We start from the raw sequence: 51967 nt of genomic DNA, 5'->3' as shown, positions 1-51967 counted from the left end.
TAGCATCGCGAAAAACTACCTTGCCAGATTGGGGAGACGCGGCGCTACTGGCGAGAGAAACTTTGTTGGCCTCTCTAGTAGTTTTGGGGCTGTTAATTAATATCGCTCGCACCCAGAGTTTAGCTCGTCAGCAGGGTTTTGACATCACTGTTAGTGGTTGGCAGTATGGCTAATTGAGAATGGTGCAAGATCTCAGTTAAAACCGACTGAAAGACTCATAAAATAAAAGTTTTAGAGAAATATTTCAGTCCTCTTCAGAGGACTTTAGCTATGAGACAGGGGTTTTAACCCCTGTCGGTCTGGCGGGCTGGCAGACAAAACGAAAAGCGCGAAAATTACCCAAAATATGAAATGTAAAAACTCTATTAAATCTCCACTTAACAGAGCTATGAAATTCAACCGATTTACAAAGTATTTAATTGTATTCGCTCTAATATTACTATCTACAACCACCCTGAATTATACAACATCTATTAGCGCCCAGGAGCCGCCACAAGTGCAAAATACCCAACCAGAAGCAAACCCAGTAGTACCTGAAAGTATTTTCATGAGTCAACTTCCTCGTTCGGCGCGACTGGTGGACATCCGCACCGTAAATCCCAACATTCGCCTCGACATCCGATACGCCACTACTAACAATTTCTTGAAACGAAAACTTTACCCTATATCGAAATGCGCTTTGAGAAGTTCTGTTGCTCAACAGTTAGGGCTAGTTCAAACAGATTTGGAAAAAATCGGATTGGGTTTGAAAGTTTACGATTGCTACAGGCCTTTCTCTGTGACTAAGCAAATGTGGCAAGCTTGGCCAGATCCGCGCTATGTTGCTAATCCTGCTAGGGGTTCGCGACACAATCGCGGTGCTGCTATTGATTTGACTTTAGTCGATCGCACTGGCAAAGAATTAGAAATGCCTACACCTTACGATGATTTTACCGAAAAAGCTCATGGAGATTATCAAGGCGGCAGCGCAGAATCTCGGAAAAATCGTCAAGTGCTTAAGGATGCAATGAAAAAACAGGGATTTATCGGTATAACAACTGAATGGTGGCACTTTGATTCGGAAGATTGGCAGAAGTTTGCGATTCTGGATATATCGCTTTCGGAGATTCCTTAATTATAGTAGCCGCTTTTGCCGTAAGGGTATAGACTAGAAGCAGTTTCTTTTCCTTGACAGCTATCGGAAGGAAAGCAATCGCTGGCAGTTATGATAGCTTTACATTCTGTGACGAGCATGTAAAGTTTATTTACCCCTACCTACTTATCTAAAAACCTACTGAAAAAATTTATGTTTAGTTATTGGTTTGTGAATCAAAATTTACTGGCTTTGCCCGTTAATAATGCAGTAGACAATAGGAGTATATTAACTACATTTACTATTTTGTCTATATTAATTTTAATTAGCTTCAAAAAGAGTGTAAAAGAGCAACCTTTATCAATTTTACAGACTAATCAAATGAAAGGAATTGCCATCCTGATCATCATTGTTCATCATGTAGCTCTTGCTCTGGGCAATCCTGGTTATTTATCTCTTCTTCATCACCTAGGTTTTCCCAGTGTAGCTATTTTTTTGGTACTTTCGGGATATGGAATTTTTTTATCTATACAAAAAAAGGGATTAAATAACTTTTTTTCCAAAAGAGTAATGAGAGTTTACATACCATTTATCTTAGCCATGACTTGTAAAATTTTAATATTTGATTATTTTATATTAAATAAAAGAAGTAGTGTGGGAAATTCTTTACTCAATATATTTTTGGCTCCCTCAACTTTGGATATGAATATGTGGTTTATAGTATATATTCTTTTTTGGTATTGCATTACTTATGTAATTTTTAGTTTGAATAAATTGACTAACTCTAAAATATTTTATTTATTTTTAACCGCAATAATTGTCTGTATTTCACCAGCACCCGAACCCTGGCTTAATAATCCTTTTAGTTTTCCGTTTGGTTGTTGGATGGCGGCCAACTCCAAAATAATTATTGAAAAGTTGGAAAATTTACTTGCAGGGGAAAAGCCAAAATTATCTAGTATTTTTGCTCACGTAAAAAAACACCTCAATCATTATATTGAAACTTTTACTTTATATCTATCCTTTGGTATTGTATGTTTACATTTATGGGGATGGATGAAATCCCCCAGTGCTAATGCAAACCTTTATTTTCCTATAATTGATGTTATTGCTCACGCTATTATAGGTATTTCCTTCGCTACTTTGATAATTGGGTTAATAATCTTATTAGGGAAATTCCAAATTCGCTCTCCCTTTCTAAACTTTTTAGGCGAAAACTCTTTTGAACTATATCTAGTTCATGGTACATTGCTGAGTTTATTCACGCTCATGTCAGGAGTAAATTTTGGGGTTACTTTCTTGGTTTATTTCATCATTGTCTGTATCAGCAGCATAGCTTTGAAAAAGCTTAGCTCCTTCGTCTCTGACTTATTATTAAAAATTTTTAATAATAGTTAATGTTAAGAATCACGACTAAACTCCTTACTACGAACGTACACATTTATCGCACTTGTACTAAAAATTCGTATTCGTATCCCCGGAAATTTGAGTCTAATTGTAATGTGTAATTGCCAGTAATGGGCACTTTTCCAGTCCACTCTGTTTCATTGCCTTGATAAGGATCTCCGGCTAAAAGTTTGCCACGAGGAGTTATAATTTGGGGGAAAACATCTTTCCGATTCCTAACAGTCATTGTTTGACCTTTTCGGGCGCGAATCCGGTAAGAGTGGCTGCCGCCGCCGATAATTCTACCTTTGACGATCGCCTCATCTCCTCCCGGCAGAAAATTAATCTGCTGGTTGACGTTAGAACAACTGCTTTCGGTGCGTTTTTTCGCAACCCAACCGGGAACAGGATCGGTAATTCGCAGCCAACCGTTTTGTTCTTCGGCGACCGAAACAAAGGTATTATTTTTAAGTTTTCCTACTATTTGGCTGCCGCTTACTAGCGGGATCGATCGCACATTTAGTGGTGGATTCGGATCGCTGACTACAGCTTGGCTGATTTTGCAACCCGAATTTGGCGGTGTGACAACTACTGGCTCAACTTTTTGCGGAGATACTCTTGCAACTAGCGAGGATTGAACTGCCGGGGTTTTTGCAGGTTGGGGTTCGGATTTCGGAGATTCTGCGACTTGGGTTTGTACTTGCAGAGGTTTTGGTGGCCGAGATTCAGGGTTGTTCCTCGGCACCGGTGCAATCTGGTTTCTGGTGGATACCGGCGATTCTGCAAGGGGAAGATGGGATTGTTTCATCACACCCGACTGTATAGTTGCAATAGCCACTCCCACCGCTGTTGCCAGTCCTGCTAAGCTTACTGTGATGATTTGACCCTTGGTAAATGGCATAAAAAACCCTCTCTGTATCTATACTAATAATTTTTGTTTGGGAGTTGGGGCGATCGCCAGTTAATTTATAGTCGAAATACCTAGTGCGGGCCACAGGGTCAGGATTTTTAGATAAAATTTCAGATCCATAGTTGTCGCAATAATTTGAGTCAATATATACTGGACGCCTATACTGATGGTAATCTTGCTCTGGGTTATTTGCGCGCAAATTTGCGAAAGTAAGCGTTCAGCGCGAGGTACATAAAATGTCAAAATTGATTCCTCTAAGATTACAACCGCCTCGCGATCAATTGTTGGAGGAGGTGAAGCAGGAAGTCCAAGCCGGGCGATCGCAGTCTTTGCACGCTGCTGTGCTGGCTAACCTCACCCAAGACTCGTCTCCTGTTGGGGTTAACCGCTGTTGGGATGTGGAAGTGAAAGCCGGCAACCGTCCGAGTTTTCGGCTTCCTCCCAAAGCAAGCATTGCTAAAGTGTTCGATCGCAGCGGTGGCAAATTGGTAATTTTGGGAGCGACGGGTGCAGGCAAAACTACGACGCTGCTAGAATTAGCTCGGGTGTTAGTTTCCCGCGCCCAAAAAGATGCTAGTTTGCCAGTACCAGTGCTGTTTGAACTCGGATCGTGGAAAGCAGAATCCGGGGCGATCGCAGATTGGTTAATTGCTCAACTTCAGTTCAAATACGGCATCTCTCCTGCTGTCGGCAAAAAATGGCTCGCCGAACAACAATTGCTGCCTCTCCTCGACGGCTTGGACGAAGTAGAAACCCACCGCCAAAATATCTGCATTCAAGCAATTAATCAGTTTGTTGAAAGCGAATTTAAACCAAAACATTTAGTAGCTTGCAGCAGTTTTGAAGCTTACAAAAACTGCGATACTAGATTTCGCCTGCAAGCAGCGGTTTTATTGAAACCTTTAACAGAAACTCAAATTCAAAATTATTTGCTAGAAGCCAGAAGCCGCGAACTTTGGTACAGCATTGAGCGCGAGCCGGAGTTATTAAAATTGGCCAAAGTTCCCTTGCTTTTGAGCATGATGGCTCTGGCTTACGACGATATTTTAATTGAAGCTTGGAAGCGCATAAGTTCTGCAGAAGAACAGCGCAAATATCTGTTAACTGCCTATATTCGCCACCAAATGACCGGACAAGTCAAGCAGTATCCCAGAGGTAAAGAACTGCGGCCGGAACAAATTCGCCACTGGCTGGGATGGTTGGCGAGAAGGATGGAACAGCAAGGAATTCAAGAATTTTACCTCGATCGCATACCGTCTAGCTGGCTGCAAACAGCCGATGAACAGCGCAAGTATCAGTTTGGAGTTAAGCTGCTTGGCGGGCTGATTTGGGTGATTTTGGGATTAATTGCCACCCTAGTCTCCGGGTCAATTTTGGGATTAATTGCGGGTGCTGTTGCTGCGGTAATTAGTGCTTTGTTGCCGGGAATTCCGGGGATTGAAAGGTTTATATTGCACCTCGTGCTGTGGTCGAAGGGCTACATTCCTTGGGATTACAGGCGTTTTCTCGATGCTGCGACCGATAGCTTGTTGCTGCAAAAAACTGGCGATCGGCGCTACCGATTTATTCACGATTTGTTGCAAAAACATTTTTCAGAGATATAAATGGCTGGGCTTGACAAAATTAAATATTTATGATACACGTCTTGCCAATTATGCACGGTTCCATTGCCTAATTTGCGATCGACTCCTAGATCGACACCCCCAAAAGGTTAAGATTCTAATCTGACCCTCCTGCAATCATTGCTTAACCTCCTATGGCAGAAACCTTATTGTTCAACGCCCTCCGCGAGGCGTTAGACGAAGAAATGGCCCGCGACTCCGCCGTATTCGTACTCGGCGAAGACGTAGGTCAATACGGCGGTTCCTATAAAGTCACCAAAGACCTCTACAACAAATACGGCGAACTTAGAGTGCTCGACACCCCGATCGCCGAAAATAGCTTTACAGGCATGGCAGTAGGCGCAGCAATGACGGGATTGCGGCCGGTGATCGAAGGCATGAACATGGGCTTTTTGCTGCTGGCCTTCAACCAAATTTCCAACAACGCCGGAATGCTGCGCTACACATCCGGTGGCAACTTCAAAATGCCAATGGTAATTCGTGGGCCAGGGGGCGTGGGCCGACAACTCGGCGCCGAACACTCCCAGCGGTTAGAAGCATATTTCCAAGCAGTACCGGGTTTGAAAATAGTCGCTTGTTCGACTCCCTACAACGCCAAAGGACTCTTAAAATCAGCCATCCGCGACGATAACCCCGTTCTGTTTTTCGAGCACGTCCTTCTTTACAACCTCAAAGAAAATTTGCCAGAAACAGAATATTTAGTGCCGCTGGACAAAGCAGAAATTGTGCGATCGGGCAAAGATGTCACTATCCTGACTTATTCCAGGATGCGACACCACGTCATGCAAGCCGTGCCCGCCCTGCTAAAAGAAGGTTACGATCCAGAAGTAATCGACCTAATTTCTCTCAAACCCCTGGACATGGAGACCATCGGCGCATCCATTCGCAAAACTCACAAAGTAATTATTGTAGAGGAGTGCATGAAAACAGGAGGCATTGGTGCCGAACTAATTGCTTCGATTAGCGATCGATTTTTTGACGAACTCGACGCACCAGTTTTACGCCTGTCTTCACAAGATATTCCCACACCTTACAACGGTAATTTGGAAAGACTGACAATTGTGCAGCCCACGCAAATTGTCGAGGCAGTCCAAAAAATGGTAGCTTTGCGAGTATAAATAGTGATTAGTCAGTAGTCATTGGTGGACTGTTGACTGTTGACTGATGACTGTTGACTGATGACCGATGACTGATGACTGTTGACTAAAATCAGCCAACTGCCAACTGACAACTGACCAATGACTAATAATTAAATATGCAAAAACAACGTTCAATATTAGCCCTAATTTTTGTTTTAATCATCGCCGCCATTACTGTAACAGTAACAATTCCGACGCGGCTGGGATTAGACTTGCAAGGAGGGTCGCAACTCACAATTCAGGTAAAAACTACCCCCACAATTCCCAAAATAGACCAGGGAATGTTAGAAGCAGTGCGGCGGATTGTCGAAAACCGGGTTAACGGTTTGGGAGTTTCCGAAGCATTAGTCCAAACAGTAGGAGAAGACCAAATTCTCGTGCAGTTACCCGGAGTAAATGACCCGCAGCAAGCAGAACGAGTTTTGGGCGGCACGGCAAAGCTAGAATTTCAGGAACAACTACCCGGAACAGAAGCACAATTAGGCATTGAGAGGCAGTTGCAGCAGGAATTGCTGGTCAAACAAGCAGAATTGAAAACTAGCAACAATGAGGCAGCAATTAAAGAAAATCAGGCAGCTTTGAAAAGAAGCAATGAGGCGATCGCCAAACTCTTCAAAAGCAGCGGACTCGGTGGCGAAAACCTCAAAGACGCTCAACCTCAACCCTTGGCGGCTGGGAAGAACTGGAACGTTGCTCTCCGTTTCGATACCAAAGGAGGCGAACTCTTTGCCCAAATAACGAAAAATTTAGCCGGCACCGGACGCAGTATCGGTATTTTCCTAGACGAAAGAATGATCAGTTCTCCAGTCGTCGGCGTTGAATTTGCCCAAACAGGAATTACTGGTGGGAGTGCCGTAATTCAAGGCAACTTTACAACCCAAGAAGCCAACGATTTGGCAGTGCAATTGCGGGGCGGCGCTTTGCCGGTGCCTGTCGAAATTGTAGAAAACCGCACGATCGGCGCTAGCTTGGGTAGAGACAGCATTCAAAGCAGTATTAACGCAGGTATCGGCGGCTTAGCTTTAGTCTTGATTTTCATGGTTGCCTACTATCGACTCCCCGGCGTAATTGCCAATATTGCTCTGTTAATTTATGCTCTGTTAACTTGGGCAGCTTTCGTGCTTTTGGGAGTGACATTAACGCTGCCGGGAATTGCTGGTTTTGTGCTCAGCATCGGGATGGCCGTGGATGCTAACGTGCTGATTTTTGAGCGCACGCGGGAAGAGTTGCGGGCGGGGAAATCGCTTTATCGATCGGTAGAATCTGGTTTTTACCGAGCTTTTTCCAGCATTTTAGATGGCAACGTAACTACTCTCATCGCTTGTGCTGCTTTGTTCTGGTTGGGCGCTGGTTTAGTTAAAGGGTTTGCTGTAACGCTGGCTTTGGGCGTGGTAGTGAGTATGTTTACTGCTATTACTTGCAGCCGCACTCTACTTTTGGTAGTGTTGGGCTTTCCGGCGCTCCGAAAACCTCAGTGGTTCTGTCCTAATTTGTCGAAAACTGCTAATAGTTAACAGTTAACGGTTGACAGTTGGCTGTTGACTGTTGACTGTTGACTTCTTTTCTCTTCCTTCTTCCTTCTTCCTTCTTCCTTCTTCCTTCTTCCTTCTTCCTTCTTCCTTCTTCCTTCTTCCTTCTTCCTTCAAATTATGAAATTCAGTGTTATCAAACAGCGATCGATCTGGTGGAGTATGTCCGCCGCTATTATCCTCGCAGGTATAGTGTCGATGGCGATTTCTTGGACTCGTCCCGACATCCGCGCACCGCTGCGCCCAAGTTTAGATTTTATCGGTGGCACTCGCCTGCAATTTGAACTCGACTGCACGAAACCGGAAAATTGTAAACCTATCGATCTTGCTGCTGTCCGCGAAGTCCTGGACGCCCAAGGTTTGGCAGGCAGCAGTATTCAAGTTATCGGAAAAGAACAGCGCGGTTTGTCGCTACGCACGAAGACTTTGGATGTCGAACAACGTACTAAGTTGCAAACAGCATTGAACGATAAAATAGGCGCTTTTGCCCCGAAATCTACTCAAATTGATACGGTTGGACCTACCCTCGGCAAACAATTATTTACTTCGGGATTGTTGGCGGTATTTCTTTCCTTTGCTGGAATTACGGTTTATCTAACATTCCGGTTTCAGTTAGATTATGCCTTTTTTGCTTTTGTAGCTCTGTTTCACGACGTGTTCATTACTGTTGGTATTTTCTCAATTTTAGGTTTAGTTCAAGGTGTGGAAGTTGACAGTTTATTTGTGGTCGCTATCTTGACAATCATCGGTTTTTCTGTTAACGATACAGTGGTAATTTACGATCGCGTGCGCGAAGTAATTAAGCTAAATCCGGGACAGTCGATCGATCAGATTGTCGATGATGCGGTCATGCAGACCCTGGGAAGGTCAATTAACACGACGATGACAACGCTGCTGACATTGTTTTCAATCTTTTTGTTTGGGGGCGAAACCCTCAAATACTTTGCTTTAGCATTGATTGTCGGCTTTATTGCGGGTGCGTATTCGAGTATTTTCATTGCCAGTACGCTGCTAGCTTGGTGGCGCAGTCGCACGGGCCACTCTATCCCCGTCCCCGTAGAAGGAATCAACCAGTCAGAGGAAGTTTAATTGACTGTTGACTGTTGACTGTTGACTGTTGACTAACTAATAACTAATGACTAATAACTAATGACTAATGAAGGCGACGCAAATTTTCAAATTGAAGTCCAAAGGCTTCACAAACTAACAGTTTACGGCCGCTGGTTAACGGTGATATTGCTCTGGATTAGCGTCGGTTCTTTGAGCATTTGGGGTTTGCGCCGCGAAATCGCTTTGTGCTTAGAACACTTCACTTGGGCGGCGGTGCGCTACGGTTTATCTTTTCATCGCTGGCCGACTCTTGGTTTGGGTTTGTGCTTGGGAATGACTTTAGCTGTGCTAACTTGGCAAAGTCGTAATAGAGTGCGAGGATTGCCCCAGCGGGAACAACAGGGTTTGGAACAACAAGTGCGCCGCATTCGCCAGCGCGGGCCAAGCCATCCTTTGTGGAAGTGGGTTTGCAAAGGTTCGCGGTAGCGATGGGCTTTATTCTTTAGTCTCAAGCCAGAGGAACCAAAGTTTGACTCTTAAGTGCTTTCAACGGCCGAGTCCCTAACTTTTATTGCTTCTTCCTTCTTCCTTCTTCCTTCTTCCTTCTTCCTTCTGTTGTATCACGCAAAGCGAGGCAAAATATGTGCTGCGGAAGACTGTTGAAGCGGAATTTCGATCGCAAATTCTGCTCCTTTTCCCGGTTCCGAAAAGCACTTCAATTCGCCGCCGTGTTGGTTGACAACAATTTCATAGCTAATCGACAGTCCCAAACCCGTTCCTTGGCCGACAGGCTTAGTAGTAAAGAAAGGGTCAAACAACCGCTTCCGAACATCTTCTGTCATCCCCGGGCCGTTGTCAGAAATCTTAATTAGTACCTTTTTCTTCTCAATTAACTCCGTGCGAATCCGAATCGCAGGAATCAGGCGGGTAGAGTTAGAAAGTGGTGATTGACTATTTGTACAAGGCTGCTTTTGCTTGCAGGACGACTTTTTATGGCTTTTTTTATCGGTATTTTCCTGTTGGTTCGACTCAACCAGAGCGTAAATGGCATTAAGTAAAATATTCATAAATACCTGATTGAGCTGTCCGGGATAGCACTGCACCAGCGGCAAGTCGCTGTATTCTTTGTGAATTTCTATCGCCTCCTGCCCCGGTTTCCCTTTAAGCTGGCTTTGCAAAAGCATAATCGTGTTGTTGATACCGTCGTGAATGTTGACGTGCTTCATTTGAGCTTCGTCTAATCTGCAAAAATTCCGCAGCGACAAAACGATGTCGCGCACTCTTTCTGCACCTTGCTGCATAGAATTTAAAACTTTCGGTAAGTCTTCCACTACATAATCGAGTTCGATTTTTTCTGCTTCCGCTTCAATTGCTGCGATGGGTTCGGGACAGTGCTGTCGATAGATCTCGATCATCCGCATTAAACCTTGCGTGTACTCTTTAGCGTGGTGCAAATTGCTATAAATAAAGCCGATCGGATTGTTAATTTCGTGAGCTACTCCTGCTACTAACTGCCCCAATGAAGACATTTTCTCTGTTTGAATTAGTTGAGTTTGAGTGCGCTGAAGTTCCAGCAAGGCAAGTTCGAGCTGTTGGGCTTGATGTCTCAATTGCGCTTGCGATTCTCGCATCGCCACGGTTGATAACTCGTGAATTTGCAACTGAGAAAGCAGCAGTTGGTGTACGTCTAAAAGTTTGTAAGTTTCCGGTTCTACTTGTACTACAATTGGTTCGTGGATTAGTTCGGGCGATCGCTCCAAAGACTGCCGCACTGCGGTCATAATTGAGGTTTCGCGATCGAGAACCAACATATCAGTTTTAGTAAAGCGGTAGAGTATGACCAAAGGCTGTTGAGAAAATAACTCCAAGCTGTAGGGGCGGCTCATGTGTTCAAAATAACGCCGCCGCGAAATCATCCCTATAAACTTTCCTTGCTGAGTGATGATAATACCCGGAACTAAAGGGTTTCCTTGAAAGATTTTAGCAACTTCGTCCCCCGGACACTCAGACTCTAGAAGAAAATCGTACAGGGTTAATTCCTGTAGAGTCGATCGCAAACCCAGTGGCGATTTTAGGGGACTCAACCCGTCAGTTTCATACACGGCTCCCTCCTTTGGTAATTGGCAGTTGCGGTTGGCTGCTGGAGTCTTGCCTACTATTTAGAATGCTTTTTCAACTCTTTTTATAGCTTAGTCATCAACTTGGCTCTGCTCCCTGGAATCCAGTTAATTTAGCCGGATTATTTTTTGCCTTAAATCATGCTGGTGTCCCCCGAAACGATAGTGCAGGTTAGATTGATTTAACAGCAGACATCCCTTTGAAACCTGACTATGTATTGAATTTTATATATCCAATAATTTACTAATCGGAATATAACAGTCATAACTATTTTTAATGTTTGATGACCTTAATGTGGTTCAGATGGATAGACATCTGCGACCTGTGGCAGTACATTTCGTATTACCCCTTGCGTAAAATTATATTATAATAAGACAACAATAGCGACAACTCGGCAGCCGATCGCCCGATTTTAAAATTCAGGCAAAACAGGTTTCCGGCAATTGCCCATAAATCTCAATTGTCAGTTTTTTTGCACAAATGCCGATCGCACTCAACCCGCAGATTGTATTGTAGGTAGTCTCCGAGCTAGGGACAGCCGATTGCGAGCAATTTGTCAAGTTCGGCAGCTTATACTTTAGCCACATCGAGACTCCAAAGCTGCACCGACGAAATTTTTCCCAGCCGATGCTAAAGTTGTGCGATCGTAACTAAAACTCACTTTCCACACATCCGCTTAATGTGCCTTAAAAGTTTCCACAAAAGTACCGTCGGGCCACGAACTTGAGATTCAAACTCTGTCGCTGGCAAATCCGACACCGAGAATCAAGAGGAAGCAGAAAGAAATAATTCTATTTTACCCGACTTTTCCCCAACTTCAACTTCAATTTGAGGAAGTTGGTTTGGTTACGATAATATTTCGATCATTATTATTTCTCCTCCCCCTTGATTTTAGGCAATTCTCATTAGAAACTCTAAGATGTTGATTTGAGGAACATCGGGGGGTGGGGTTTGGTTGGGCGATCGCACTGAGCTAAATTGAAATGACATTTGAGGAAAGTAAGCGACGGTTTCCATGTGCGGTTTGCCGAACTAGAGGTGGTAACTCTATAGACAACGGGACGATCGTACTTTCAGTACAATGTCAGTATTTCAACCGGTACACCTGTTGAGTCTGAGTCTCTGAGAGTGTCAAAGTCCCTTTAATCCTTGGGCTGTCTGGATCGGAGGTTTTTGAAGAGTAGGGCGGTGCGAGGCCCAGAAGCAGACTGTTAACCAAGCGGCACTAGGGAAGTCGGCAGCTAGGGCCTACCGAGGAAGGATTTTAGGCGATCGCCGTTAAAGATCAAGAGAGAAAAGCACGATAGTACCAGCAGCAATATCACCCAAAAGAATGATTGATCGACAAAAAGTTGCGTGTTATATTTCTAAATAATTCTATACAAAAATACTTTTACCTAAAAGGAGAACAAAAAATGGACACCCCTACAGAGCGCCTACAAGAACCGGTCGGGACAAGAGAACTCGAATCAATACCTGTATCTGATAAAGTTTCTTCCCAAAAAGTTACTGAGGTTAATTTTGAAACGACTCCTTTAGAAACCCCAGCTTATACTCACGACAAAGTTAGCGTCGAGGAGTTGAAGATTAACGGCAACGATTTGGTTGCTAAAGTTAAAGAACTAATTCACGAAGGCAATATCCGCCGCATCATTATCAAAAATGAAGAAGGACGGATATTGGTAGAAGTTCCTCTGACGGTGGGAGTAGTCGGGGGAGTCATTGGTGCCGCATTGTTTCCAGTCATTGCAGCAATAGGAGCGATCGGTGCATTAGTCGCTCACATGACCATCATCATTGAAAGAACCGAGTAAAAAAACTCAGTTCTTAGTAATAGCTGATGTCCGGTTAATTTCCCGTAATCAAGCTTGTTGGTAGTGAGTAAGACCCTCCTCTCTTTATGCAGGAGAAAAAATGGTTTTTATTACTACTAACTTAATTGTGGTTATCTAACCGGACTTAAACAAATTTTAAGCCCAAACAGCCTTTATAAATAGAAAGCAAGTAACTGTTACTAATCTCTTCTCTTTTTTCCCGATTTCTCTGATGAATTGTCTTGCCACTCCGGCCGTAAAGTTGCCACTTTTAAGGGTGTCATGAATCATCTATAGCCCGACTAAATCATTTGTGAATTTCTTACTCCCGAGCGAGCGGGTTCCGGGAGGGTTGGGGTGGGGTCAAAAATTTACGACTCCTGCGATTGCTATATGCTTGCAGAGCAAGCATTATAAATAATTCATTTAGCCGGTATTCTTTGTTGAAGTCCGGCTACTTCTATTCCTTTAGGGACTGGGGCAATCACTCTGAGGGTAGAGCCTGCTTAATACCTTGGCGAGTTAGATTGGATACAAATGAAGGAAAAACCAAAAGTTCTCTAAACTCCCTAAGCAGAAAGCTGTTAAGCATTTAAACTGGCATGAGCCAAACACCCAACGCTTATACGTGAATCTTGACAGTAAATCAAAATAAGTGATTTAACTGCTCAACAGCTTAGCTCAAGTTTTCAAACCAGAGCATCTCCTACAGACAAAAATTTTTTGAATAGTTGTGGCTAAGATAATTATGAAACCTAACGAAGAAAATAGCTCTAGCCGTGAAATTCATCAAGAAGTTCACACCGATGCAACTAACGGTCACGTCAGTACAACGCGAACTACTACAAGTGTTCCGAGTACAACAGAGAAAGCTTCTAAAGAAGCGGCTCATCACCAAGGTTATGTACAGGGTGAAACGGCCGAAAACCACCGCCAACTTGGAGTCCAAGAAGTCCGCGATAATGAGAATGCTGGTCGCGGGTTACTGTTAGGGATTCTTCTTACTTCTTTGGTAGGCTTAGTTCTGGGCAGTGTATATTACTTCAATCGGGGTGAGGAAGCTCCTACTCCTACGGCGGCTCCTGTGATTGTTGTACCGAAAGCGAATCAGCCTTCACAAACACCTGCTCCGACTCGGACTATAGAGAGAGAAAAAACGATCATTCAAAAGATTGTTCCGGTTCCGGTTCAACCATCTCCAGTTCAAAAGGCAAGTCCGGCTCCTCAAGCAAGTCCTGCTCAAAAGGCAAGTCCGGCTCCTCAACCAAGTCCTGCTCCCAATATCAATATTACAATTCCAAATTCACAGCAGCAAGCAGCACCATCTCCATCTTCGCCGTCAAATAATAGCAATACTACGGTTCCGAATTCGCAGAGGGAGCCAGCTTCCACTCCGCCAACTCCAGCACCTGAGAGTTCAGCTACTCCATCTCCAACTCAAGATGAGGGCGCTCCGGGAGCAGGTACCAGCGGCGGAACTAATACCGAAAGCCAGAGCGATTCTAATTCTACGAATACGCCTGTACCTGAGCGCAACTCCGGCGCAGAGGGTGCGGCTGGTTCACAGCAATAAAAGTTTGATGTCGAATTAGTCCGCCAGGGGTTCAAGCCCCAGACTCATAGCTAAAGTCCTTTAAAGAGGGCTTTTTTTGAGCGTTTAAACTGAGATATTGCACCCTTCTCAATAATCTTTTTTTGGGCGGAATCTCCTGCCTATCCCACAAGAAAACTCATTCTTTGTGGAACAGGCCCGAAAGCCTTTTAAGCGAGAATGGTGCAACATCTCAGACTAACCGGACATTGTGGCTGAACTCAAGAAACCTGGTTTCTGCGATGGAAAACGTTTTAAGAGTGTGCCAACCTATCCTAAGAAACAGTTTGGTGAACTAATTTAACTTTCCCTAAAGCCGTCTTCCTGCTGTCAAAGAGTTTCATCACGCCGGAGGAGATGGTCTCGATGACATCGGGAGCGCAGTAAGAGAGAAACTCTTCCGACGAAGTAGGCTCTGCAAAAAACTCTTGAGCTTTCTTCAAAAAGTTTTCTGTTTCAGAAAAGCCGATAGATTTGATAATAAACGTAGCTACGGGAGAGTTTTTAATATCATAGGGAGATTCTTGATTTCGTCCTATTGCTAACAAATTTAAAACCTCTTTTTCCAACTGAGTTTCTAATGGGTAGGCGATCTGTTTGTTGGGCAAGTAATCCTCCAAAACCGAGGTCTTAAATCCGGGTGCACGCAATTCTCCCATCATAGTAGAAAGCGGAATATCGCGCCCCAAACGGTAGGAAAGAGCTTCTAGAATGGCGATGGTAATTAGCTTGACCCCCAGATAAAGTTTAGCAACTTCGATATTTTTGCGAGTTCGGGCAATCAGGTTAGCGTAGGTTGCATCGTCCGGCTCTTGCATAAACTGCTGGAAAACGAGTTCTGGTTTGAGGAAGTTCAAAAATCCTTCCATTTTTTGCAGAGACTTGCGATATCCGGCAACAGTATAGGAATTTACATGGATCAATTCGTGGTTTGTTTCTGGCATCAAGTTCCAGGTATTGTCTAAGAAATTAGAGGACTTGGGAGAGGCAAAATTCTCTACATCCCGATTTGCTAACCTGACCGCTCGCTTGACAATTTCTACGGTTTGGGTATCGCTCCATCCCAATTTAAAATCGCGGTTCGCACTTACCAAACGCTGGTGCAACAGTTCGATCGCGCTCAAACCGCTCGGCGAAACGGGACGAAAAGGGATAGTAGCTTCGATGCAAGCTGTTATCTCAGCGATCGTACTAGCTGGCAAAAAAGGCTCCAAAGATTTGGCAGCAATAACGGCACTCAAAAATTCGTTTTGGCCGGCAAACGGAGAGAGAGTCTTGCCGGGAATAAACCCAAATACTGAGGCCACTAGGTGATACATGGCATCGTCGGGCAGTTCGGTTTCATCTCTAATAACTAACTGCGATCGCACCTCTTTGACAAAAGGGCAAAGGGCGCTGCTAATATTGAAACTAACGCCCTGATCGACTTGCACGTACACGAGGTCGTGAAACAGCGCAGCCAGCACCTCGATCGGATCGACTGACCCCCCGACCTCAAAAATGTGTTCCGACGTGTGAAAGTAGCGCCAAGGCCCTCTCATCGTTTGAATGATTAGCTCAGCTATCTGCTCCAGCTTGGGAATGTCTACTCGACCTCCCAATTGCTCGATCGAGCTTACCAAGCAATCCAAGCACCGTTTTTGTTCTGCCAAAAGCTCCATTTACACACCTCCAGTGCATTCCCTGATTGTCTTGCGCTTGATTGCATGGTATCAAAACGCGCTGCGATCGTGCCATGATTTGTCACTCAAAAATTTTAAATTTTAGGGTGAAACACCGAGAGGGGGCCAGGGAAAGAGGAAGAGAGAGCAAGAGGGAGGGAGAGGGAGGGAGAGGGAGAGCGAGAAATTAAATATTAAAAATTAGGTCGTTGTGGAGATTAGGGCTACTTGGGCGATCGGTATCCTAAATTACACTAAAGATGACAAAAAGTGGGTAAAAAATTGATGAATTCTTGAGGAAATTATGATGATTTTTTGACAAAAGCTGTGCCTGGGTATCATTTACACCAGCTTCAAACTGCGTTGGTATAAATACTGCGTCCGACCTCAGAATAAGATTCCTAGACGTGCTGATAAACCTCTTGATATTTGCGGTGATACACTTCAGTTGAGTAGCTTTCGGGCAGTTGGCCTAAAACTGCCGCGATCGCCACTTTACCTGCTGCTTTGGTTTGCTGTCGCATCCCCCAATCTAACACTAACAGAACTTACGCAACTGTCACAAGTCATCCTGGTACCATGCAGCACAAAATCAGGCAATAAACATGGGAATATGGGGACGTTTCACTGGCTCAATTAAATAATTAGACAACATCAATCGAGCTTAAATACCTCCTTAATCCCTCAGTCCCCCTCTGCTGGGAATTCGTATGTTTAGAAGCGATTTAAATCGCCGAATCAACTGTTATCTTCCCAACTTCTTTAAGAAGTCGGGGATCGGGGGATTGTGTCTTTTGAGCCGTTGCTGACTTACTGCATCCGATCGATCGTCCGATACTGCACCGCCTCCCCCACATGATTCGTTTTCAAGCTTTCATCCCCCGACAAATCAGCAATAGTTCTAGCGACCTTCAAAATGCGATCGCTAGCCCTCGCCGACAGCCCCAACTTCCGAATCGCCATCTCCAATAAATTCCGAGAAGCATCATCCAACTGACACCATTTGTTAATGTGACTGCTTTGCATCTCCGCATTACAGCGCAAACTAGATTCCGACTGAAAACGGCGAGTAGCGATCTCTCGCGCCCGCTGCACCCTCACCCGCACCGGTTCCGACTCCTCCCCCGTCGGCTGTCGCGTAATTTCCTCGGGTTTCAAACGATTAACCGCCACTTGCAAATCAATCCGATCCATCAAAGGCCCCGACAGTTTAGCCCAATATTGCTCCCTCTTTTGCGGCGAACAAGTACACTGTTGAATCGAATCGCCGTAATAACCGCAAGCACAAGGATTCGTACTCGCAACTAAAGTGAACTGAGCCGGAAACATCACCGATTGTCTAGTTCGAGAAATCGTCACATACCCATCTTCCAGCGGTTGTCGCAAAAACTCTAAAACGTCTCTTTTAAACTCAGTTAATTCATCCAGAAAAAGAATGCCGCGATGTGCTAAAGAAATTTCACCCGGACGCGGAAAACTGCCGCCACCTACCAAAGAAGGCCCCGATGCCGAATGGTGAGGACTGCGAAAAGGCCGATCGCCCACCAAGCTCCCTTTATCCTTCAACAACCCAGCCACCGAATGAATTTGAGTTACATCCAAAGCTTCATCAAAAGTCAGCGGCGGCAAAATACCCGGCAAACGCCTCGCCAACATAGTCTTACCGCTCCCTGGCGGTCCCACAAAAATTAAATTGTGTCCCCCCGCCGCCGCAATTTCCAAAGCCCGCCGCGCGTGAGTTTGCCCCTTTACATCCTTTAAATCTAGACCTGAAAACCGCGTTTTTGCTAACTCTTCTCGACCGTTTACTTCTACAGGCGAATAAACTTCAGGATTGTTCAAAAAATCAGTAACTGCAAAAATATTCTCAAAACCATAAACAGATATTCCGTGTACTAAAGCCGCTTCCTGCGCGTTACCAGCCGGTACAACCAACCCCGAAATACCCATTTTTTGAGCAGCAGCGGCGATCGGCAAAACCCCAGCCACAGCCCGCAAACTTCCATCTAAAGAAAGTTCCCCTAAAAACAAATAATCTCCCAAAAGTTGACCGCTGACTTGTTCCGATGCTGCTAAAATGCCAATGGCGATCGGCAAATCAAAACTCGGCCCTTCCTTCCGCAAATCCGCCGGAGTCAAATTAATCACAATACTCCGCATCGGAAAAGCATATCCCGAATTTTTCAGCGTAGCCCTAACCCTTTCCTTAGCTTCTTGCACCGCAGAATCTGGCAATCCCACAACCACAATTTTCGGTAGTCCCCCTGACACATCAGCCTCAACACCAACCTTTACCGCGTCAATTCCAACGATCGATGCACTCCACACCCTAGCAAGCATTTTTCTTAATCCTTAATTTGCCTGTCCTTGATTCATCATCTATTATGATTAACAATGACTAATGAATATCGGAAGAGGCAAGAAAAACTTTTCCTTGCCTCTTCTTTTTCTCCTCTTCCTTCTCTCCTGCTGGGTCTTCCCTCTTCCCTCTTCCCGACATCCGTTACATCCGTTACATCCGTTACATCCGTTACACAATCCGTTGCCGAACTTCGTTTACACCCATGACAACTCAAGAAACGCTTTTCAGCAAAATCATCCGCAAAGAGATTCCGGCAGACATCGTTTATGAAGACGACTTGGCCCTCGCGTTTAGAGATATCCATCCGCAAGCACCCGTCCACATCCTCGTCATTCCCAAACAGCCTATTGCCAAATTAGCCGATGCCGAGTCGGGAGATCATGCTCTCATGGGACACTTGCTGCTGACTGTCAAGCGGGTAGCAGAACAACTCGGACTTAGCAACGGCTATCGCGTCGTCATTAATAGCGGCAGCGACGGCGGGCAAACTGTAGACCACCTGCACCTTCACATTCTCGGCGGACGGCAGATGAAGTGGCCCCCAGGCTAAAGGCTAATTTTTACGCAGAACTTGCGGACTCATCCTCAGAAACCCGGTTGATTTCTATTGCCCAGCGCTTCAGAAACCGGGTTTCTTTTTTCGTCAATAAACCCCGTTGATTGGCTCTTATTGAGAATGCAGCTCGATCGCACTAGAAACCCGGTTTTCAGTATTCTCCCGATAAAAATTTCCCTTCGCAGAATCCACCGATGATATGTAAATAAATATTAAAAATCATCTCTTCACGACCTAATTAACAGATATTTAAAGAGAAAGAGAATCGACCTGAACAAAAATAATTTGCTCGAACTGCTGAACCAAGCTACAGACAAGAGATTCAGTTCTTATGGCCGCTGTATTTACCCCGTTTGGTGTGTAATTTTACTTTGTAAAAAAATACAAATATTTACTAATAATCAAGTTATTGTAAAAGTTTGTAAAATGTTTAAATTGTCAGCAGTAATCCCTTGGCAAACTTTAGTGAATGGTGTTACTAATATAAGCGTGGGGCATCCCCACAACGAACCTTGAAAATTCAATTAAGCAATCATAAACCAAATGACAACAACCGTACAGCGTCGCGAAAGCGGCAACGTTTGGGAGCAGTTTTGCAACTGGGTAACTAGCACGGATAACCGCATTTATGTGGGTTGGTTCGGCGTCTTGATGATTCCCACCTTGCTCAGCGCCACCATTTGCTACATCATCGCCTTCATCGCTGCTCCTCCTGTGGACATCGACGGCATCCGCGAACCAGTTGCTGGTTCCTTGATGTACGGCAACAACATCATTACTGGTGCTGTTGTTCCTTCATCGAATGCGATCGGGCTTCACTTCTATCCCATCTGGGAAGCAGCTTCCCTCGATGAGTGGTTGTACAACGGCGGCCCCTACCAATTGGTAGTATTTCACTTCCTGATTGGCATTTTCTGCTACATGGGTCGTGAATGGGAACTGTCCTACCGCTTAGGTATGCGTCCTTGGATCTGCGTCGCTTACTCTGCACCAGTTGCAGCAGCCACCGCAGTATTCTTGATTTACCCGATCGGACAAGGCAGCTTTTCTGACGGTATGCCCTTGGGTATCTCCGGCACATTCAACTTCATGATCGTGTTCCAAGCCGAGCACAACATCCTGATGCACCCCTTCCATATGTTGGGAGTTGCTGGTGTCTTCGGCGGTGCTCTGTTCTCCGCCATGCACGGTTCCTTGGTAACATCTTCTTTGGTTCGCGAAACAACCGAAACTGAATCTTTGAACTACGGTTACAAATTCGGTCAAGAAGAAGAAACCTACAACATCGTTGCAGCCCACGGCTACTTCGGTCGGTTAATCTTCCAATACGCGAGCTTTAACAACAGCCGTTCTTTGCACTTCTTGTTAGGTGCATGGCCAGTTGTCGGTATCTGGTTTACCTCTTTGGGTATCTCCACGATGGCGTTTAACTTGAACGGTTTCAACTTCAACCAATCGGTTATCGACTCGCAAGGTCGCGTCATCAACACTTGGGCTGATGTCATCAACCGCGCTAACTTGGGTATGGAAGTAATGCACGAGCGCAACGCTCACAACTTCCCCCTCGACTTGGCCGCCGGTGAAGTCACTCCAGTAGCAATGGTTGCTCCTTCCATCAACGGCTAAATTTTAGCTATCGATTAACAAAAAGCGCTCCTAGAAATAGGGGCGCTTTTTGTTTTGGCAAGTAGAATTGGAGAGATTTTTTCTGTTAAATCCGTTAAATCCCATACACTGCGCCTTGCCGAACTTCCCGCTCGATCTGATATATTGATTAAGAATTATTATTTTTGGCAATCATCAAAGTGGCGATATTTAACAGGCACAAATTTGAAAAACTCGTGGTTCATAAATCCAAAACATTAGCCTGGGCGATCGCACTTTTCAGCGGCATTTTGATGGCATTGACAACCGCCCCAGTAAATGCTTGGCTATTGGCTTGGGTAGCATTAGCTCCCCTGTGGATTTTGGTTGTTAGTTATGAAAGGCCTCTTCAAGAAGTAAAACAACAAAAATTCTTCCTTCTTCCTTCTTCCTTCTTCCTTCTTCCTTCACTCTGGGGAATTGGGTATCACGGATTAGCTTTATCTTGGATTATGGGAATTCACCCGATGACTTGGTTGGGAGTTCCTTGGTGGCCGAGTTTGGCGATCGCACTTTTTTGCTGGGCCTTCATCACCCTCTGGGGAGCCGCCTTAGTCGCCGTTTGGGCGTGGCTATTTGTAATTCTCAACTCCCTCGCTTTACCCGGCAAAAATCCTATTCTTATTCTTAACTCCCCCCCTTGTAAAGGGGGGGCTGGGGGGGGTAAAGCTCAATTTTCAGCATTAACTCGCGTTTTAATTGGCACAGCTTTGTGGTGTGCCTTAGAAAGTATTTGGAGTACAGGTTCGCTGTGGTGGACATCCCTATCATATACGCAAAGCCCGCACAATTTAGCAATATTGCACCTCGGTCAACTCTCCGGGCCAAGCGCAGTAACAGCCGCTATTGTAGCAGTAAATGGCTTAATCGCCGAAGCTTTTATTGAAGGAAGAAGGAAGAAGGAAGAAGGAAGAAGGAAGAATTGGATTGCTTATATTTTGCCTGCGAGTTTGTGTTTAGTTTTGCATATTGCAGGATGGAGCTTATACAGCCGCCCTTTGAATCAAGAAGCTGCAACCGCTTTAAAAATTGGCATTATTCAAGGCAATATTCCTAACGAGATTAAGTTTGATTCAGGGGGTTGGGCGCGCGCTTTGGAAGGTTACACCACTGGATACAAACAGTTAGCCGACAGGAAAGTAGATGCTGTGTTAATTCCAGAGACAGCTTTGCCTTTTATCTGGACAAACGATTATCAGCGTTCTACTCTTTCTTTTTACCAAGCTATTCTCGAACGCGGCGTTGTGGCTTGGGTGGGAGGCTTCGGACAGCAAGAGAATAGTATCACTAACAGCTTATTGGCGATCGATCGCACAGGAGAAATTGTCGATCGCTACGATAAACTAAAGCTAGTGCCTTTAGGGGAATATATCCCTTTTTACGAAATTTTAGGCGGGATTATTAATCGGCTTTCTCCCTTAGATGCTCACTTAGTACCCGGCAATTCTAAACAATTGTTTGATACGCCGTTTGGCCGCGCCATTGTCGGAATTTGTTACGATTCCGCGTTTGCGGAAATTTTCCGATATCAGGCGGCGAATGGAGGCGAATTTATGATCACCGCTTCCAACAATGCCCATTACAAACCGCCAATGTTGGCTCAACATCATGCTCTCGATGTGATGCGAGCAATTGAAACTGATAGATGGGCAGCTATCGCAACTAATACGGGTTACTCTGCTTTTGTAAATCCTCGCGGCGAGACGGTTTGGAAGTCGGGAATTAATACCTATGAAATCCGAGATGCTACTATTTATCGGCGGCAAACTCGAACTTTGTACGTGCGGTGGGGAGATTGGTTGACACCTGTATTGTTAGTATTGGCTGGGTTAATGCGGTTTATTGTTAAAAATTAACCCGTAGGTTATACCATTTTAGATTTTCGATACCAATCTAAAATCTAAAATCTAAAATCTAAAATGGAATGACTCTACTTCTCTTTCACGTGTTCGTGAACGCTAGGAGATAAAGAAATTAAATCGTCCATATTGCGCTGCATGGCAGCACACATATTGTCCAAAGGCAAATCATTGGCATCGTGCCCGAAGGGATTTTCTATTTCAATGCCGATTTCTTCGATGCCGAACAAAGTAAAACTAATTAAAGCCACAACAGCGCCGGTTCCCCAACCCAAATCCTTCACCATTTGAAAGGGCAGTGCCAAACAGTAAAGCAACAATAGTTGTTTCAAGTGAATCGCGTAAGCCAAAGGGATAGGCGTCTTCAAAATCCGCTCGCAGCCGCCTAATACATCAATCATAGAGTTGAGCAACTCCTTCATAGCAGTTAACTGATAAACATCCAGGCAATTGCGCTCGTACTGCTCGTGCATATAATCCTCAATCCAAAAGGCAATTTCTAGGGGTGGATTGTTCATTGATTTGAGCTTTTGGTACCGCGCTGGGGACATTAACGGCTCCAACTCTGGATTGACTGATTCTTGCCGCAAGTGCAGTTTCATTGCCACTGCCAAGGCAACTAATAGGCGCAGTGCTGACTTTTTTTCTATGATATCGTGCGGGTCTTTTTCCTCAATTGCTACCCAGATTTGACGAGCCAAATTGCGGATGTTATTGTTTAAAGTACCCCAAAATCGGCGACCTTCCCAAAATCGCTCGTAGGCTGTATTTGTCCGAAAAACTAACAGTAAACCCAGGACAATACTCGGTACAATACTCGACAAAATGGGCATGGAAACTGGCCACTTAAAAAAGTGCAGGAGGGAAATAAAAACTCCAAAGCCGCCGCACAGCAAAACGCGTGGCCAAATTGATGGAATGACAGACCCCCGAACCTGTAATGCAATTTTAAACCACGACGGTCGATCGACACTCATGCAAGTCTCCTCATTAAATTAGTAGTCTGCGCCCTAGTGCGGGCAGCGCAAATGCCTGCTACACTTAGTTCTTCGACTCCCGCCAGTCGATTTGAGATTCGAGATTTTAGATTGACTCCACAGATAAATCTGGGGGGTTGGGACTTTGGTCTAAAATTTTTTGGTTTCCACGACTGCTGTCAGGGCTTGTATCCCTATTTGGGTGCGGTGAGAGGTTCCGAAAAAAGCTTTCCTACAAACAACCTTTGGATTTTACCCAAAAAACTCATCTTTACGCTCAATCTAAAACCTAAAATCTACAATCTACAATTGATTGACGCAGTGACTTAATTCGGTAAGATTAACTATGTATCTTTAAACCTCAGCTTCCGTGCAAGAGCTACCGACATCTGTGCCCCCGCATTTTCACCGATTGCCAAACCAACGGTGGCAAATTTATTCGCCTCAACCACAGCAAGCCGAACAGTTTGCCACTGAAATCGGTTTGTCGCCCTTGCTGGCACAGGTACTGATTAACCGGGGAATCGATTCTCTTAAAGAAGTGCAAGGGTTTATCGAACCCGAATCTCTGGTTTTGCCCGCGCCAATGGATGAGTTTCCCGATTTGGCTGCGAGTGTCAAATTGTTGCGGGAGGCGATTTCGGGAGGGCGAAAAATTGCGATATGCGGCGACTACGATGCTGACGGGATGACGAGCACCGCTTTGTTGCTGCGAGCTCTGAGGCTTCTGGGGGCGAATGTGGATTATGCTATTCCCAGCCGGATGCGAGAAGGTTATGGGATTAACGATCGCATTGTAGAAGAATTTCACTCGGAAGGTGTCGCTCTCATTCTCACGGTTGACAACGGAATTGCAGCCTACGGCCCGGTTGCTAGAGCGCGAGAACTCGGTGTCAAAGTTATTATTACAGACCACCACGATTTGCCGCCAAAACTGCCCCCTGCCGATGCTATTCTCAACCCAAAATTAATCGCGGAATCTTCACCTTATCGCGGTTTGGCTGGCGTAGGCGTTGCTTATGTTTTGGCGATTACTTTGGCTCAGGATATGCAAAAAGTTGGCGGGTTGGTGAATCCGCTGCTGGAGTTATTTACGTTGGGAACTATTGCGGATTTAGCGCCTTTGACTGGAGTTAACCGCCGCTGGGTGAAGCGTGGTTTACGGCTGTTGCCTCACTCGCAATTGGCGGGTATTCAGGCTTTGATTCATGTGGCGGGAGTGCAGCCGGGGAGTGGGGAAAGCCCCTCAATTCTTAACTCGCAAAATAAAACTAATAATTCCTTAAAGCCTGAAGATATTGGTTTTCGACTTGGGCCCCGGATTAATGCTGTGGGGCGCCTGGCTGACCCTCAAATTGTGATAGAGTTGCTGACTACGGACGATCGCGAATTGGCTCTCAAAAACGCAATGCAGTGCGAACAAATTAATCAGCGCAGGCAGGAGTTGTGCCAGGAAATTGAGCAGGAAGCCATTGCTTGGTGCGAGAAAAGTGATCTCAACTTGCAGCAAGAACGAGTTTTAGTTGTCGTGCAACCGGGTTGGCACCACGGGGTGATCGGGATTGTGGCTTCTCGGTTAGTGGAACGCTACGGCGTACCTGTGTTTATGGGTACTTTTGAGGATGAGGCTGGCGAAAACGAGGCTGTAGGGACGGTAGCCCATAAAATTGTCCGGGGTTCGGCGAGGGGAATTCCTGAGTTTAATGTATTTGACGGGCTGAATTTTTGCGCGGATTTATTAACTAAATTTGGCGGACACAAAGCGGCGGGCGGTTTTTCTATGCCAGCCCATAATCTTGAACAATTCCGCAATCAACTGTCAATTTTTGCTAATCAATGTTTGCAGCCGGAACACCTAAAACCCCTGGTTTCAGTAGATGTGCGAGCGGATTTGGCTGAGATTAATCTCGACCTTTACCGACAAATTGATGCTCTGGAACCTTGCGGTATTGAAAATAAGGCTCCTGTATTTTGGACGCCTAATGTGTGCATAACTGAACAGAAAATTGTTGGTAAAGGAGGTCACGTTAAACTAACTGCAACTCAAGATGGAAAAGTATCGGCTAGTGTGAAGGCGATTGCTTGGCGTTGGGGGGAATATTTTCCTTTGCCTCGGCGGGTTGATATTGCTTACCGATTGCGGGAAAATAGTTTTAATGGCAAGACATCGGTTGAGTTAGAATTGTTGGGCGTTCGGCTACCCGCAAATGCTGCTAGTTCCAGGCCGCCGATGTTCGGAAAAGTTGAGTTTCATTACTGCGATCGCACTTATTCTTGCAGTCTATCTCCCGCCGGCTCGATCGAGGAATTGAGAATTCGCAACTCTCAAGGACAAGTTTTGGCTGTTGCACCCGGACAAAACATCGGTTTGTTAGGCAACTCTCGCAAAGATGCTAGAGAAGTCGATGTATCTCTACCTTTTTTTGAGAATTTGATTCAAACTGCTAAACACGCCCTGGGTATTTGATAACTCGGTATTTAATAACTCGGTATTTGATCGCAAAGCAGGTGCAGCAGGGAAAATTGGCGATCGAGCGTTGTGAATTTTGAATAATTTAAAACTCAAAACTCCCAACTCTCGATCGCCCCGGAGCGTGCTATAATTACAGGTCGCCGCCTTTAGCTGCCAAGAGAAAAATCACGATCGGGCCCGAAAGCACGACGGCTGCGAGTAAAGCTACCTGAACAATGAGTTGGTAGTCTACACCAGCCATACCACTGAAAAGATCGGTTATAAAGTCCATGTGTCCTCCTGACTGTAGTGATTAAGTCTAGATTGTTGAATTAGAAAATCCGCTTCTGATTTTACCGGGCGATCGACCATATTTTTTAAGGAACTTTACAAAATTCAACAAAATGTAAACTACGATCAACCTCTCAGTCACAGGAAACCAGGGACTTGATGCCCCTTCCCCGAAAGTGAGCGGAATCTAAAACCTAAAATCTAAAATCGAACGCCCCTGGAGGAGATCCGCCTCGGGCACTGGCAATTGATATACTTGAAGAACCCCAATCTCCTAAAGTTTGGTATTTTCCAGATAATGCTCCGAATCTAAAATCTAAAATCTAAAATCTAAAATCTAAAATCAAACTATGGCTACTTGGCGTTGTGTAAAGCAGTGCGGTGCTTGTTGTTACCTCGACCCAACAGAGCGCCCCGACTTAGACGAGTATTTATCTGAAGACGAATTATCGCTCTACTTGAGCTTAGTCGGAGATGACGGTTGGTGTATCAATTTTGACAGAGCGACGCGAGAATGCGGAATTTATGCTGATCGACCGCGCTTTTGTCGGGTAGACTCAGAGGTGTTTCAGGATATGTACGGCGTTGAGCCGGCCCAATTGAACGATTTCGCGATCGAGTGCTGCTTGGAACACATTGAAGATCTTTATGGCGATCGATCTTTGGAAATGATCCGCTTTAACTCTGAAGTCGGAATTCTCGCCTTACCGGACGGTGTTGCATAATTGCGGGATGATTTTGATTGTTTTGGCGGATGGGCCCCTGATCCCGAAGGCGTGTATTTTCACAACAGGCGGGACACCCCACAACCATCCTCCTCAAATTTTGCAACCCCTACCTGACAACTAACAATCTCCCGGTTTCTCACCGGGAGAGTGTCAAAATAAACAAATCAAGGAAATATCGCGCAGTTGAGTTGAGCTATGAGTAATCGAGAGGGTTTTACAGGGGGATTTATTGCCGGAGCTGCCGTTGGCGGCTTGGTGGGTGCAGTTTTGGGCGCGGTGCTGTCGCGGCGCGCTGCTGAAGCTTTGCTGAGTGAACCTTCAGACCCAAAAACCAGAAAAATCCGCCAGAGGAAAGCCAGCCAACTCGAAGCCGAAGGGATGGAAGTAGCAAGGCTGAGTTTAGAAGATAAAATTGCCCAGCTAAATCAGGCAATAGATGACGTGCGGCTGCAACTCGGCGACGTAAACGGCAACGCGCAGCCGCACAACAATGAAGGTTCGATCGCCCAAGACTCCTGAATCCATTTAAAATTTTAGATTAGGCTGGCAGATCAATGCGGGCGATCGGTCAACTGTCGCACATTTCTCTCTTCATCTTTCCAGGTAAAAGGGGGAGACAGAAGGAACAAGGAACAACAAAAACGCTCCTGGTCTCCCCAACTCCCACTCCCCCCACTCCTCCAGCTATGCTAAACTCACAGTTAAAGTGTCTGTAAACTTTACTCAAACTACAAGCAAAATTTATGAGTTCTTCAATAGGCCTTTTGGCAACCACGCTAGCGACATTTCTGCAAATCTATCTAGTCCTGATGATTTTTCGGGTGCTGTTAAGCTGGTTCCCCAATATCAATTGGTACGATCCCCCGTTTTCGATTTTGAGTCAGTTAACAGATCCTTACCTGAATCTATTCCGCTCGATTATCCCCCCCTTGGGAGGGATTGACTTTTCGCCAATGATTGCGTTTTTTGTACTTCAGTTCGGCTCAGAATTCTTGATCGGTCTTTTGACCAGCTTGCAAACATCCTTGTAGTTTGAAAAGCTTAAGTTTTTAAGCATCGAGCGTAAATTGTTTGGCAGACCTAGCTGCCTGCAACTAAATTTTAGATTTGACATTTTTAGATTAACTCCCCGGTTGAAAAGCTGGGGAGTTAATCGTACATTAGAAATGAGAAATTACCAGCCACTCAACAATCTCAAATCTAAAATCTACAATCGAAAACTGCATTGCGGTTTCACGGGCACCCAACCCAAAATCTCAAATTAGCAATCTAAAATCTCCAAGAGTTTTGTTAGCGGCGAACCACGCCAGTAAAACCTGTAGCTTTAAATTGCTTGAGCTTTAAAGGTGTTCGTTGATTGGCAGCAACGGAAATTCTGAGCTGAAAATCGCTAACTCCGGGAGGAACTTCTTCTATAGAACCTAAGCGAGTTCGGTTTTGCATCACCGGATTGTCATCGGCATCATAAATGCGGCCGAAAATATCGGCATTGACAACTGGTTTGCCGGTGCTATTTTCAGCTTTCCCAGTAATCAAAAAGCAGGTAGCTTCCATAGAACTGCCGCTGGTGACTGTTCCTTCTCCCATTTCTGCCGGACATTCGCGATAGGAAAGGTCGGAAAGTTTAATCTGCGTTAGAGCCCAAGCAGGTGGAGTGAATACCAAACTAAAAATTCCGATTAGGCAAGTAGCAAAAAAAAGGCTGATAGCTCGAAATTTCATAAATTGCAGCGCAAGTATATTTTAATTCTCAGCTTAGCGCGAATTCAGCCTCAAATTCCTACTTATAGGAATTCTGAAAACTACAGCTACTTTTTGAAGAAATGGCATTAGTCTAGACCTAAATGCTGGCGCAATGCTTGGCGCATCACATCAACTGGGACCGATTCTGTATCCAGCCAAATTTTTAAGGCGGCTGCTCCTTGTTGAACTAGCATTTCTAGTCCGTCAATAGCTCGCGCTCCCCGAAGCTGTGCATCTTTGAGAAACTGCGTAGGATTCGGGGTGTAAATTAAATCATAGACGATCGCACCTGCTGAAATTCGATCGAGCGCACCATCCGCAACCGGCGACTTTTCCCCCTGCGGATACATCCCCACAGGCGTCGTGTTCACCAGCAAATCTGCCTGCGAGATTAACATTGACAAATTATCCCAAGTATGAACCTGCAAATTCTGCACGGGCATCGGAGAATTGACCCAAATCTGCTGAAATTCCGCTAAATTTTGTTCGCTGCGGCCGACAACGTGGATCTCTGCACATCCCAATTGAGCGCATCCAGCCACAACAGCTCTCGCCGCCCCGCCATTCCCCAAAATTACCGCTACTTTCTGACTCCAATCGGAACCCCCCCTAGCCCCCCCTTGGTAAGGGGGGGGACAGGATTCGACAGCCGTATTGCCCCTTTCTAAGGGAGAAATTGAGTCTTTAGCCTCTCCTTGATAAGGGGGGGTTTGCAGGGGCGCTAGAAAGCCTTCAACGTCAGTATTTGTGCCGCACCAACCTTTGTCAGTCAGGTATACGGTATTGACTGCGCCGATCGCTCGGGCGATCGGGGAAACTTCCGACAGCAGCGGTAAGATTGCTTGTTTGTGAGGAATCGTGATGCTAAATCCCCGAACGCCGATCGCCGCAAATCCTGCAAGAGCAGCTTTTAAATCCTCTGGTTTTACCGGAAACGGCAGGTAAACAAAATCGACTCCCAAGTGGGAAATAGCAGCATTGTGCATCGCCGGCGATAGAGAATGTTCGACGGGATGACCAATTACTCCCAACAGTTTAGTAGTGCCTTTAATCATTTTTGTTAGTTGACTGTTGACTGTTGACTGTTGACTGTTAACGGTTGAGTTTTGTTAGTTTTCATACCAGATCCTGCTACAGTTGGGCCCTTATTCTTTAGTCGGCTAGCAGTGAACTTCGTTGGTTCAGAAGCGATTTTCCTCGCCGAGTGACTGTCAACAGTCAACAGTCAACTGTTTCCCGAAACTCTTTGGCGTCAGCCAAAATCGGATTGACATCAAACCAATAATCTTCGCCGTAACGGTATTCAAACACCCAGAGACTACGCAGCAAGATTTGGTATTTAGTTTCCCCGTTCACAGTTTTGGTAGCGGATACTTGGCGCAGCAATTGCCACTCATCCGGTTCGATCGCCAAAGTAAGCTGGTGGCGGCGCTGAACGATCACATTTTCCAAAGTTTCCCGCGACAGAGGTGGGTCTTGTTTCTGCAGACAGCCATACAGTAGTTGCAGCAAATTGCGGACATGACCGCCACTGACTCGACACAGGCGATCGAGAGTTTCCGCAGAGTCGAAAACTTTGCCAACCAAAGCATAGCGCTGCGAAGGGTGCACCGTCGGAAAAGCCCGCGCCAGAACCATCTGCTGCAGCAATTCCACACCCTCAGAACACTCAGAACCGTCGCTCAACTGCACCGGCACCATCGGCAAAACCTTCGGATCTACCCCAAAGCGATTGGTCAACTGGCCCAAATCGTTAGAGAAAATCAGCACCAAAGGAATTGTATACACGACGTGGCAATTTAGTCTTGCCAACTGTTCGCCGCGATCGACAAACAGGTATTCCGGCTGCAGCCGCCCCGTCGGTTTCGCGCACAGGTGTATGCGATCGAGATTATCGATAATTACTACAAGTCCTTGTTTCCCTTGGCGTTTGAGTTCTTGATTAGCCGGCTCCAGCAACTCCTTATTCAGTGCATCTAAAATTACATTAGTTCGCGGCTCCAAATATTGCCTCAACTCCGATCGCAGATTCGGAGCATCTTTCGCTTTAGCAGTAATTTTGCCAATTCCCAACGCCAGAGAAAATTCTCCCTCCGTGCTAGCATTTATTTCCCCAACACCAGGGACATTAGCTTCCGCGCTCAAGTCTATTTGAGTTTGAAAAACATCAGCAATCCCTTTGAGCAAAGCTTTAAAACCCGTCGGTTGCAGCTTAATTTTCATTTTCTCGATGCTTTCGCTCACCTGACGAGCAACGCTCAACAAAATGTCAGTGATATCTACATCTGCCATGTCTAAGTCTTTACTCGACTCAAAGTAAACAACATGAAATCCTTGTTCCTGCAATTGAGCTTGCAGCCGCAGCAATTCAGTTGATTTACCAGAGCCGATGTGACCGGTGAATAATTGACAGGTAGGTGCATCGGGGGACAGACGGCTGATGGTGCGCTCCAATTGTTCTACGATTGTGCCGCCCCGCACTGATGAGAAATCGATATAGTATTGTCGGTCTTTTTGATTTGCTACTGCCAGGGTGTAGCTGGGATTGCAGGCGCTATAAAATTGCTGTAACTTTAGTTCCATACCCTGTTCGCTCAAAACTACATTATGCCCTAATAGCTTTTTCGTTTCGCTATGGTAACAATCAGCACAAGTTATCAACTTATTTTGATGTTTTCTGGGACGCTCAATATCTTGATTCCTCCCTAAACCCGCACGTAAAAATTATACTTAATTTTTGCGTACAGAGAATCAATAGAATCAGCTAATACTCATAACTAAGTAATTCATGTGCGTACAGCGAGCGCGACTTTTTTGACATCACAGACGAAAATTTGGCAGTAATGTTCTCGGATCAAAGTGGCTATTGGAGTACGGTTAACCGAAGCAACCAAAATAGGTAGTAATTAGGTATCCAGAAACCTGGTTTTTTTAATAATACCTTCGCCCTTTTCACAGTAGGTTGGGTTCTTGTGAAGCGAAACCAACAACTGATTTTAGATTGGCAATTTGAGATTTTAAATTGGAGCAAAAATCTCAAATTGAAAATTGATGGCGTTGTGTACGAGTGCTTCAAGCCAACCTACTTTCTTAGAGCATTTTGACTTAGACGCGAAGGTATTGTTTAAGAAACCCGGTTTCTCTGTGTGATATTTTTTTGGGAGCTACTTATTGTTAATCAATTCTACCATTTTGCGACAGACACCTGCTAGCGAAGCGGTGTTTTGGGGTGTGACGAGCCTCTCCCGGGCAACAGACGAAACTTGAAAACCGGCTTTCTTAGCAAACTCTCTCTTTCCTCACTCTGCGCCCTCTGCGCCCTCTGCGGTTAAAAAAACTCCAAATTATACAAAAAAAGGGCTGGTAACTACACCAGCCCTTCAACTAATTTTAGAGGTTAAATTATTGCTAATCTAACATCTAAAATCTCAAGTCAATCTAGCTTCTGTCACTAGCAGCTACTGGCTCAAAGCTTGGAACCACCAACTCATCATTCTGCTTGGTGAGTTGATTGTACAGCCTTTCGGTATTCGGGAAATTCGCAGCAGGCAGAGTCGGGAAGCGACGGTAAGGAACTGTATCCTCGCCAAACGCCTCGGCATATTCAACGCTGTTCAACATCGCGTTGATAAAGCCCTTAATGCCTTTACTTGCCAAGATTTGGTTGTACGTCCGAATCTCCGCTTGATTGCGGGGAGCACGGCCCAAGAAGTGCTTGGTTCCCAACTCAATCACCTTAGTATTGGGATAAGGTGCGTAGAACTGTTTGATGTACAGCGACGAGCAGCCCAAAGCCTCAATGAACTCCTTGAGATTGATTTCATTGTTGCCCAGTTTGCTTTCCAGCGCCGTGAATTCATTCTTCACAACATAGGGGTTGATGTCGCGCTCAAAAACTTGACGGTAAGCAGCTTGAATTAAAGTTTTCAAAGCTACTTTGTCCGAAGTATTCGTCAGCTTGAACACCTTAGTTTGTTCGCGTCGCTTGCTGACACCTTGAGCGAGGCTATTTTGTAACTCGAAATCGCCCCGATCGAGCGCAGTGCCGAGTTCGATAAACCGAGGAGTTTCGGGCGTCTGAGCTTGGACATTTTGCTCAGCGACGGAACCCGATCGCATCGTCCGCATCGACAAACCACCGGGAGTCACATAGCGCTCGTAGGGCACTGTATCTTCCCCAAAAGCTTCGTTGTACTCCGTGCTGTCCAGGATGCTATCGACCAGCGCGTAGAAACCCTTCTTGGCGCAAATGTCAAAGTAAGCGTTCATTTCCTGGCGGCCATAGGTAGGGCGTCCTAGGAGCCGGCGGTGAATGTACTCGATCGCCTTACAAACGTAAAGCTTGCTCCAGTACATATTGCGGAACACGTCAGACTTCGCCAACATCCGAATAAACTCGCGCATCGGAATCTCGCCGTTTTCCAGCTTAATTTCCGCTACCTTTTGGCGCTGGCCGTCGAACACGTCGCGACCAAACACTTGCAGGTAAGCTGCCCGAATCACCGCTTGTGTGGAACTTTCGGTAAATTTGACACTGGAAGCATTGCTGTAGCTGCTGGAGACACCGCGGGCAGTTTTCTTGGAAGCAACATAGTTGCTCGGTAACTGGTCTAATTTAAAGACCTTGGGGCCGAGAGAACCAGGAGCAGCACCGCGAGCCGCCGGATTGCTCAACTGATTGTCAATACCTGCACCTTGACGGATCAGGATACGGCGAGTGTCTTTGCCGAAGGGAGCCGGACGGCTCTTGGGGTTGCGAGTTTCTTTCGGGAAAATCGCGCCAAACTGAATTTCTAACGGATCATTGCCAACACCGTAAACGTGCTGGTCTGGCAGAGGCTGGTTGTAGCCAGCAAACAAGGTGATGAACTGAGGAACCTTGCGGAACGGAGCGCTGAAATTGAACAAATCAATTTGCGGGCCCCAGTTGCGACACTCCTGAGCTTCTTGGCCCAAACCGCGCAGGTAAGGCACTGTTTCTTCGCCGAAGTAGTCGGAATACTCTTGGGAATAAACCATCGCGTCTACCAGGGCTGGCAGGCCGCCTTTGCTGACGATCGCAAAATACTTGCTAAATTCCTCCCGCGAGCTCAAACCCCGACCTAGGAAGTGACGAGCGGCTAATTCTACAGCACGGCTGTTGACAAAAGGCTCGTAGAATTGCTGACGGTAAAGAGGAGATTTGCCAAGACGACGAATAAACTCTTTCATCGAGATTTCGCCATTTTTGACCTTGGATTCCAGGTCAGAAATGCTTTGGCTGTATGCGCGGGTAATATCGCGCTCGAATACTTGGCGGTAAGCTGCTTTGATTACTTCTAGCTTTTCTGCCGAAGACAGACCGGTTTTCATGACGAATTTCGACCGTCGCTCGGCTGCATTGAAGTAGATTTGAGGCAGTTGCAAGCCTTGCTGGTCGTTGCTTTCGCGCTGCCGCACCTTGTCTGAAGGTGTGGGAGCTTTGAATTCGGTAATTGCTACGTCGAAATACTGTCCGACGATCGCACTTGCCTCTGCATTGTTTCTGAAATATCCCAAAGATGCTGCCTTCATTTCCTGCATTGCCACAATTGTGGCCGCCGAAGAGCAAGCATTTTCGATGATTTCCCGCAATCCGCGCACGTTTACCGAAATAATGTTCGGGTCGCCAGCGACAATTGCGTAGGTGATGTAGCGCAAAAACCAGCTCAAATCCCGCAGAGATTTGGTCATGTTGCCCGGGCCGTAGCGCGAGACATTGATCGGCTGAAATCCTGCTGGGATTGGGCCGCTGTAGCCGCCACCGTTGCCAGAAAATAGATTTCCTAGCCCCAAGAAACCACCGCCGCCACCGCCGTTGCCGCCAGCGCGGCTTTCTACGTAGGTGACATTTCCCAGCTTCATGCCTTCAGAGACATTCGCCACACCGGCGCGAGCCGCGCCTGCTACAGCCATCGCAGGTTCTTGTGGTCTTTCCAAAAATGCCAGCGGGGAACCGCCGGTAAAAATCCGGTTGGCTGCGCGGGATACTATCAGTTCCGAGTTTTGGGTCAGCGTCGCAGAGATATCGATCCGAAGAGCCCCGGAACTGAAATAACTTGCTAGTTCGCTGAGTTCGCCCCGCTGTAGAAAGCGGTCTTGCTGTTCTGCTTGCGAAATTGTTGCGACCGGTACAGTTTGATATAGTTGCGGACGCGCAACCGAGCTTCCACCACTTGCCTTTACAGTCATTAGACTCCTTAGCTCCCTATCCAAATAGTTGCAGCATTTAACCAGACTAACCTTGCCTTCTGATGCAGGTCAAAGTAGGTATTTTTGCTTTGTTTACTTTTTGCCTTTACCTGTCACGAGGTTCGGGCGCGCTTACTTTCTTAGATTAAAATGTTTTGGTTTCATCTTTCTGCCTGCCGGGAAATGTCCGATCCGAAGGCAGGCACGGGGTACTCCCTCCGCTGCGATCCGCCGGTATACCCGTGGAAAAAAAGACTCGGCAGGAGAGTTGCCTTTGGGCGATTGCAGCAAGTGCCGTCAATTAAGGGAAAAGAAAATCAAAAATTTCTTCTGCCTTTTTCTCTTGCCTTTAACTTTCTGCTTAAAGACGCCTCCGCTTTACCCGACAGTTCAGCGGTGGGTTATTGACAGTCCTCGTTTGTGAAAAAGCCTGCCGAGATTTATTGTATAGATTTAAGAGAGCGTATATGAGAAAAAATGATAAGTTTTATTACGCAGAAGCTGTCAGGGCTTGGCTACCAGGGGTTAGTCGATCGCCCGATCGCTCTCTCTTAGGCTTCCCAACTTGGCGAGACGCCACTTTGGTTGCCAGTAACGCAGCAATAGAAGTGCATCGCGTCGCGCTGTTCGTCCGTAGCTACTGACAACCAATCTCAAAACCCACGCACTATTACCTCACCTATGGATACTACGCCTGATATCAGTGCTGCCGTGCGGCGGCTTTACGATACTTTCCCTTTCCCGCCCGATCCTTTGTCAGATGAACCGCCCCCTGGGTACAACTGGCGCTGGAGTTGGCCTGATGCTTACAATTTTTGCACTGGCCAAAAGCCGCCAAAACTCGATATTCGGATTTTAGATGCTGGCTGCGGCACTGGTTCGAGCACCGATTATCTGATTCACCTCAATCCTGAAGCTTCGGTAACGGCGATCGACCTGAGTGAAGGTGCTTTGAAGGTAGCACAAGAACGCTGTCGGCGATCCTCTTCGAGGGCTTCGCTAACGGGAGCGCGCGAAGCTGATTTTCGCCACCTCAGCCTGTACGATGCCGCCGAGTTAGAGGGCGAGTTTGATTTGATTAACTGCGTGGGCGTGCTGCACCACTTACCCGATCCGATCCGGGGCATTCAAGCGCTGGCGGCGAAGTTGGCGGAGGGCGGTTTAATGCACATTTTTGTGTATGCTGAGCTCGGACGCTGGGAAATTCAATTGATGCAAAGGGCGATCGCACTTCTTCAAGGCCCGCAAAAAGGTGACTATCCCGATGGTGTGAAAGTCGGTCGTCAAATCTTTGCTTCTTTACCAGAAAACAACCGTCTTGTCAAGTACGAAAAACAGCGTTGGGCAGGAGAAAATCAGCGGGACGAATGTTTTGCTGATATGTACGTTCACCCGCAGGAAATCGACTACAATATTGAGACTTTGTTCGAGTTAATTGATGCTTCGGGATTGGAATTTATTGGTTTTTCAAATCCGGGATATTGGCAGTTAGAAAGACTTTTGGGGAAAGCGCCGGAATTGATAGAAAGAGCTCAGGGTTTGACGGAACGGGAGCTTTATCGATTAATTGAATTGTTGGATACGGAAATCACTCATTACGAGTTTTTCTTGGGCAAAAAGCCTGTTAATAAAATTGATTGGTCGGACGATCAGGCTCTTTTGGCGGCAATTCCAGAGTTGAGTGGTTGTATGCACGGTTGGCCTAGTCAACAAGTGTTTGATTGCAACTACCAATTGCTCAATTTGTCAAGTGCTGAATTTGAGTTTTTGCAAGCTTGCAATACCAAAACTGTGGGAGAGATTTTGACGGATGTGGAGATGGGATTGGATGAAGTGCGATCGATCTTATCAAAACAGCTCATTTTGCTAACACCGAAATTATAGGGCTTTTTCATTATTTGAACGAACCGCGAAGACGCCAAGAGCGCGAAGGAAGAACAGCATCTCTTTCTTTCTCTTCCTTCGCGTCCTTCGTGCCTTCGCGGTTCATTTTATCTTACTCAATTACTGACTCCCGGTAAAATCCGAAATAGATTGACACAGGCCCCCGTCTGCGGCTACGCTTTGAAGTTAGAGGTTGCTTTGCTTGTAGAGGAAGTAGCCCGCGTCGCCCAAAAATCTAGTTGCACTGCCCAAAGCTGCTGGTAACAGCAATGGACAGCTCACCGCCAAACTGATCACAGCAGTCTGGAGGCTAACGGAGTATCTTAACATCCTCTGTAGCCGCCCTGCTATCCGTTGAAAAGCGGGGCGGCTGGGTTTTTGGGTTTTTCTAGAAAACCCAAAACCAGGAGAACATAATTATGTCACAGGAATTCTTGCCTGACGACAACAAATTCGATCGGCCAAATGACGACTCAGCAGCAGAATCGGAACAGGATGTGGTGTGTGTTACGGTGACAGGTTCGCCCAAGGGTGTCAGGGAAACCATACTCACTTTGTACCGCCTGGGATTTGCCCAAGTTGGCGATTGGAGTCCCGTACAGCGTGCAGCTAATCCGAACCAAGTGATGAGTGTGCTAATTCGCCGTCGGAAGCGCAAAGCGTAGGTGTTTGCTCGTTCCCAGGCTCTAGCCTGGGAACGCATTCCATGAGGCTCTGCCTCAAATTTCCCTATCTAGACCTTATAACCGTTTTAGCTGACCACTTTTGCATTTGCTGAGAAAAGCTTCATAATGCTTGCTAAGAGCGTTTTGATTGGGTGCTGTTTTTTTATCCTGTGGTAAAGTCAGTTTTCGATCAGCCAGATATTGGTAACAGGTGCCGACGAGTTCAGGGGCAATCGCGACTTCATTGGTATCTGGCTGAATTGATAGTAGATGCAAATCGAATAGAGTGTGTATGTCAGCTCTGAGCGGTAGACCATTTGTTAAATGATTGCTTGGAATACCGTGATATGGAATTATATGTGCTGCTTCTATAGCTGACTCTACATCACAATCAGTTATTGGACATCGACCACCGTAAGCAATTAACAACTTACGCCGAAATTCAGCCTGTCCCGGTCGCTGCACAATAAAAGCAGCTTTCCATCGTCTGACATCTTCAAGAGTTTCAGCCTCAACATATCCCTCAGATTCAATTTTCTGACGCTCAGCATCTAGCTCAGGTAACGCTAGATTGCGGGTCTGGAAGTAAGAGTCGAGAATGGTTCGCAAATCACCACAACCTCCATCGTCTTGACCATGCCCCAGAACTTGCGGGGGAATCGGCACCGGATTACCTCGCAAATCTAGTTTTTCCAAATTCTTCATGCTGCGAATCGCCTCCGGGATTTCAGCAATCTGATTGTTAGGAAGGAACAGCTCTTTTAGATTCGACAATTGCCCGAGCACATCTGGGATAGAGGTAATCTGATTGTTACTGAGGTAAAGCCATGTCAGATTCAACAGTTGACCGAGCGCATCTGGGATAGAGGTAATCTGATTGTTCCGGAGGTAAAGCCCTGTCAGATTCGACAGTTGCCCAATTGCTTCTGGGATAGAGGTAATCTGATTCTCATTGAGCATAAAGGATTCCAGATTTGACAGTTGCCCAATGGCTTCTGGGATGGAGGTAATCTGATTGCAATTAAGGAAAAGATATTCCAGATTCGACAGTTGCCTAATCGCTTCTGGGATGGAGGTAATCTGATTGCCACTAAGGATAAGCCATTCCAGATTCGACAGTTGCCCAATTGCTTCTGGGATAGAGGTAATCTGATTGTCACTAAGGAGAAGCCATTCCAGATTGGACAGTTGCCCAATCGCTTCTGGGATGTAGGTAATCTGATTCTGGCTGAGGTCAAGCTTTCTCAGATTGAACGGTTGCCCAAGCCACTCTGGAATGGAAGTAATCTGATTGTGACTGAGGAAAAGCCTAAGCCGTTCCATATTGGGCAGTTGCCCGAGCCACTCTGGAATGGAGGTAATTTGATTCTCACTGAGATGAAGGCATTCAAGATTAGGCAGTTGCCCGAGCCACTCTGGAATGGAGGTAATCTGATTTCTGCTGAGGTCAAGCCACGTTAAATGCGTACACTTGACAATCTCCCGCGACAATTCCTCCAGCCTCACCCCCGACAAATCCAATTTCGTCAATTTTTCCTCGGCAGCCTGCTCGATTCGCCGCACTGCTTCCTCTCGTCTCATGTCCTTTACCTCTAAGTAATATTCATTTTACTATGACCATAGTTTAGTCGGTTGGAAAAAACGGTTTTATCCCCATTTAGGACTTGTAACCGCTACAGCTTTATACTGATGAATCTGTACCAGTTCCAAGTTTTTGTAGAGTATGACACTTTCCGTAAATAGATAGGTGTTAAATTTGGGGCATCAATTGACAATTGCCCATGTTGGATAACCGTGCTCTGGCTGGGCGGTATTTTCTAGTTTGTTCTTTTTGATATTTGCTAAGCTTTATAAGTTGATTTTTGTAATAATAATATGGCAGCGCCAAAAAGCCCTAGCTCTGGAGCATTCAATAACACTTTTTCAAAAATAAGTGAATGCTACATTTGTAATAAAAATATTGTTCCTAAAGAGATATATAATGAGCATATTATATTAAATTCATTAGGTGGAAGGTTAAAGTCTAAATCTTTAATATGCAGACAATGTGCCAGTAAGTTAGATAAGATTGACGCAGCATTATCACGGTCACTAAACTCGTTTGGTCTTTTATTGAATATTCCGCGAGATAGAGGCACTAACCCTCCCATTCCAGCGACTAGAACTGACACCGGTGAACGTATTTCTCTTGATTCAGGTGGGAAGCCAGTTGTTATTAAACCGATTATTACAGATAAGTTAGCTGATAAGGAGCAACCTTCTCTTTACATTTCTGCTAAAGACAAACCGCAGATGAGAGAAATCCTAACAGGATTGAAGCGCAAATATCCTTTATTAAATGTTGAAGAATTAGTAAACAGTGCAGTTGCTCGACAGGAGGATATTCCTCCTGTAATTATTAATCTATCATTTGGTGAGGAAGAATTCCGCTCTGTTTGTAAAATGGCAATTAATTTTTATATGTATCATGACGGAGAGCGCGATCTAATTTCTCATTTAATTCCCTACATCAAAGATGGATGTGAGAATCAGTATGTTGGCTATTATTATCCTGATGAGTTGATAGCAGCATCTAACTCAAGTGAATCATTTATTCATACTTTATATATCGAAGGAAATCCACAGGAAAAAATTTTATATGGATACATAGAACTTTATAGCGCATTCAGACTAATAATTTTACTTTCTGATTCGTATGAGGGAGATTTTTTTCAACAAGTTTATAGCTTTAATGTCCTTAGTAGAGAAGAAATGGAAAAAGAAATAAATATCAATGTTTCTAGAAAATAAATATTGAATTTAGTAAATAATCCTGAACCACCACTTAAAAAAATTGAGAGTGCTATCAAGATTTTGGTGGATGCTATCAAATTAAACCAGATAAATAAAGCGATAAATAAAGACATAGAAGATTTTTCTCAAAATATTCCAGAGGGGACAATTGTTGATGGAAAAATGTTGCAGGAATTATTTGCAAAGTTGAAGTTGAGTAAGACAATTTTCCCCGCCTAAGCCCTGTAACCCTTGCAACCACATCAAGATAACGGTTTTTTTACCTGTATAAATAAATTTTGAAATTAGAGGTATTTACCATTAATTAATAATATCCTCAATGAAGTTTTGGAGAAGTTGAGAAATTTGTTCTTTCGTCATAGTATCTTCCAAAGAGTGATTTGCAATAGATCTTAAAATGCTGGCTGTTAAATTAAACTCAGGGTCTAGCTCCTCTCGGTTAAGACAGTTCAAACACCAATAGAAACTTATTTCATCTGTAAATTTATTTCTTATCCGTGTTTCTTTATGACAGATTGAACAAATTCTATCGTATGGATCATCGCGCCACAAAAAAGATACCTCTCCTGACTCTTCAAGACTTCTTATATTTTTAAGATAATCATTTTTTCTATGCCGATCGCCCCGTGTCGATCGGACAGCCGCCAATTTTGGAGTCTTATTGGTGGAAAACCTACTAAATTCGGCAGACATCAAAGCCTGTCTTGCTTTTGCCGCAGACCATGAGAAAACTGATCCGCCTTGGCTATTTCCAACGTCAGGGTTCTTTTTTTCTCACTACTTGCTCAAACCTGAAATCCTGACCTAAACAAACCAGGATTATTTGCAGTTATAATTACGCTTATTAGTACAAAATACTGCTTTATGGACTACCACGACATCATCACAATTGAACCGGGAAAACGCAGTGGTAAACCATGTATTCGGGGAATGCGAATCACCGTCTACGACATCTTAGAATATCTCGCCGGTGGCATGACGGAAGCAGAAATTCTGGAAGATTTTTCAGAATTAACTTCGGCAGACCTCAAAGCCTGCCTTGCTTTTGCCGCAGATCGTGAAAAAAAGTTATTTGTGGCATCCCTGTGAAACTACTGTTGGACGAAAACCTCTCAGACCAATTCCTCAGATAATTATCGGTTTCTATCCCGATTCTGTTCATGTCAAAACCCTATGACTGACAAATACTGATGATGCAGAAATTTGGGAATATGCAAAGGCAAATGATTTTGTGATTGTTTCCAAAGATTCTGACTTTCATCAACGGAGTTTACTTTACGGTCATCCTCCCAAATTTATTTATCTCCGTGTTGGCAATTGCTCAACATCTAAAATTGTTCAAATTATGCGAGATGAAATCGACATCATTAGTCATTTTGGAGATAGAGAAGCAGAGAGTATACTGGTCTTGTCGTAGCATGAAACAAAAAAAGCAAAGACTGAGGAGATATCAACTTAAGGAGTTTACAGGAGTGAAGAAAGTATCCAGTAAGTTAAGCTAATATAAAGTTGTTGATCTCTGCCCAATAATCCACTGAAAATGATGAAAGAAGACACCATTAACATCGTTGGTTTTCATGGACATATTTACTTCGACGCTGATAATCGCGATGCCGCAGCGCGTGTACGAGAAGGATTGACTCAATTTGAGGTGCAGCTTGGGCGTTGGCATGACAAACCCATTGGCCCCCACCCCCAAGCAATGTATCAAGTTGCATTTTTACCAGACCAGTTTGGCAAAGTGGTTCCCTGGTTAATGCTGAATCGTGAGGAGCTCAATATTCTCATTCACCCTGAAACAGGCGACGATGTGGCCGACCATACGAAACATTCTTTGTGGCTAGGAGAGAAACTAGAGTTGAATGTCGAATTCCTGCGACCCAGGACAGCCAACGCCAGCTTACGATCGATCCGCGCGCAAGGCGAGGGCGTTACTTCAGACTGACTTATCGCTGATAATAGATAATTAGCCGCCGATTTGAGACATGGTGCGGCTGTAATTTCCTTGAGTAGTTCCCGAATCTCGCTGCTTGAAATTAATTTCCGGTTTAATCTCTAATATTTGCTGCACTCGATCGCATTTAATATAATTATTTGTAAATTGCGTTGAGCTAAAGTGATAGCCTTTCCCTAATTTATCGCACATTTAAGAATTTGACCGACAACTCCATACCTGTCGCCTGTCAGTCCATCTAATTCGTGTTCAACATCTTCCAACCATCCAAGTTTACTTGTCCACTTACCATTAGGTAACTGTCTGGCTGCATGAGTTGGGATACCGCTAGAGTCAACATATAGTGCTATTTTCTGATATCCAGCTTCTAATATATCACCATTACAAAATTCATATCCCAGTGTTTGATAAGCCTGAATATATGCGTCTAAAGTCTCCTCTTGCGGCACGCCTTCTGGCCAATAGAATTGCTCTCCAGGTATCGGTTGCCACCAGCGATCGTCTTCACCAGCAGCCCATGCAAAGCAGTTATATTCCTGTGACTTTTGGCTGGTAACTCGATAATCAGTCCGAGACAAATTAGGCCATTTAATTTCAAGTTCCGGTCTTCTATACATTCTATTCAATCGCGTAGCCTCGATCTTTACCCCACTCTATCCAAGCTGAGGCCATCTGTTTTACCCTTCCCCTTTGTTCCGGTTTAATGGGATTTTCACCCGTAATTGCATTCAATGCAGCTAACCAGTAAAGGGGATTTTTTTTCAGTTCCGATAGCAACAGCGGTACGACTTGAGAACCCATATTAATAATTTCCTGATATGCAGGATGCTGAGACATTTGAGCTGTCGAAGACATTCCCGCAACTTCACTTTGCCATTCCGTAGCAAGAGTATAAAATTTGTCAATTACCTCGCTAGAAATTTCAGCATTTTTATTGAAGATATCTCGATCGGTATTTGCTGCGGGATTTTCTCGTTGCGCGATCGAGCTTTCAATGTTCATCAAGACTAATTCTTCGATGGATACATTCATCTGGGCAGCAACTTTTTGTAGCTTCAGCATCAGCCGGTCTGAAATGGCGATCGAGATGGTGTTCATCTGACTTACAAAATTGGATGATGTCTTAAGTGTACCAAATAAATTATATATTTCGGGCAGTTCACCCGCCGATTTGAGACATTGTGCGGCTGTAATTTCCTTGAGTAGTTCCCGAATCTCGCTGCTTGAAATTAATCTCCGGTTTAATCTCTAATATGTGCCGCACTCGATCGCGCAATTCGCCTGTAGACACCCCATTCCGTAAAGCAGTTTTTAAGTCAATTTGACCCGTTTCGTTCAGCAGACAAGGCCGCAGCCACCCGTCAGCAGACAAACGCATCCGGTTGCAGCGATCGCAAAAACACTCGGACATTTGGCTGATAAATCCTAAAGTACCTTTCGCCCCCGGAATTTGAAACACATCCGCCGGCCCATTTCCGCGCACTCCCGAGTCGGCTAACCCGTATTTGTCGCTAATTTGTTGCCGCAATTCGGCTGATGCTACCCAACCTTTATCGCCAAATAAATCCCCATTCCCGATCGGCATAAACTCAATAAATCGAACGTGCCAATTCCGGTTAATAGTTAACGCCGCTAAATCCAATATTTCGCTGTCATTCACACCGGGAATTACCACAACATTCAGTTTCAGCGGGTCGAATCCAGCTTGATAAGCCGCTTGAATTCCCTCCCAAACCTGCATCCATCGCGATCGTCCCCGACTACCAATTATTTTATCAAAAGTCTCCGGTTCCAAGGAATCCAAACTAATATTAATTCGACGCAAACCCGCCTTGTAGAGATTTTCTGCCATTCCGGCGAGCAAAAAGCCATTAGTTGTCATTGACAAATCTCGCGTTTCCGGCATTGAGGCGATCGACCTTACCAATTCCACCACGCCAGGCCGCAGCAGCGGTTCCCCACCCGTCAAGCGAAACTTGGTAAATCCGACGGGTATAAAAACTTCCCGCAGCAGAGTTAGCAATTCCGAGTGAGTTAATAACTGCTGCTGCAATACATAGTCCAACTCGCTACCTTCCGGCATACAGTAGAGACAGCGGAAGTTGCAGCGGTCTATCAAGCTAATCCGAAGGTAGTCTACGGTATCCATGTCAATAGTTTGTAATATTATTTAATTATAAATGCTGACTCGATTTTCTGCAATTATTGATAGAGAGCAATAAACCTGCATCAATTTCTTTTCACCTTCCCTCTCCTCTCTTACTCTGCGCCCTCTGCGCCCTCTGCGGTTAATAAAAAAAATCTCATTCACAACTCAAATAAACTTGCTAAATATATGTTCTTTGAATTTGAAGCTGATTTTGTGGAAGCTTTGCGCTGTATCCCCATGCAGGTACGTCTCAAGTTAGATACTTGCGGCATTAAATTAAAGTTGCAGGATTGGAATCATTTTAACCAAGCAGAACGTCAAATGCTTGTAGAGAAACCTTGCTTGACACCAGCAGAAATTATCGATTACCGAGAACAGCTAAACCAAGTATTAATTCAACAGACAGGGAAACCGGGAACTGATTTGGCCGTTGATGAAAATCCCCCCTGGATGGATGCTGCAACTGTACCGGAGTCGGTTTCTGCAAAAGCGCAAGAGCTCGGCGTGACAATTTCTTTGGCACAGTGGGCGAGTTTGCAGCCGCTACAGCGATTTGCTTTGATTAAGCTTAGTCGATCGAGCCACGAGAATAAAAACTTTCTCCCGGCGCTTCAAGAGTTTAAAGTTATTCAATGAGATCGAGTTTTAATTGACTTTTCTAGGGCGCAGAGGGCGCAGAGTCCGAGAAGGGAGATTCTGATCGTCTATTTGCCCGATCGTCCTCTGTCAATCCTCACTAAGTGAGGTTTACTTAGTGAGAACAAAGAGAACAATGTGTAACCAAGCGCAGTGTGGCGGTGGGAGAAGTAGAGTGAGGTCGATCGGACATTTAATGGCTTGAGGTTTCCGAAGCGCCAGACACCAAATTCCGAAAATATGATTAATTTTATTTTAAGTATTGTTACCGCAGCGTGGTATTATTTTTCTGAGTTTGCAAAGCACTCGCCTGCTACCTGCATTAGTTTCTGAGCTTCGTGAACACGCAAAACACACCCACCGAACCCACACCAGCAACCGAGGATATTCCTCAAGCTGGCACAGTCTCAACAGTCTCGACAGTCTCGTCCGAGACAACAAATCCCATGCAAGACTTTTATCGCCTCCAACAAGAGTTGTTGGCGTACACCCTTGCTTTTACGGCGATTATTTTTATCTCCGTTTGGATTTTTTACTCCCTCAACATTGCCCTGAATTATTTGCTTGGGGCGGTCACAGGTGTGGTTTACTTAAAGATGTTGGCTAGAGACGTTGAACGAATCGGCAGCCAAAATCAACGCATCAGCAAGACAAGGCTCGGTTTGTTTTTCGCGGTGATGATAGTAGGAACACAGTGGAATCAGCTACAGATTTTACCGATATTTTTGGGATTTCTGACTTACAAAGCTGCGCTGATGGTTTACGTGATCCGAAGTGCATTAGCACTAGATTACAGGTAAGTCAGGTAAGAAGAGCAAAACTCAACTCATCGATTTGTATGGGGAAGCCCGTTGAATGGCAATGCTTGACGTTCTAAACACCTTTAATCGTTTCCCCCTCGCCAAATTGGAAGTTGGCCAGCAGTTGTACTGGCAACTCGGCAATCTGAAAGTTCATGGACAGGTTTTTCTAACCTCGTGGTTTGTAATTGCTGTTTTAGTCGTAGTTTCGATTTTAGGAACCAGCAAAATCCAGCGAATTCCCAGCGGAATGCAAAATTTTATGGAGTATGCGCTGGAATTTATTCGGGACTTGGCTAAAAACCAAATTGGGGAAAAAGAATATCGCCCTTGGGTACCGTTTATTGGTACATTATTTCTGTTCATCTTTGTGTCAAACTGGTCTGGCGCTCTAATTCCTTGGAAGCTGATTAAGCTGCCATCAGGTGAACTGGGAGCTCCTACCGCTGACATCAACACGACGGTAGCATTTGCACTGCTGACTTCTCTAGCATATTTTTATGCAGGTCTCAGCAAAAGCGGCTTGGGGTATTTCGCCCACTATGTTGAACCGGTGCCTTTCATGTTGCCGTTCAAAATCATAGAAGATTTCACTAAGCCTCTGTCCCTAAGTTTCCGTTTGTTTGGCAACATTCTTGCGGACGAATTGGTGGTCGGAGTGCTAGTGTTGCTAGTGCCTTTATTTGTTCCTCTGCCAGTGATGGTTCTGGGACTATTTACCAGTGCAATTCAAGCTTTGATTTTTGCAACCTTAGCCGCAGCCTACATAGGTGAAGCTCTAGAAGGCGGTCACGGCGAAGAACACCACTAACTAACGATAAACGGCGAAGAATGAAGGAGGAAAAAGAAAAATTCTGAACTCAAACTTTCTCCCGTTAAATCGGACAATTCTGTAGACTATCTGTTCTCAATTTTGTACTTTAGATAAGGAAAATCATCATGAACCCAACAGTTGCTGCCGCTTCCGTAATTGCCGCCGCTTTGGCAGTAGGTTTAGCTGCAATCGGCCCTGGCATCGGTCAAGGAAATGCAGCAGGTCAGGCTGTAGAAGGGATTGCCCGTCAGCCGGAAGCAGAAGGTAAAATTCGCGGCACCTTGCTGTTGAGTTTGGCGTTCATGGAAGCGCTCACAATTTACGGTTTGGTCGTAGCCCTAGTGCTGCTGTTTGCCAACCCCTTCGCATAATAATTGGAAATTTTAGATTTGAGGTTTTGGCGATTCTAATCCAAAATCTCAAATCTAAAATCGATTAAGCGAATTAGATGGAAGCCGTCAAAAAATCATGATGCACTGGACAGTATTACTAGCAGTTGAAGAAGCGGCTAAGGAAGGGGGACTGTTTGATATAGATGCTACGCTGCCTCTGATGGCGGTGCAGTTTTTAATTCTAGTCGCAGTCTTGAATGTAATTTTTTACAAGCCGCTCAGCAAGTCAATTGACGATCGCGCCGATTACATTCGCAACACTCAAGTCTCCGCGCAAGAACGCTTGGCAAAAGCTCAGCAACTAGCGCAGCAGTACGAGCAAAAACTGGGAGAAACTCGCAAACAGTCTCAATCAGTAATTGCTGCGGCTCAAGCTGATGCCCAAAAAATTGGGGCAGCAAAAGTAGCTGAGGCTCAACAAGAAGCTCAAGTCGCGCGAGAAAAGGCTGGGCAAGAAATAGAGCAGCAAAAGCAAGATGCAATGCGCTCACTAGAACAACAAGTAGACGCGCTCAGCGGCCAAATTCTCGAAAAGCTATTAGGGCAGTCGCTGGCCAAATAGCGAGACCGAAGAGTTTTAGATTTTTGAGGGAATCTCAAATCTAAAATCGCTTCACCCAATCTGCACGCGCAATTATGGAAGAGTATCATGGGGACTGTTTTATTGCTAGCCACAGAAGCTAGCGGCGAAGGTGGTTTCGGTTTAAATTTCGATATTTTAGAAACCAACCTGATTAACCTGGTCATTATTATTGCAGTGCTGTTTTATTTCGGGCGCGGATTTGTAGGTAAAATCCTGACAGAGAGGCGTTCGGCCATCCAAGAGGCGATTCAAGAAGCAGAAAAACGCCAAAAAGATGCAGCAGCAGCTTTAGCAGAGCAACAGCAAAAATTGACTCAAGCGCAAGCAGAAGCCGAACGAATTCGGGCCGCTGCTGAAGAAACTGCCAAGAAAGCAAAAGAAGCAATTCTAGCTCAGGCAGCGCAAGACGTTGAACGCATGAGAGCAACAGCAGGTCAAGAGTTGGAAGCGGAGCGGGAAAGAGCGATCGCCCAACTGCGATCGGCGGTTGTATCTCTGGCATTAGCAAAGGTGGAAAGCCAGCTAAAAACTAGCTTGGACGACGGCGCTCAACACCAATTAATCGATCGCAGCATTGCGTTACTGGGAGGCTAAAACGTGAGTACAGTCAGCACAGAAGTCTTACAGCCTTACGCATCTGCCTTGATGTCACTGGCTCAGTCCAACAATCTCTCAGAGAAGTTCGGCGAAGATATTCGTTCCTTGCTGAGCCTGCTAGAAGGTTCGGAAGACTTGCGTCAATTTTTAGCCAATCCGCTGGTAAAACCGGATGCTAAAAAAGCCGTGATTCAGCAAATAGCGGGTGAAGAAATGAGCCCCTTGATGCACAGCTTTCTGAAGCTATTAGTAGACAAAGGAAGAATTCTTTTTTTAGAAGGGATTGGCAAACAATACTTGGCAAGGCTCCGAGAACTAAACCAAACAGTATTGGCTGAAGTTACATCGGCAGTCCCGCTTTCAGACGCTCAACAGCAGACTGTTCGCGAGAAAGTGCAGGCGATGACCAGCGCTAGTCAAGTAGAAATTGAAACCAAAATAGACGCAGATTTAATCGGCGGTGTGGTAATCAAAGTAGGCTCTCAAGTAATTGATGCCAGCCTGCGGGGACAATTGCGCCGTCTAGGAATTCGATTGAATTCCTGATTTAAGGAAGCAGGAGGAAGGAAGAAGGAAGCAGGAAAAAAGAAGAAGGAAGAATCACACAGGAAGCAGAAATAAATTAATTTCTGTTTTTGAGCTGTTAGTCCCAAATTCTGACTACCAAATCCCTATTCTTTCTTGCCGAAAACATCGACAGACAACTAACAACTGACAACTGACAAATAATAACTAACATGGCAGCAATCAGACCTGACGAAATTAGCAGCATTATTCGCCAGCAAATTGAGCAGTACGACCAAGACGTAAAAGTCTCTAACGTCGGTACTGTTCTGCAAGTAGGCGACGGCATTGCTCGGATTTATGGCTTGGATAAAGCCATGTCTGGGGAATTGCTAGAATTTGCCGACGGCACTGTGGGCATTGCACTGAACCTCGAACAAGATAACGTGGGTGCAGTGTTGATGGGCCAAGGCCTCGGCATTCAAGAAGGTTCGGCAGTTACTGCTACTGGCAGAATTGCTGAAGTCCCCGTTGGTGAAGCAATGTTGGGACGAGTAGTTGATGCTTTGGCCCGTCCGATTGACGGCAAAGGAGAAATTAAAACTACTGAATCTCGCTTGATTGAATCTCCGGCACCGGGGATTGTTTCTCGCCGTTCTGTTTACGAACCCATGCAAACAGGAATTACCGCTATTGATGCGATGATTCCGGTGGGAAGAGGACAGCGGGAACTGATTATCGGTGACAGACAAACCGGTAAAACTGCGATCGCGATCGACACAATCATCAACCAAAAATCGGAAAACGTAATCTGCGTTTACGTGGCGATCGGTCAAAAAGCTTCTACAGTGGCTAACATCGTCAACGTCCTGCAAGAAAAGGGCGCGATGGACTACACGATCGTAGTAGCAGCCAACGCTAGCGACCCCGCAACCCTGCAATACTTGGCTCCCTACACAGGTGCTAGCTTAGCCGAGTATTTCATGTACAAAGGCAAGCACACTTTGGTCATTTACGATGACCTTTCCAAACAAGCACAAGCTTACCGCCAAATGTCTCTGTTGCTCCGCCGTCCTCCCGGTCGCGAAGCTTATCCCGGAGACGTGTTTTACCTGCACTCTCGCTTGCTAGAACGCGCTGCTAAATTGAGCGACGAGTTGGGCGAAGGCAGCATGACTGCTTTGCCAATTATCGAAACCCAAGCTGGTGACGTTTCTGCTTACATTCCGACGAACGTAATTTCGATTACCGACGGTCAAATCTTCCTTTCTTCTGACTTGTTTAACGCTGGTTTGCGTCCCGCAGTAAACCCCGGTATTTCGGTATCGCGGGTAGGTTCGGCGGCTCAAACTAAGGCTATGAAAAAAGTAGCCGGTAAGGTGAAATTGGAATTGGCGCAGTTTGAAGAACTGGCAGCATTTTCTCAGTTTGCTTCTGACTTGGATAAAGCTACTCAGAATCAATTGTCGCGCGGTCAGCGCTTGCGGGAACTGTTGAAACAGCCCCAAAGTTCGCCTCTGCCAATGAACGAACAAGTGGCTGTAATCTATGCCGGTATTAACGGCTATATGGATGACATCCCAGTGGAAAAAGTCAGCAAGTTTACTGTTGGTTTGCGCGACTATTTGCGGACTAGCAAGCCGAAGTACGGCGAAATAGTTCAAGGCGGAAAAGCTTTGACTGATGAGGCTGAGAAGCTGCTGAAAGAAGGCATCACAGAATACAAGCAAACTTTCTTGGTTTCTGCGTAAATCGAGTTGGAATTTTGAACCGCAGATGAACGCGGATAAACGCAGATTATCGGAAGTTCATCTGCGTTTATCTGCGTTTATTCGCGGTTTTAATTAAAAAGATGCGGGCAAGGGACTAAGGAGAAAATTATGGCAAATCTGAAAACTATTCGCGATCGCATTAAGTCGGTCAAGAACACTAAAAAGATTACAGAAGCAATGCGCTTGGTGGCCGCTGCAAAGGTGCGCCGCGCTCAAGAACAGGTGACTGCTACTCGGCCTTTTGCCGATCGACTGGCAGAGGTATTGTACGGTTTGGCGGAACGCTTGCAGTTTGAAAATTTGGATTTGCCGCTGCTGAAAAAACGCGAAGTGCGGACTGTGGGGCTTTTGGTCGTTTCCGGCGATCGGGGTTTGTGCGGCGGCTACAACAGCAACATCATCAGATACGCCGAAAATCGCGCTAAGGAAATCAAAGCTGAAGGCTTAGACTACAAATACGTGTTGGTAGGACGCAAAGCTACTCAGTATTTCCAGCGCCGCGAACAGCCGATTGATGCTACTTACGCTAACTTGGAACAAATTCCCACAGCACCGGAAGCAGCCATGATTGCGGACGAATTGTTGTCGCTATTCCTGTCAGGAACTGTGGACAGAGTTGAGTTAATTTACACCAAGTTTGTGTCGCTAATTAGTTCGCGTCCGGTAATTCAAACCTTGTTACCCCTCGACCCCCAAGGTTTGGAAACTCCCGATGATGAAATCTTCCGCTTGACATCGCAAGGCGGACAGTTTCAAGTATCGCGCGAGAAGGTTGCTTCACCTACAAAGAGTTTGCCCAGAGACATGATTTTCGAGCAAGATCCGGCGCAAATTCTGGAGGCTCTTTTGCCCTTGTATTTGAACAACCAATTGCTGCGGGCTTTGCAAGAGTCTGCTGCTAGCGAGTTGGCTGCGCGGATGACGGCGATGAATAATGCTAGTGAGAATGCTAGCGATTTGATTGGTAGTTTGACGCTGACTTATAACAAGGCGCGGCAAGCAGCAATTACTCAGGAAATCCTGGAAGTTTGCGGCGGTGCTGAGGCTTTGAACGGTTAGGTTAGACTTGACAATTTGTTGATTTTATGGTATGCGTCTGGGGGAACTCAGGCGCTTTTTTTATTTATAAAGTTGTTACAATTGACCACAATGTACTAACAAAGCCAAATTCAAGATTTTTGCAGAAACCGGGTTTATGAGCGTAAATCATACCTAAAGGAATTAAATTAACGCTCTGTAGCGTTTTTCGCGGAAAACGGCATTTATTGCACTTTGGCATTAGTATGCACTAAAGCATATAGTTAACATAATGCACCTGTATGCAAAAAGCTGGTTTTTAGGCAAACTACATAAAAATGTCAAAATGTATATGTTGTAAAGCCTTGAGCCTGTATGGATGAAAACAAGACTGTGGCTATTAGAGTAGAAATGCCGCCGGATCTGCGGAACCGATTTAAGTCGGCTGTTGCTAGGGACGGTAAAAATATGAGGGATGTTTTGCTGGAATTTATGGAGCAATATGTCATGAAGGCTGAGCAACCAAAAATAGAAGCAAGTCAAAACCAAAACAACACATAGCTGCTGTGTGCAGTGGTGGAGCGATCGCATACAGGGCAAGACATTTAGTTTTTAAACTAGACCTCTTGCGAAAGTCTCAGGCGATCTCTAATTTAGTCTTTAAAGAAAGTTCATAATTATAAATGCCAGCGA

54 protein-coding genes are annotated in these 51967 nt (G+C 45.3%); 35 read left to right on the top strand and 19 right to left on the bottom strand.

What is annotated here, in order from left to right; genetic code table 11:
• Window positions 1-388: 388 nt before the first annotated feature.
• Together QT996_RS19455 and QT996_RS19450 are read left to right on the top strand one after the other, a co-directional pair.
• Complete coding sequence (locus QT996_RS19455; protein WP_333048411.1) at window positions 389-1114, top strand: M15 family metallopeptidase; 726 nt, start codon at window positions 389-391, stop codon at window positions 1112-1114.
• A gap of 171 nt (window positions 1115-1285) precedes the next feature.
• Complete coding sequence (locus QT996_RS19450; protein WP_333048410.1) at window positions 1286-2470, top strand: acyltransferase; 1185 nt, start codon at window positions 1286-1288, stop codon at window positions 2468-2470.
• Between the two features lie 43 nt (window positions 2471-2513).
• Here QT996_RS19450 and QT996_RS19445 read toward each other — a convergent pair whose 3' ends face one another.
• On the bottom strand, window positions 2514-3359 hold the full coding sequence (locus QT996_RS19445; RefSeq protein WP_333048409.1) for an SH3 domain-containing protein: 846 nt from the start codon (window positions 3357-3359) through the stop codon (window positions 2514-2516).
• A 245-nt stretch (window positions 3360-3604) separates the two neighbouring features.
• On the opposite strand from QT996_RS19445, the gene QT996_RS19440 reads away from it, so the two are divergent.
• The 3 genes from QT996_RS19440 (at window position 3605) to secD (ending at window position 7643) form a co-directional block, all read left to right on the top strand.
• Window positions 3605-4972: an NACHT domain-containing protein gene (locus QT996_RS19440; RefSeq protein WP_333048408.1), complete on the top strand. Its 1368-nt coding sequence runs from the start codon at window positions 3605-3607 to the stop codon at window positions 4970-4972.
• A 152-nt stretch (window positions 4973-5124) separates the two neighbouring features.
• Window positions 5125-6108, top strand: coding sequence for an alpha-ketoacid dehydrogenase subunit beta (locus tag QT996_RS19435; RefSeq protein WP_333048407.1), 984 nt, complete (start codon window positions 5125-5127; stop codon window positions 6106-6108).
• Between the two features lie 137 nt (window positions 6109-6245).
• A complete protein-coding gene (gene secD, locus QT996_RS19430; protein WP_333048406.1) occupies window positions 6246-7643 on the top strand; it encodes a protein translocase subunit SecD in 1398 nt (465 codons plus the stop codon).
• Window positions 7644-7646: 3 nt separating this feature from the next.
• Here the strand turns inward: secD and QT996_RS19425 are convergent, their stop codons facing one another.
• Window positions 7647-7775 carry a hypothetical protein gene (locus QT996_RS19425; protein WP_333048405.1) on the bottom strand — a complete coding sequence of 43 codons (129 nt, stop codon included), beginning with the start codon at window positions 7773-7775 and terminating at the stop codon, window positions 7647-7649.
• A gap of 3 nt (window positions 7776-7778) precedes the next feature.
• On the opposite strand from QT996_RS19425, the gene secF reads away from it, so the two are divergent.
• Window positions 7779-8747, top strand: a complete 969-nt coding sequence (gene secF / locus QT996_RS19420) for a protein translocase subunit SecF (RefSeq protein ID WP_333048404.1) — start codon at window positions 7779-7781, stop codon at window positions 8745-8747.
• Window positions 8748-8807: 60 nt separating this feature from the next.
• On the top strand, window positions 8808-9194 hold the full coding sequence (locus QT996_RS19415) for a hypothetical protein (RefSeq protein WP_333048403.1): 387 nt from the start codon (window positions 8808-8810) through the stop codon (window positions 9192-9194).
• Window positions 9195-9328: 134 nt separating this feature from the next.
• On the opposite strand, the gene QT996_RS19410 is transcribed toward QT996_RS19415, so the two are convergent.
• Window positions 9329-10810, bottom strand: a complete 1482-nt coding sequence (locus QT996_RS19410) for an ATP-binding protein (RefSeq protein ID WP_333048402.1) — start codon at window positions 10808-10810, stop codon at window positions 9329-9331.
• A 1431-nt stretch (window positions 10811-12241) separates the two neighbouring features.
• On the opposite strand from QT996_RS19410, the gene QT996_RS19405 reads away from it, so the two are divergent.
• The gene (locus QT996_RS19405) at window positions 12242-12640 is read left to right on the top strand and encodes a DUF4342 domain-containing protein (RefSeq protein ID WP_333048401.1); all 399 of its coding nucleotides are present in this window, start codon (window positions 12242-12244) and stop codon (window positions 12638-12640) included.
• A gap of 748 nt (window positions 12641-13388) precedes the next feature.
• Complete coding sequence (locus QT996_RS19400; RefSeq protein WP_333048400.1) at window positions 13389-14213, top strand: hypothetical protein; 825 nt, start codon at window positions 13389-13391, stop codon at window positions 14211-14213.
• Between the two features lie 293 nt (window positions 14214-14506).
• On the opposite strand, the gene QT996_RS19395 is transcribed toward QT996_RS19400, so the two are convergent.
• The 3 genes from QT996_RS19395 to QT996_RS19385 all read right to left on the bottom strand — a co-directional run bounded on the left by QT996_RS19395 (window position 14507) and on the right by QT996_RS19385 (window position 18232).
• Complete coding sequence (locus QT996_RS19395) at window positions 14507-15892, bottom strand: hypothetical protein (protein ID WP_333048399.1); 1386 nt, start codon at window positions 15890-15892, stop codon at window positions 14507-14509.
• Window positions 15893-16293: 401 nt separating this feature from the next.
• Window positions 16294-16416, bottom strand: coding sequence for a hypothetical protein (locus QT996_RS19390; protein WP_333048398.1), 123 nt, complete (start codon window positions 16414-16416; stop codon window positions 16294-16296).
• Window positions 16417-16702: 286 nt separating this feature from the next.
• Window positions 16703-18232: a YifB family Mg chelatase-like AAA ATPase gene (locus tag QT996_RS19385; RefSeq protein WP_333048397.1), complete on the bottom strand. Its 1530-nt coding sequence runs from the start codon at window positions 18230-18232 to the stop codon at window positions 16703-16705.
• A 224-nt stretch (window positions 18233-18456) separates the two neighbouring features.
• On the opposite strand from QT996_RS19385, the gene QT996_RS19380 reads away from it, so the two are divergent.
• The 3 genes from QT996_RS19380 (at window position 18457) to lnt (ending at window position 22310) form a co-directional block, all read left to right on the top strand.
• Window positions 18457-18804, top strand: coding sequence for a histidine triad nucleotide-binding protein (locus QT996_RS19380; RefSeq protein WP_006631073.1), 348 nt, complete (start codon window positions 18457-18459; stop codon window positions 18802-18804).
• A 549-nt stretch (window positions 18805-19353) separates the two neighbouring features.
• Window positions 19354-20436, top strand: coding sequence for a photosystem II q(b) protein (psbA, locus tag QT996_RS19375; protein WP_333048396.1), 1083 nt, complete (start codon window positions 19354-19356; stop codon window positions 20434-20436).
• Between the two features lie 272 nt (window positions 20437-20708).
• Window positions 20709-22310 (top strand): apolipoprotein N-acyltransferase, encoded by a 1602-nt coding sequence (gene lnt, locus QT996_RS19370; RefSeq protein WP_333048412.1) that lies wholly within the window; start codon window positions 20709-20711, stop codon window positions 22308-22310.
• A 74-nt stretch (window positions 22311-22384) separates the two neighbouring features.
• On the opposite strand, the gene QT996_RS19365 is transcribed toward lnt, so the two are convergent.
• Window positions 22385-23290: a bestrophin family ion channel gene (locus QT996_RS19365; protein ID WP_333048394.1), complete on the bottom strand. Its 906-nt coding sequence runs from the start codon at window positions 23288-23290 to the stop codon at window positions 22385-22387.
• A gap of 370 nt (window positions 23291-23660) precedes the next feature.
• On the opposite strand from QT996_RS19365, the gene recJ reads away from it, so the two are divergent.
• On the top strand, window positions 23661-25757 hold the full coding sequence (gene recJ, locus QT996_RS19360) for a single-stranded-DNA-specific exonuclease RecJ (protein ID WP_333048393.1): 2097 nt from the start codon (window positions 23661-23663) through the stop codon (window positions 25755-25757).
• 136 nt (window positions 25758-25893) lie between these two features.
• On the opposite strand, the gene psb30 is transcribed toward recJ, so the two are convergent.
• Window positions 25894-26034 carry a photosystem II reaction center protein Ycf12/Psb30 gene (gene psb30 / locus QT996_RS19355; protein WP_190740284.1) on the bottom strand — a complete coding sequence of 47 codons (141 nt, stop codon included), beginning with the start codon at window positions 26032-26034 and terminating at the stop codon, window positions 25894-25896.
• Window positions 26035-26383: 349 nt separating this feature from the next.
• On the opposite strand from psb30, the gene QT996_RS19350 reads away from it, so the two are divergent.
• From QT996_RS19350 to QT996_RS19340, 3 genes are all read left to right on the top strand, one after another.
• Window positions 26384-26758 carry a YkgJ family cysteine cluster protein gene (locus tag QT996_RS19350; RefSeq protein ID WP_333048392.1) on the top strand — a complete coding sequence of 125 codons (375 nt, stop codon included), beginning with the start codon at window positions 26384-26386 and terminating at the stop codon, window positions 26756-26758.
• A 198-nt stretch (window positions 26759-26956) separates the two neighbouring features.
• The gene (locus tag QT996_RS19345) at window positions 26957-27280 is read left to right on the top strand and encodes a hypothetical protein (protein WP_333048391.1); all 324 of its coding nucleotides are present in this window, start codon (window positions 26957-26959) and stop codon (window positions 27278-27280) included.
• 224 nt (window positions 27281-27504) lie between these two features.
• A complete protein-coding gene (locus QT996_RS19340; RefSeq protein WP_333048390.1) occupies window positions 27505-27792 on the top strand; it encodes a YggT family protein in 288 nt (95 codons plus the stop codon).
• Window positions 27793-28051: 259 nt separating this feature from the next.
• Here QT996_RS19340 and QT996_RS19335 read toward each other — a convergent pair whose 3' ends face one another.
• The 4 genes from QT996_RS19335 to QT996_RS19320 all read right to left on the bottom strand — a co-directional run bounded on the left by QT996_RS19335 (window position 28052) and on the right by QT996_RS19320 (window position 34714).
• Window positions 28052-28483 (bottom strand): hypothetical protein, encoded by a 432-nt coding sequence (locus tag QT996_RS19335; protein ID WP_190657424.1) that lies wholly within the window; start codon window positions 28481-28483, stop codon window positions 28052-28054.
• A gap of 107 nt (window positions 28484-28590) precedes the next feature.
• Entirely contained in the window at window positions 28591-29559 is a 969-nt protein-coding gene (locus QT996_RS19330; protein ID WP_333048388.1) for a shikimate dehydrogenase, read from the bottom strand.
• 163 nt (window positions 29560-29722) lie between these two features.
• The gene (locus tag QT996_RS19325; RefSeq protein ID WP_333048387.1) at window positions 29723-31087 is read right to left on the bottom strand and encodes a P-loop NTPase fold protein; all 1365 of its coding nucleotides are present in this window, start codon (window positions 31085-31087) and stop codon (window positions 29723-29725) included.
• Between the two features lie 855 nt (window positions 31088-31942).
• Window positions 31943-34714, bottom strand: coding sequence for a phycobilisome rod-core linker polypeptide (locus QT996_RS19320; RefSeq protein ID WP_333048386.1), 2772 nt, complete (start codon window positions 34712-34714; stop codon window positions 31943-31945).
• Window positions 34715-34864: 150 nt separating this feature from the next.
• Here QT996_RS19320 and QT996_RS19315 point away from each other — a divergent pair, with 150 nt between their 5' ends.
• Genes QT996_RS19315 through QT996_RS19305 form a run of 3 tightly spaced genes read left to right on the top strand, consistent with a single transcriptional unit; the run spans window position 34865 to window position 36598 of the window.
• Window positions 34865-35122 carry a hypothetical protein gene (locus QT996_RS19315; protein WP_333048384.1) on the top strand — a complete coding sequence of 86 codons (258 nt, stop codon included), beginning with the start codon at window positions 34865-34867 and terminating at the stop codon, window positions 35120-35122.
• Window positions 35123-35181: 59 nt separating this feature from the next.
• Window positions 35182-35358 (top strand): hypothetical protein, encoded by a 177-nt coding sequence (locus tag QT996_RS19310; RefSeq protein WP_333048382.1) that lies wholly within the window; start codon window positions 35182-35184, stop codon window positions 35356-35358.
• Window positions 35359-35395: 37 nt separating this feature from the next.
• Window positions 35396-36598 (top strand): class I SAM-dependent methyltransferase, encoded by a 1203-nt coding sequence (locus QT996_RS19305; RefSeq protein WP_333048381.1) that lies wholly within the window; start codon window positions 35396-35398, stop codon window positions 36596-36598.
• A gap of 186 nt (window positions 36599-36784) precedes the next feature.
• Here QT996_RS19305 and QT996_RS19300 read toward each other — a convergent pair whose 3' ends face one another.
• Window positions 36785-36928, bottom strand: coding sequence for a hypothetical protein (locus QT996_RS19300; protein ID WP_242717095.1), 144 nt, complete (start codon window positions 36926-36928; stop codon window positions 36785-36787).
• An 89-nt stretch (window positions 36929-37017) separates the two neighbouring features.
• On the opposite strand from QT996_RS19300, the gene QT996_RS19295 reads away from it, so the two are divergent.
• A complete protein-coding gene (locus QT996_RS19295) occupies window positions 37018-37263 on the top strand; it encodes a hypothetical protein (RefSeq protein ID WP_333048380.1) in 246 nt (81 codons plus the stop codon).
• Between the two features lie 75 nt (window positions 37264-37338).
• Here QT996_RS19295 and QT996_RS19290 read toward each other — a convergent pair whose 3' ends face one another.
• Window positions 37339-38844: a leucine-rich repeat domain-containing protein gene (locus QT996_RS19290; RefSeq protein WP_333048379.1), complete on the bottom strand. Its 1506-nt coding sequence runs from the start codon at window positions 38842-38844 to the stop codon at window positions 37339-37341.
• 294 nt (window positions 38845-39138) lie between these two features.
• Between QT996_RS19290 and QT996_RS19285 the strand changes: the two genes are divergently transcribed.
• Window positions 39139-40053, top strand: a complete 915-nt coding sequence (locus QT996_RS19285) for an HNH endonuclease (protein ID WP_333048378.1) — start codon at window positions 39139-39141, stop codon at window positions 40051-40053.
• 3 nt (window positions 40054-40056) lie between these two features.
• Complete coding sequence (locus QT996_RS19280) at window positions 40057-40275, top strand: hypothetical protein (RefSeq protein WP_333048377.1); 219 nt, start codon at window positions 40057-40059, stop codon at window positions 40273-40275.
• Window positions 40276-40356: 81 nt separating this feature from the next.
• Here QT996_RS19280 and QT996_RS19275 read toward each other — a convergent pair whose 3' ends face one another.
• Complete coding sequence (locus QT996_RS19275) at window positions 40357-40749, bottom strand: hypothetical protein (RefSeq protein WP_333048376.1); 393 nt, start codon at window positions 40747-40749, stop codon at window positions 40357-40359.
• Window positions 40750-40920: 171 nt separating this feature from the next.
• Here QT996_RS19275 and QT996_RS19270 point away from each other — a divergent pair, with 171 nt between their 5' ends.
• From QT996_RS19270 to QT996_RS19260, 3 genes are all read left to right on the top strand, one after another.
• Complete coding sequence (locus QT996_RS19270) at window positions 40921-41145, top strand: DUF433 domain-containing protein (protein ID WP_333048375.1); 225 nt, start codon at window positions 40921-40923, stop codon at window positions 41143-41145.
• 142 nt (window positions 41146-41287) lie between these two features.
• Window positions 41288-41473, top strand: coding sequence for a DUF5615 family PIN-like protein (locus tag QT996_RS19265; protein ID WP_333048373.1), 186 nt, complete (start codon window positions 41288-41290; stop codon window positions 41471-41473).
• Window positions 41474-41596: 123 nt separating this feature from the next.
• On the top strand, window positions 41597-42001 hold the full coding sequence (locus tag QT996_RS19260) for a DOPA 4,5-dioxygenase family protein (protein WP_333048372.1): 405 nt from the start codon (window positions 41597-41599) through the stop codon (window positions 41999-42001).
• A 21-nt stretch (window positions 42002-42022) separates the two neighbouring features.
• On the opposite strand, the gene QT996_RS28685 is transcribed toward QT996_RS19260, so the two are convergent.
• From QT996_RS28685 to moaA, 4 genes are all read right to left on the bottom strand, one after another.
• Window positions 42023-42202 (bottom strand): hypothetical protein, encoded by a 180-nt coding sequence (locus QT996_RS28685; protein WP_445304579.1) that lies wholly within the window; start codon window positions 42200-42202, stop codon window positions 42023-42025.
• Window positions 42187-42627, bottom strand: a complete 441-nt coding sequence (locus QT996_RS19250) for a DUF7689 domain-containing protein (RefSeq protein ID WP_333048371.1) — start codon at window positions 42625-42627, stop codon at window positions 42187-42189. The genes QT996_RS28685 and QT996_RS19250 overlap by 16 nt, the downstream gene beginning before the upstream one ends.
• 1 nt (window position 42628) lies before the next feature.
• Window positions 42629-43108 carry a hypothetical protein gene (locus QT996_RS19245; RefSeq protein WP_333048370.1) on the bottom strand — a complete coding sequence of 160 codons (480 nt, stop codon included), beginning with the start codon at window positions 43106-43108 and terminating at the stop codon, window positions 42629-42631.
• 61 nt (window positions 43109-43169) lie between these two features.
• Window positions 43170-44159, bottom strand: a complete 990-nt coding sequence (moaA, locus tag QT996_RS19240) for a GTP 3',8-cyclase MoaA (RefSeq protein WP_333048369.1) — start codon at window positions 44157-44159, stop codon at window positions 43170-43172.
• 186 nt (window positions 44160-44345) lie between these two features.
• Between moaA and QT996_RS19235 the strand changes: the two genes are divergently transcribed.
• The 10 genes from QT996_RS19235 (at window position 44346) to QT996_RS19190 (ending at window position 51835) form a co-directional block, all read left to right on the top strand.
• Window positions 44346-44795 carry a nitrate reductase associated protein gene (locus tag QT996_RS19235; protein ID WP_333048368.1) on the top strand — a complete coding sequence of 150 codons (450 nt, stop codon included), beginning with the start codon at window positions 44346-44348 and terminating at the stop codon, window positions 44793-44795.
• Window positions 44796-45133: 338 nt separating this feature from the next.
• On the top strand, window positions 45134-45595 hold the full coding sequence (locus tag QT996_RS19230; protein ID WP_333037348.1) for an ATP synthase subunit I: 462 nt from the start codon (window positions 45134-45136) through the stop codon (window positions 45593-45595).
• A 55-nt stretch (window positions 45596-45650) separates the two neighbouring features.
• The gene (gene atpB / locus QT996_RS19225; RefSeq protein ID WP_333048367.1) at window positions 45651-46406 is read left to right on the top strand and encodes a F0F1 ATP synthase subunit A; all 756 of its coding nucleotides are present in this window, start codon (window positions 45651-45653) and stop codon (window positions 46404-46406) included.
• A 128-nt stretch (window positions 46407-46534) separates the two neighbouring features.
• Window positions 46535-46780 (top strand): ATP synthase F0 subunit C, encoded by a 246-nt coding sequence (gene atpE, locus QT996_RS19220; protein WP_006631105.1) that lies wholly within the window; start codon window positions 46535-46537, stop codon window positions 46778-46780.
• A 97-nt stretch (window positions 46781-46877) separates the two neighbouring features.
• A complete protein-coding gene (locus tag QT996_RS19215; protein WP_333048366.1) occupies window positions 46878-47363 on the top strand; it encodes a F0F1 ATP synthase subunit B' in 486 nt (161 codons plus the stop codon).
• A gap of 87 nt (window positions 47364-47450) precedes the next feature.
• Entirely contained in the window at window positions 47451-47978 is a 528-nt protein-coding gene (locus QT996_RS19210) for a F0F1 ATP synthase subunit B (RefSeq protein WP_333048365.1), read from the top strand.
• Between the two features lie 3 nt (window positions 47979-47981).
• Window positions 47982-48527 (top strand): ATP synthase F1 subunit delta, encoded by a 546-nt coding sequence (gene atpH, locus QT996_RS19205; RefSeq protein ID WP_333037345.1) that lies wholly within the window; start codon window positions 47982-47984, stop codon window positions 48525-48527.
• A gap of 191 nt (window positions 48528-48718) precedes the next feature.
• Window positions 48719-50236 carry a F0F1 ATP synthase subunit alpha gene (gene atpA / locus QT996_RS19200; protein WP_333048364.1) on the top strand — a complete coding sequence of 506 codons (1518 nt, stop codon included), beginning with the start codon at window positions 48719-48721 and terminating at the stop codon, window positions 50234-50236.
• 129 nt (window positions 50237-50365) lie between these two features.
• Window positions 50366-51316, top strand: coding sequence for a F0F1 ATP synthase subunit gamma (locus QT996_RS19195; RefSeq protein WP_333048363.1), 951 nt, complete (start codon window positions 50366-50368; stop codon window positions 51314-51316).
• 333 nt (window positions 51317-51649) lie between these two features.
• Window positions 51650-51835, top strand: coding sequence for a hypothetical protein (locus tag QT996_RS19190; protein WP_333048362.1), 186 nt, complete (start codon window positions 51650-51652; stop codon window positions 51833-51835).
• The last annotated feature ends 132 nt before the right edge of the window (window positions 51836-51967 follow it).

The sequence above is a fragment of the Microcoleus sp. S13C4 genome (genome assembly GCF_036700865.1).
Classification (GTDB): Bacteria; Cyanobacteriota; Cyanobacteriia; order Cyanobacteriales; family Microcoleaceae; genus Microcoleus.
Note: the sequence above shows the minus strand (reverse complement) of the source record. Positions and strands in the feature narration are given on the sequence as shown.

Bases quoted from the DNA above. Each gene is read 5' to 3' on its own strand.
- QT996_RS19455 (WP_333048411.1), top strand. From the start codon at position 389: ATGAAATTCAACCGATTTACAAAGTATTTAATTGTATTCGCTCTAATA.
- QT996_RS19450 (WP_333048410.1), top strand. From the start codon at position 1,286: ATGTTTAGTTATTGGTTTGTGAATCAAAATTTACTGGCTTTGCCCGTT.
- QT996_RS19445 (WP_333048409.1), bottom strand. From the start codon at position 3,359: ATGCCATTTACCAAGGGTCAAATCATCACAGTAAGCTTAGCAGGACTG.
- QT996_RS19440 (WP_333048408.1), top strand. From the start codon at position 3,605: ATGTCAAAATTGATTCCTCTAAGATTACAACCGCCTCGCGATCAATTG.
- QT996_RS19435 (WP_333048407.1), top strand. From the start codon at position 5,125: ATGGCAGAAACCTTATTGTTCAACGCCCTCCGCGAGGCGTTAGACGAA.
- secD (WP_333048406.1), top strand. From the start codon at position 6,246: ATGCAAAAACAACGTTCAATATTAGCCCTAATTTTTGTTTTAATCATC.
- secF (WP_333048404.1), top strand. From the start codon at position 7,779: ATGAAATTCAGTGTTATCAAACAGCGATCGATCTGGTGGAGTATGTCC.
- QT996_RS19415 (WP_333048403.1), top strand. From the start codon at position 8,808: ATGACTAATGAAGGCGACGCAAATTTTCAAATTGAAGTCCAAAGGCTT.
- QT996_RS19405 (WP_333048401.1), top strand. From the start codon at position 12,242: ATGGACACCCCTACAGAGCGCCTACAAGAACCGGTCGGGACAAGAGAA.
- QT996_RS19400 (WP_333048400.1), top strand. From the start codon at position 13,389: ATGAAACCTAACGAAGAAAATAGCTCTAGCCGTGAAATTCATCAAGAA.
- QT996_RS19395 (WP_333048399.1), bottom strand. From the start codon at position 15,892: ATGGAGCTTTTGGCAGAACAAAAACGGTGCTTGGATTGCTTGGTAAGC.
- QT996_RS19390 (WP_333048398.1), bottom strand. From the start codon at position 16,416: ATGCGACAGCAAACCAAAGCAGCAGGTAAAGTGGCGATCGCGGCAGTT.
- QT996_RS19385 (WP_333048397.1), bottom strand. From the start codon at position 18,232: ATGCTTGCTAGGGTGTGGAGTGCATCGATCGTTGGAATTGACGCGGTA.
- QT996_RS19380 (WP_006631073.1), top strand. From the start codon at position 18,457: ATGACAACTCAAGAAACGCTTTTCAGCAAAATCATCCGCAAAGAGATT.
- psbA (WP_333048396.1), top strand. From the start codon at position 19,354: ATGACAACAACCGTACAGCGTCGCGAAAGCGGCAACGTTTGGGAGCAG.
- lnt (WP_333048412.1), top strand. From the start codon at position 20,709: ATGGCATTGACAACCGCCCCAGTAAATGCTTGGCTATTGGCTTGGGTA.
- QT996_RS19365 (WP_333048394.1), bottom strand. From the start codon at position 23,290: ATGAGTGTCGATCGACCGTCGTGGTTTAAAATTGCATTACAGGTTCGG.
- psb30 (WP_190740284.1), bottom strand. From the start codon at position 26,034: ATGGACTTTATAACCGATCTTTTCAGTGGTATGGCTGGTGTAGACTAC.
- QT996_RS19350 (WP_333048392.1), top strand. From the start codon at position 26,384: ATGGCTACTTGGCGTTGTGTAAAGCAGTGCGGTGCTTGTTGTTACCTC.
- QT996_RS19345 (WP_333048391.1), top strand. From the start codon at position 26,957: ATGAGTAATCGAGAGGGTTTTACAGGGGGATTTATTGCCGGAGCTGCC.
- QT996_RS19340 (WP_333048390.1), top strand. From the start codon at position 27,505: ATGAGTTCTTCAATAGGCCTTTTGGCAACCACGCTAGCGACATTTCTG.
- QT996_RS19335 (WP_190657424.1), bottom strand. From the start codon at position 28,483: ATGAAATTTCGAGCTATCAGCCTTTTTTTTGCTACTTGCCTAATCGGA.
- QT996_RS19330 (WP_333048388.1), bottom strand. From the start codon at position 29,559: ATGATTAAAGGCACTACTAAACTGTTGGGAGTAATTGGTCATCCCGTC.
- QT996_RS19325 (WP_333048387.1), bottom strand. From the start codon at position 31,087: ATGGAACTAAAGTTACAGCAATTTTATAGCGCCTGCAATCCCAGCTAC.
- QT996_RS19320 (WP_333048386.1), bottom strand. From the start codon at position 34,714: ATGACTGTAAAGGCAAGTGGTGGAAGCTCGGTTGCGCGTCCGCAACTA.
- QT996_RS19315 (WP_333048384.1), top strand. From the start codon at position 34,865: ATGTTTTGGTTTCATCTTTCTGCCTGCCGGGAAATGTCCGATCCGAAG.
- QT996_RS19310 (WP_333048382.1), top strand. From the start codon at position 35,182: ATGAGAAAAAATGATAAGTTTTATTACGCAGAAGCTGTCAGGGCTTGG.
- QT996_RS19305 (WP_333048381.1), top strand. From the start codon at position 35,396: ATGGATACTACGCCTGATATCAGTGCTGCCGTGCGGCGGCTTTACGAT.
- QT996_RS19300 (WP_242717095.1), bottom strand. From the start codon at position 36,928: ATGTTAAGATACTCCGTTAGCCTCCAGACTGCTGTGATCAGTTTGGCG.
- QT996_RS19295 (WP_333048380.1), top strand. From the start codon at position 37,018: ATGTCACAGGAATTCTTGCCTGACGACAACAAATTCGATCGGCCAAAT.
- QT996_RS19290 (WP_333048379.1), bottom strand. From the start codon at position 38,844: ATGAGACGAGAGGAAGCAGTGCGGCGAATCGAGCAGGCTGCCGAGGAA.
- QT996_RS19285 (WP_333048378.1), top strand. From the start codon at position 39,139: ATGGCAGCGCCAAAAAGCCCTAGCTCTGGAGCATTCAATAACACTTTT.
- QT996_RS19275 (WP_333048376.1), bottom strand. From the start codon at position 40,749: ATGTCTGCCGAATTTAGTAGGTTTTCCACCAATAAGACTCCAAAATTG.
- QT996_RS19270 (WP_333048375.1), top strand. From the start codon at position 40,921: ATGGACTACCACGACATCATCACAATTGAACCGGGAAAACGCAGTGGT.
- QT996_RS19260 (WP_333048372.1), top strand. From the start codon at position 41,597: ATGATGAAAGAAGACACCATTAACATCGTTGGTTTTCATGGACATATT.
- QT996_RS28685 (WP_445304579.1), bottom strand. From the start codon at position 42,202: ATGTGCGATAAATTAGGGAAAGGCTATCACTTTAGCTCAACGCAATTT.
- QT996_RS19250 (WP_333048371.1), bottom strand. From the start codon at position 42,627: ATGTATAGAAGACCGGAACTTGAAATTAAATGGCCTAATTTGTCTCGG.
- QT996_RS19245 (WP_333048370.1), bottom strand. From the start codon at position 43,108: ATGAACACCATCTCGATCGCCATTTCAGACCGGCTGATGCTGAAGCTA.
- moaA (WP_333048369.1), bottom strand. From the start codon at position 44,159: ATGGATACCGTAGACTACCTTCGGATTAGCTTGATAGACCGCTGCAAC.
- QT996_RS19235 (WP_333048368.1), top strand. From the start codon at position 44,346: ATGTTCTTTGAATTTGAAGCTGATTTTGTGGAAGCTTTGCGCTGTATC.
- atpB (WP_333048367.1), top strand. From the start codon at position 45,651: ATGGCAATGCTTGACGTTCTAAACACCTTTAATCGTTTCCCCCTCGCC.
- atpE (WP_006631105.1), top strand. From the start codon at position 46,535: ATGAACCCAACAGTTGCTGCCGCTTCCGTAATTGCCGCCGCTTTGGCA.
- QT996_RS19215 (WP_333048366.1), top strand. From the start codon at position 46,878: ATGATGCACTGGACAGTATTACTAGCAGTTGAAGAAGCGGCTAAGGAA.
- QT996_RS19210 (WP_333048365.1), top strand. From the start codon at position 47,451: ATGGGGACTGTTTTATTGCTAGCCACAGAAGCTAGCGGCGAAGGTGGT.
- atpA (WP_333048364.1), top strand. From the start codon at position 48,719: ATGGCAGCAATCAGACCTGACGAAATTAGCAGCATTATTCGCCAGCAA.
- QT996_RS19195 (WP_333048363.1), top strand. From the start codon at position 50,366: ATGGCAAATCTGAAAACTATTCGCGATCGCATTAAGTCGGTCAAGAAC.
- QT996_RS19190 (WP_333048362.1), top strand. From the start codon at position 51,650: ATGGATGAAAACAAGACTGTGGCTATTAGAGTAGAAATGCCGCCGGAT.